At 71.9% G+C, this 42,560-nt stretch carries 40 protein-coding genes and 2 pseudogenes; 18 read left to right on the top strand and 24 right to left on the bottom strand.

Going from position 1 to position 42,560, the window contains the following annotated elements; translation table 11 throughout:
- Positions 1-94: 94 nt before the first annotated feature.
- Together FHS34_RS37670 and FHS34_RS37665 are read right to left on the bottom strand one after the other, a co-directional pair.
- Positions 95-238: pseudogene (locus FHS34_RS37670) on the bottom strand (M15 family metallopeptidase); the annotation flags it as partial.
- A gap of 54 nt (positions 239-292) precedes the next feature.
- Entirely contained in the window at positions 293-535 is a 243-nt protein-coding gene (locus tag FHS34_RS37665; protein WP_221509983.1) for a hypothetical protein, read from the bottom strand.
- 261 nt (positions 536-796) lie between these two features.
- Between FHS34_RS37665 and FHS34_RS37660 the strand changes: the two genes are divergently transcribed.
- Entirely contained in the window at positions 797-1,411 is a 615-nt protein-coding gene (locus FHS34_RS37660) for a DUF1326 domain-containing protein (protein WP_184974152.1), read from the top strand.
- Positions 1,408-2,166, top strand: a complete 759-nt coding sequence (locus FHS34_RS37655) for a DUF2182 domain-containing protein (protein WP_184974175.1) — start codon at positions 1,408-1,410, stop codon at positions 2,164-2,166. Before FHS34_RS37660 ends, FHS34_RS37655 begins: the two co-directional genes overlap by 4 nt.
- 237 nt (positions 2,167-2,403) lie before the next feature.
- Here FHS34_RS37655 and FHS34_RS37650 read toward each other — a convergent pair.
- Positions 2,404-2,654: pseudogene (locus tag FHS34_RS37650) on the bottom strand (HAD-IA family hydrolase); the annotation flags it as partial.
- Between the two features lie 139 nt (positions 2,655-2,793).
- Between FHS34_RS37650 and FHS34_RS37645 the strand changes: the two are divergent.
- The 3 genes from FHS34_RS37645 (at position 2,794) to FHS34_RS37635 (ending at position 7,165) form a co-directional block, all read left to right on the top strand.
- The gene (locus tag FHS34_RS37645) at positions 2,794-4,290 is read left to right on the top strand and encodes a hypothetical protein (protein WP_184974150.1); all 1,497 of its coding nucleotides are present in this window, start codon (positions 2,794-2,796) and stop codon (positions 4,288-4,290) included.
- 227 nt (positions 4,291-4,517) lie between these two features.
- Positions 4,518-5,822: an AAA family ATPase gene (locus tag FHS34_RS37640; protein ID WP_225817802.1), complete on the top strand. Its 1,305-nt coding sequence runs from the start codon at positions 4,518-4,520 to the stop codon at positions 5,820-5,822.
- Entirely contained in the window at positions 5,819-7,165 is a 1,347-nt protein-coding gene (locus tag FHS34_RS37635) for a vWA domain-containing protein (protein WP_184974148.1), read from the top strand. Before FHS34_RS37640 ends, FHS34_RS37635 begins: the two co-directional genes overlap by 4 nt.
- A gap of 77 nt (positions 7,166-7,242) precedes the next feature.
- Here the strand turns inward: FHS34_RS37635 and FHS34_RS37630 are convergent, their stop codons facing one another.
- Positions 7,243-8,109: a class I SAM-dependent methyltransferase gene (locus FHS34_RS37630; RefSeq protein ID WP_184974146.1), complete on the bottom strand. Its 867-nt coding sequence runs from the start codon at positions 8,107-8,109 to the stop codon at positions 7,243-7,245.
- 125 nt (positions 8,110-8,234) lie between these two features.
- Between FHS34_RS37630 and FHS34_RS37625 the strand changes: the two genes are divergently transcribed.
- Complete coding sequence (locus tag FHS34_RS37625; RefSeq protein WP_184974144.1) at positions 8,235-8,855, top strand: TetR/AcrR family transcriptional regulator; 621 nt, start codon at positions 8,235-8,237, stop codon at positions 8,853-8,855.
- Positions 8,856-8,874: 19 nt separating this feature from the next.
- Here FHS34_RS37625 and FHS34_RS37620 read toward each other — a convergent pair whose 3' ends face one another.
- The 5 genes from FHS34_RS37620 to FHS34_RS37600 form a co-directional block, all read right to left on the bottom strand.
- Positions 8,875-9,441 carry a GNAT family N-acetyltransferase gene (locus FHS34_RS37620; RefSeq protein WP_184974141.1) on the bottom strand — a complete coding sequence of 189 codons (567 nt, stop codon included), beginning with the start codon at positions 9,439-9,441 and terminating at the stop codon, positions 8,875-8,877.
- Positions 9,442-9,559: 118 nt separating this feature from the next.
- Positions 9,560-9,952 carry a VOC family protein gene (locus tag FHS34_RS37615; protein ID WP_184974139.1) on the bottom strand — a complete coding sequence of 131 codons (393 nt, stop codon included), beginning with the start codon at positions 9,950-9,952 and terminating at the stop codon, positions 9,560-9,562.
- A 153-nt stretch (positions 9,953-10,105) separates the two neighbouring features.
- Positions 10,106-11,107, bottom strand: coding sequence for an amidohydrolase family protein (locus FHS34_RS37610; RefSeq protein ID WP_184974137.1), 1,002 nt, complete (start codon positions 11,105-11,107; stop codon positions 10,106-10,108).
- A 187-nt stretch (positions 11,108-11,294) separates the two neighbouring features.
- Positions 11,295-12,248, bottom strand: a complete 954-nt coding sequence (locus tag FHS34_RS37605; RefSeq protein ID WP_184974135.1) for an immunity 49 family protein — start codon at positions 12,246-12,248, stop codon at positions 11,295-11,297.
- A 123-nt stretch (positions 12,249-12,371) separates the two neighbouring features.
- Positions 12,372-13,217, bottom strand: a complete 846-nt coding sequence (locus tag FHS34_RS37600) for an SDR family oxidoreductase (protein WP_184974132.1) — start codon at positions 13,215-13,217, stop codon at positions 12,372-12,374.
- A gap of 87 nt (positions 13,218-13,304) precedes the next feature.
- Here FHS34_RS37600 and FHS34_RS37595 point away from each other — a divergent pair, with 87 nt between their 5' ends.
- A complete protein-coding gene (locus tag FHS34_RS37595; protein WP_225817803.1) occupies positions 13,305-13,805 on the top strand; it encodes a MarR family winged helix-turn-helix transcriptional regulator in 501 nt (166 codons plus the stop codon).
- 139 nt (positions 13,806-13,944) lie between these two features.
- On the opposite strand, the gene FHS34_RS37590 is transcribed toward FHS34_RS37595, so the two are convergent.
- Positions 13,945-15,168 carry a saccharopine dehydrogenase family protein gene (locus tag FHS34_RS37590; protein WP_184974130.1) on the bottom strand — a complete coding sequence of 408 codons (1,224 nt, stop codon included), beginning with the start codon at positions 15,166-15,168 and terminating at the stop codon, positions 13,945-13,947.
- 121 nt (positions 15,169-15,289) lie between these two features.
- On the opposite strand from FHS34_RS37590, the gene FHS34_RS37585 reads away from it, so the two are divergent.
- Positions 15,290-16,054: a TetR/AcrR family transcriptional regulator gene (locus tag FHS34_RS37585; protein ID WP_184974128.1), complete on the top strand. Its 765-nt coding sequence runs from the start codon at positions 15,290-15,292 to the stop codon at positions 16,052-16,054.
- 226 nt (positions 16,055-16,280) lie between these two features.
- Entirely contained in the window at positions 16,281-17,618 is a 1,338-nt protein-coding gene (locus FHS34_RS37580; RefSeq protein ID WP_372478640.1) for a diacylglycerol/lipid kinase family protein, read from the top strand.
- 128 nt (positions 17,619-17,746) lie between these two features.
- On the opposite strand, the gene FHS34_RS37575 is transcribed toward FHS34_RS37580, so the two are convergent.
- The 3 genes from FHS34_RS37575 to FHS34_RS37565 form a co-directional block, all read right to left on the bottom strand.
- Positions 17,747-18,232: a DUF6174 domain-containing protein gene (locus FHS34_RS37575; protein ID WP_184974126.1), complete on the bottom strand. Its 486-nt coding sequence runs from the start codon at positions 18,230-18,232 to the stop codon at positions 17,747-17,749.
- 60 nt (positions 18,233-18,292) lie between these two features.
- Positions 18,293-19,258: a hypothetical protein gene (locus tag FHS34_RS37570; RefSeq protein ID WP_184974124.1), complete on the bottom strand. Its 966-nt coding sequence runs from the start codon at positions 19,256-19,258 to the stop codon at positions 18,293-18,295.
- 399 nt (positions 19,259-19,657) lie between these two features.
- Positions 19,658-20,434, bottom strand: a complete 777-nt coding sequence (locus FHS34_RS37565; protein WP_184974122.1) for a metallophosphoesterase — start codon at positions 20,432-20,434, stop codon at positions 19,658-19,660.
- Positions 20,435-20,618: 184 nt separating this feature from the next.
- Here FHS34_RS37565 and FHS34_RS37560 point away from each other — a divergent pair, with 184 nt between their 5' ends.
- Positions 20,619-21,047 (top strand): VOC family protein, encoded by a 429-nt coding sequence (locus FHS34_RS37560; protein WP_184974120.1) that lies wholly within the window; start codon positions 20,619-20,621, stop codon positions 21,045-21,047.
- Between the two features lie 42 nt (positions 21,048-21,089).
- On the opposite strand, the gene FHS34_RS37555 is transcribed toward FHS34_RS37560, so the two are convergent.
- Positions 21,090-21,797 carry a hypothetical protein gene (locus FHS34_RS37555; protein ID WP_184974118.1) on the bottom strand — a complete coding sequence of 236 codons (708 nt, stop codon included), beginning with the start codon at positions 21,795-21,797 and terminating at the stop codon, positions 21,090-21,092.
- Between the two features lie 165 nt (positions 21,798-21,962).
- The gene (locus FHS34_RS37550; protein ID WP_184974116.1) at positions 21,963-22,355 is read right to left on the bottom strand and encodes a hypothetical protein; all 393 of its coding nucleotides are present in this window, start codon (positions 22,353-22,355) and stop codon (positions 21,963-21,965) included.
- A gap of 358 nt (positions 22,356-22,713) precedes the next feature.
- Here FHS34_RS37550 and FHS34_RS37545 point away from each other — a divergent pair, with 358 nt between their 5' ends.
- A complete protein-coding gene (locus FHS34_RS37545) occupies positions 22,714-23,352 on the top strand; it encodes a hypothetical protein (protein ID WP_184974167.1) in 639 nt (212 codons plus the stop codon).
- A 343-nt stretch (positions 23,353-23,695) separates the two neighbouring features.
- Here FHS34_RS37545 and FHS34_RS37540 read toward each other — a convergent pair whose 3' ends face one another.
- The 4 genes from FHS34_RS37540 to FHS34_RS37525 form a co-directional block, all read right to left on the bottom strand.
- The gene (locus FHS34_RS37540) at positions 23,696-23,851 is read right to left on the bottom strand and encodes a hypothetical protein (RefSeq protein ID WP_184974114.1); all 156 of its coding nucleotides are present in this window, start codon (positions 23,849-23,851) and stop codon (positions 23,696-23,698) included.
- Positions 23,852-23,969: 118 nt separating this feature from the next.
- The gene (gene xdhC, locus FHS34_RS37535; RefSeq protein WP_184974112.1) at positions 23,970-24,830 is read right to left on the bottom strand and encodes a xanthine dehydrogenase accessory protein XdhC; all 861 of its coding nucleotides are present in this window, start codon (positions 24,828-24,830) and stop codon (positions 23,970-23,972) included.
- 1 nt (position 24,831) lies between these two features.
- Positions 24,832-27,222, bottom strand: a complete 2,391-nt coding sequence (xdhB, locus tag FHS34_RS37530) for a xanthine dehydrogenase molybdopterin binding subunit (protein WP_184974110.1) — start codon at positions 27,220-27,222, stop codon at positions 24,832-24,834.
- On the bottom strand, positions 27,219-28,691 hold the full coding sequence (locus FHS34_RS37525; protein ID WP_184974108.1) for a xanthine dehydrogenase small subunit: 1,473 nt from the start codon (positions 28,689-28,691) through the stop codon (positions 27,219-27,221). Before FHS34_RS37525 ends, xdhB begins: the two co-directional genes overlap by 4 nt.
- Positions 28,692-29,580: 889 nt before the next feature.
- On the opposite strand from FHS34_RS37525, the gene FHS34_RS37520 reads away from it, so the two are divergent.
- A complete protein-coding gene (locus FHS34_RS37520) occupies positions 29,581-30,024 on the top strand; it encodes a hypothetical protein (RefSeq protein ID WP_184974106.1) in 444 nt (147 codons plus the stop codon).
- A gap of 263 nt (positions 30,025-30,287) precedes the next feature.
- Positions 30,288-30,986, top strand: a complete 699-nt coding sequence (locus FHS34_RS37515; protein ID WP_184974104.1) for a peptidoglycan DD-metalloendopeptidase family protein — start codon at positions 30,288-30,290, stop codon at positions 30,984-30,986.
- Positions 30,987-31,020: 34 nt separating this feature from the next.
- Here FHS34_RS37515 and FHS34_RS37510 read toward each other — a convergent pair whose 3' ends face one another.
- Complete coding sequence (locus tag FHS34_RS37510) at positions 31,021-32,106, bottom strand: helix-turn-helix domain-containing protein (RefSeq protein WP_184974102.1); 1,086 nt, start codon at positions 32,104-32,106, stop codon at positions 31,021-31,023.
- A gap of 100 nt (positions 32,107-32,206) precedes the next feature.
- On the opposite strand from FHS34_RS37510, the gene FHS34_RS37505 reads away from it, so the two are divergent.
- Together FHS34_RS37505 and FHS34_RS37500 are read left to right on the top strand one after the other, a co-directional pair.
- Complete coding sequence (locus tag FHS34_RS37505) at positions 32,207-33,451, top strand: MFS transporter (protein ID WP_184974100.1); 1,245 nt, start codon at positions 32,207-32,209, stop codon at positions 33,449-33,451.
- Positions 33,452-33,635: 184 nt separating this feature from the next.
- On the top strand, positions 33,636-34,064 hold the full coding sequence (locus FHS34_RS37500) for a DUF3592 domain-containing protein (RefSeq protein WP_184974098.1): 429 nt from the start codon (positions 33,636-33,638) through the stop codon (positions 34,062-34,064).
- An 8-nt stretch (positions 34,065-34,072) separates the two neighbouring features.
- Here FHS34_RS37500 and FHS34_RS37495 read toward each other — a convergent pair whose 3' ends face one another.
- From FHS34_RS37495 to FHS34_RS37485, 3 genes are all read right to left on the bottom strand, one after another.
- A complete protein-coding gene (locus FHS34_RS37495; protein WP_184974096.1) occupies positions 34,073-34,225 on the bottom strand; it encodes a hypothetical protein in 153 nt (50 codons plus the stop codon).
- Between the two features lie 280 nt (positions 34,226-34,505).
- Positions 34,506-35,417 carry an NAD-dependent protein deacetylase gene (locus FHS34_RS37490; protein WP_184974094.1) on the bottom strand — a complete coding sequence of 304 codons (912 nt, stop codon included), beginning with the start codon at positions 35,415-35,417 and terminating at the stop codon, positions 34,506-34,508.
- 511 nt (positions 35,418-35,928) lie between these two features.
- Positions 35,929-36,531 carry an NIPSNAP family protein gene (locus FHS34_RS37485; protein WP_184974092.1) on the bottom strand — a complete coding sequence of 201 codons (603 nt, stop codon included), beginning with the start codon at positions 36,529-36,531 and terminating at the stop codon, positions 35,929-35,931.
- Between the two features lie 56 nt (positions 36,532-36,587).
- On the opposite strand from FHS34_RS37485, the gene FHS34_RS37480 reads away from it, so the two are divergent.
- Positions 36,588-37,517, top strand: coding sequence for a helix-turn-helix transcriptional regulator (locus FHS34_RS37480; RefSeq protein ID WP_184974090.1), 930 nt, complete (start codon positions 36,588-36,590; stop codon positions 37,515-37,517).
- A 326-nt stretch (positions 37,518-37,843) separates the two neighbouring features.
- Positions 37,844-39,319, top strand: coding sequence for a sialidase family protein (locus FHS34_RS37475; protein WP_184974089.1), 1,476 nt, complete (start codon positions 37,844-37,846; stop codon positions 39,317-39,319).
- 53 nt (positions 39,320-39,372) lie between these two features.
- Here FHS34_RS37475 and FHS34_RS37470 read toward each other — a convergent pair whose 3' ends face one another.
- Positions 39,373-40,200, bottom strand: a complete 828-nt coding sequence (locus FHS34_RS37470; RefSeq protein ID WP_184974087.1) for an alpha/beta fold hydrolase — start codon at positions 40,198-40,200, stop codon at positions 39,373-39,375.
- Between the two features lie 141 nt (positions 40,201-40,341).
- On the opposite strand from FHS34_RS37470, the gene FHS34_RS37465 reads away from it, so the two are divergent.
- Positions 40,342-42,465: a hypothetical protein gene (locus tag FHS34_RS37465; RefSeq protein WP_184974085.1), complete on the top strand. Its 2,124-nt coding sequence runs from the start codon at positions 40,342-40,344 to the stop codon at positions 42,463-42,465.
- Positions 42,466-42,560: the final 95 nt, after the last annotated feature.

Genomic DNA, 42,560 nt, shown 5'->3' with positions numbered 1-42,560 from the left:
TCTGATGATCAGGACGACACGAGCCGTGTAAATCGAGAGGTTTACGCACGGTTCTGTGAGGGCCGGGGGGTGAGATTCCCCCCGGCTACTCGGCGGCGAAAGCGCCGCCGGAATCCAGCAGTTTCCGCTCGTCGACCAGCAGGGGGCTGTCCCGGCGCACGTCCACGAGCCGTTCCCCGCACTCCTGGACCGGTACGGCCGCGACTTTCGGGTCGGACATCAGAACGATCTCAGTCATGCCGCGATCATCTCGCAGCCCCGTGCCGGGCGGAGACCCACGGAGCGGCATCCGTCAGCCGAGATAGGTGACCTGCAGAACCTTGAGCGTCTTGAGCGCGTGTCCGACGAGGAGGACGGCGAACGCACGGTCGGTGACGATCATCCGCACGACACCGTCGTCCTCGCCGTAAGGTTCCGTCGCGACGACGGGATCATGACAGGCGGCGGCCAGCGCCAGCGTGAGGGGCTCGCTCGCGATGGCCGGCATGGCCTCGTGAACGGCCTCGGCCGCGGGGTCGTACTTGAGGCGGTACATCACGCACTGCTCCTGACGGCATGACGATGTGATGGCAGCAGCAGCGATCCTCCCGATCCCCCACCGGGAGCGTAGCGGCTCTACGACCCTGAGTGGCGACCGATGCCGGAAATCGGGCCGGGAGAGACACCGCCGGGGAACGAGCGGGCAGGCCGACCGGCGGCGCCGGGAATAGCCTGGAAGAGAGCGGCGCCGGCACGGGACGGACCTCCCGGTGCACTCCCCGCCGCCCTGGGGGGACGCGAACAGGGAGACAGAGCCATGCCCTGGAATCTGAACGGCACATACCTGGAGAGCTGCAACTGCGACGTCGTGTGCCCCTGCACCACCTCCGGCCTGACCGCGCCGGCCGACCACGAGCGCTGCCAAGTGACCTTCGCCTTCCACGTGGAGAGCGGAGACGTCGACGGCGTCGATGTGTCCGACCGCAGTGTCGCCGTCTTCATCGACGCGCCCCAGGTGATGGCCGAAGGCGGCTGGCAGGTGGCGCTGTACGTCGACGCCTCGGCCGACGACCGCCAGGCGGAGGCGCTGGGCAAGGTCTTCTCCGGCCAGGCCGGAGGGCCGATGGCGGCCCTCACCCCGCTCATCGGCGAGGTCCTCGGCGTGGAGCGGACCCCGATCGACTACCGCGACGACGGCCGCCGGCACGCCGCGCGGATCGGTGACGCCATCGACATCGAGATCGAGGACCAGGTCGCCCCGCAGTACGGCGACGACGGCCCGGTGATGGGCCTGACCGGCGTGTTCCACCCGGTGAACAGCACACTGACGATCGCCCGCTCCACCCGGGCCACGGGCGACGGCGTGTACGGCCGGTCCTGGGACTTCACCGGCGGCAACGGACACTCGGCGCCCTTCGCATGGTCCGCGTGACCGGCGGGCCGGTAGCCACTCCCCGCGGGACGGCGTTCGCCGGGCTGCTGCTGGTCGCGGCGGCCGCCGCCTGGATCTGGCTGGTCACCCGCTGGGGCGGTATGCCGGCGATGCCCGGCACCATGGGCCTGGACCTGCCCGTGTTCCTGGCCGTGTGGACGCTGATGATGGCCGCGATGATGCTGCCCGCCACGGCATCCGTCGCCGCGCTGTACGCGCGCACCATCACCACGCGCCAGACGTCACGCATGGCTGTCTTCACCGTTGCCTATCTGCTCGTCTGGGCCGCGGCGGGGCTGCCGGCGTACGCGCTGGCCGCCGGCCTGGGCCGGGCGGCGAACCTCCCCGCCGAGGCGGGGACCGCGGTGGCCGCGGCCGTGTTCGCGGTCAGCGGCGTCTACCAGCTCACGCCCCTCAAGGACCGCTGCCTGGCGAGGTGCCGCTCGCCGATCGGCCTGATGCTGCGCTACGCCTCGTATCCGGGACCTTCGCGCGATCTGCGTGCCGGTGCCCACCACGGGGCCTTCTGCCTGGGCTGCTGCTGGTCGCTGATGCTGCTGCTGGCGGCGTTCGGTGTGATGAACCTGTGGGCCATGGTGGTGCTGGCCGCCGTGATCACCGCCGAGAAACTCGCTCCGGCCGGCCCGGTGGTGGCCCGCGTCGTGGGGCTCGCCTCGATCGCCCTGGCCGTCGCCGTCTTCTGGTTCCCGGCCCTGGCACCGGGCCTCACCGGTGGCGGCATGGCCGGGATGTGACGGCTTCGGCCACGCCGTGCCCGACCCGGCCCGCCTTGTTCCGTCGAGATGTCCGGCCGCCCGGACACCACGTGATGCCGCACGAGGCGACCATGTGAGGATCGGCGAATGAACGATCTACGCTTCCGCCCGGCTGCCGGCACCGACCTCTCCACCCTCGTGCGGCTGCGTGACGATGCCGCCCGTTGGACGGCGGGCGGGCCTCCTGCCCCTCGGGGCAGACGCCGAAGGCCTCCGTCACAGCTCGCGCAGCAGGGCGGGCAACTCGCGCATGTCGTGGAAGACGACGTGCCGGGACCCTCGAGGCGCTCGGCCGGGGTCAGCCCGCCGGCGTGGCCGAGGGCCCGCATGCCGGCGGCGCGGGCCGCCTGCACCCCGGGGCGGCTGTCCGCGACCACCACGCACGCGGCCGGAGCGACGCCCATCCGCTCGGCGGCGTAGAGGAACAGGTCGGGAGCGGGCTTGCCGCGCGCCACTTCGGTGACGCTTCCGGTCGGCGCCGCCGCGACGGAGTCGGGGGCGATCGTTAAGCGGGAGACAGACCGACGGCGGTGTGGTTACGATGCCCGGGATGAAGACCTTATCCTCATACGGATTGGGGGAATCGTCCGCGCAAGGTGAGTGCTGATGGCACATCACCACGCGAACGGGATTCCGCCCCGCCTGCTGATGTGGCAGCGCGTGCGCGAGTACGCCGTGCCACCGTCCATGATCGAGAAAGCGACCGCGCGTCGTGCGGCCGGTGACTGGGCCGGAGCCTGCGCCGCCGCCCGGATCGACGTCGATTTCGATCTCCGCGCCGTGCGCGGCCGCCACGGCCCCGATGTAGCCAACCACCTCCGTACGGACCTGCGTCGGCTGGCACCCGACCTGCTGCGCTGGCACATGCCCCGGATCGCCCCGGACGGGCGGCTCCGGCCCGCCCTCACCGTCTCACTGTCCCACTACCAAAGTTCGGGCGGTGTGCCGCTGCAACTGGTGGTGCGGACACCGCCGGCCCGGGCGGACGCCGGTCAACGGATGTCCCTGGCCCTCTGGGAAGGGCCCGGCGACGGGTCCGCCGGTCGTCACCATCCGCACCCGCATCCCGACCGGCGTTTCCGCCTCGACCTGCACCGGCACCTCTGGGACGGGGAACGCAGCGGTGAGCTGGCACGGCGGTGCGGGGGAGGCCCGGCACCCGCCGTGGCACCCTTCGGTAGGACCCGCGCCTCCGGCCGTGCGGCCCCTCCCGGCCTCCCGGACGCAGCCACCGCTGACGATGCCTCGTGGGCGGTGCAGAACTGGGCCGCCGAGGCCGAGTTGCTGCTGGGGAGCGAGGGACGCCCACGCGGGGCGTTCACCGTGCGGCTGGGTGCGCGCAGCCGCGCCGTGCTCGAACTGGTCGCCCCCGACGACAGCCACGCCCCGACGTTCCGGCCACTGCGCGAGGCGTTGCCGCGACAGGAGGCCGCTGCGCTGCCGGTACTGCCGGAGGCGGCGGCCCGGACCCTGCCGGACCTGGAACTGCTGCAAGCCGGGCTGGTCCCGGCCGAACGGCTGCATCCCCTGGTCGCCGCGGCACTGGCCGGGTTCGCCACGGCACCGGCGGCCGCCCTCGCCCCCGAGCCCCGAGATCCGCACCGGGTGGAATGCCGAGGCGAGGTCCACCGCATCGCGCTGCGGAACGGGGTGCTGACGGCGATCGATCACGACCCGGTCGAACTGCGCCGCGAGGACCTGCTGGTGGCGCTCGGCGGACCGGCGCTGCCCTGCCTGCGGGCGATCGACCTGGTGCACCGCAGCCCGGAGGCTCTGCCCGCGGTCCGGGAGCGGCTCTGCCACGGCGACACCGCCGGGGCGCTGGCCGTGGTCGAGGGGTTGCTCGGTCCGGCTGCGGTGCTGCGCGCCGGCCCGCTCCGGGAGGCGCTGGAGTCGGCCGCGGCCCGCCGTGTCGACCACGGACTCTTCCGCGCCGGGCTGGTCGCCGTACACCCGGCCGCCGACGCGGGAGAGGACCGGAAGGGCTCGGGCGTCGGCCATGCGGAGGTCGACCACCGCCCCCGGCTCGACCGCCGCGTGCCGGCCGCGATGCACCGCAAGAAGAGCAGCCGGGCCCGGCCCCGCACCGGCCTGCACCGCTGACCTGTCCGCCCGCCTGCCTGTCCGCCCGCCTGCCTGTCCGCCCGCCTGTCTGTCTGCCTGTCTTCCTTCCGGTGGACCTGCCCGCCGGTGGGCCTTCCGGCCGTGTGGGATGCCTGTCGGTGCGTCTGTCGGCCTGCGGCCGAGCCCGTTGTGCGCCGATGCCACACCCCACGACATCCGTTACGGGCCGACCCGTTCCCGTACCTCCTCAACCCCAGGTGATGACCATGACCTCCAGCTCTCTTCTGCCCGCCCCGGCCCCGGCCGGCGACGACCCCGCAACCGTCCGCGTCGGCGGGTCCGGACCCGGCACCCAACTCGCCCTCGCCGACGACCTGCTGACCCTCCTGCGGACGACCACCACGGAGCCACGCCCCGACGAACAGCTCGAAGCACTCACCCTGGCCGTCGCGGCCGATCTGCCCGTGCTGCTCTGGGGCGAGCCGGGCATCGGCAAGACCGCGGCCCTGACCCAGCTCGCCGCCTCCCTCGACCTGCCGCTGACGACCGTGATCGCCAGCGTCCACGAGCCCTCCGACTTCTCCGGGCTGCCCATCGTCGGCGACGACCCCGCGGTACAGGGCGTGCCGATGGCACCGCCGCAGTGGGCCGTGGAACTCGTTCGCGCCGGGCGGGGGCTGCTCTTCCTGGACGAACTCTCCACCGCCACCCCGGCCGTCCAGGCCGCACTGCTCCGGGTGGTCCTGGAACGGAAGGTCGGTGCGCTCCAACTGCCGCCGGGCGTACGGATCGTGGCCGCCGCAAACCCACGCGCCTCGGCGGCGGACGGGTGGGAGCTGAGCCCGCCCCTGGCCAACCGGTTCGTGCATCTGTACTGGGTGCACGACCGGGAGGTGGTGGTGCGCGGCCTGGGCGGCGTCTGGCCCCGGGCGGAGCTGCCCCGGCTCGTGCCGCAGCGGCTGCCGGAGGCGGTGGCCCACGCCAGGCGTGCGGTCCCCGGCTTCCTGCAGGCCCGGCCCACGCTGATCCACCGGCTGCCGACCACCGAGACGCGGCGCGGCGGCGCCTGGCCCTCGCCCCGCAGCTGGGAGGCCGCGATGACCCTGCTGGCCTTCGCCACCGCGGCCTCCGCTTCCCGGGAGGTGCTGGCGTTGCTGGTGCGGGGCGCGGTGGGGGACGGGCCGGGGCTCGAACTGCTCGCCCATCTCGACCGGATGGACCTGCCCGACCCGGAAACACTGCTGGCCGATCCGGCCTCCGCCGAGCTGCCGGAACGGGGCGACCTGCGTCAGGCCGCGCTAGAGGCGGTGGTGGCCGCCGTCGGGGCACGACCGTCGAAGCAGCGGTGGGAGGCGGGCTGGGCGGTACTGGTCCGGGCCCTGGAAACCGGCGCCCCCGACCTTCTGGTCGGCCCGGCGGCCGTGCTCGCCTCGCTGCGGCACGACGACTGGCGGGTACCGGCGGCGGTGGAGCGGCTGGCCGGGGTGATCGGCCTGGCCCGGCAAGCGGACGAGTCCGTGGAGCGGGCCGCCGCGCGCGGCGCCGGCCGGGCGACGGGTGCGCGCCGATGACGGGGACCGCGCGGCGTCCGCGTCCGCTGCCCCGCCCCATGCCCCCGCCCGCGCTCCCGCGCCCGGTGCGGGCCACCCTGCCGGGGCGCCCGGCCGCCCCCGGCGGGCCGGAAACCCCGCCGGGGCTGCCGCTGGACCGGGACAAGCTGCTGGCCGCGCGACTGCACGCGGTGAAGGTGCGCCCCTACCTGGCCGGCGCCCTCTTCGCGCTGCACGTGGTGGAGGACCGGTCGGTGCCCACGATGGCGGTCGACGCGCACTGGCGCTGCTACGTTTCCCCCGGCTTCGTGGCCCGTACCCCGATGGAGGACCTGGCCGGCGTCTGGGTGCACGAGGTCTCCCACCTGATCCGGGACCACCACGGGCGAAGCGAGCGGTATGCCCGGGAGAACGGCGAGTACGGGCCGGGCGAGCGGCTGCGGCGGAACATCGCCGCCGACTTCGAGATCAACGACGACATCTACGGACACGGTCTGCCCGTGCCCGCCGGCGCGGTGGGCCCGTCGCTGCTGCGGCTGCCCGCCGGACTGCTGATGGAGGAGTACCTGCGGACGGCCTCGATGTCCGGGGCGGCCGCGGACCTTGCCTGGCTGGACTGCGGCAGTGGTGCCGACGGGCAGGCCCGGCCGTGGGAGCTGGGGCAGGGCGGCGCGCACGGGCTGAGCAGACAGCAGCGGGACGCCGTACGCTTCCGGGTCGCCGAGGCCATCAAGGGCCGGCCGGGCGACGCGCCCGAGGGGTGGCGCCGCTGGGCGGACGAGGCGTTCCACCCGCCGCAGCCGTGGCGCCGGATCCTGGGAGCGGCGGTCCGCTCCGCGGCATCCGCGCCGGGCGTGGGCGAGGACCACAGCTATCGGCGTCCCTCCCGGCGGTCGGCCGGACTCCCCGGAGTGCTGCTGCCGAGCCTGCGCCGTACCCCACCGCGGGTCTGTGTCGTGATCGACACCTCCGGGTCGGTGAGCGACGCCGAGCTGGGCAGCGCGCTGCTGGAGGTGGCGGCGATCGCGCGGGCGGTGGGCGGGCGGCGTGACCTGGTCTCGGTGGTCTCCTGCGACGCGGCGGCCGGGATCGCCGTGCCGCTCTGCCGCGCCGAGAGCATGGAACTGATCGGCGGCGGGGGAACGGACCTGCGCTCGGGCTTCGCCCGGGCGCTGCGTTCCGTGCCCCGTCCGGACGTGATCGTCGCCCTCACGGACGGCCAGACACCGTGGCCCTCCGCGCAGCCGCCCTGCCGTACCGTCGTCGGTCTCTTCCCACGCCCCGGCGCTCCCGTCGACGAGGACGACCCCGACTACGTCCCGGACACCCCGCCGCCCTGGGCGCGCGTCGTCGTCATCGGCTGAGCGGCCGGAGCGGCCGTCGCGCCGGGCCGGGCACCGGTGCCGCGGCGGGGGAGTGGCGTCCCGGCGGCGGGCGGTGCCTACGGCCGGTCCGACGGGCCGGCCGGGCGGTCGGCTGTGACCAGCCATGACGTGCTGCGCAGCCGGACGGTGCCGTCCGCCACCACATGGTCGCGCAGATGCTCCGTCAGGGTGCGGCGGGCGCGGGCCCGTGCGGTCGCGTCGGCCTGTTCCATCAGGTGGCGCCCGGGACCGGTGCCCAGCAGGAACTCCGCGGCGTCCTCGGCTCCGTGTCCCCAAGTACCGTGGGCCTGGGCCCGGTCGACGGCTACGCCGGTGAATCCGGCGGTGGTGAGGACGTCGCGGATGCGGTCCGGCGCGGACAGGGAGAACATGCCGGGCAGTCCCGGCCTCCCGAAGTCGCCGAGGGGCAGGAGGCCGCGCAGCGACGCCATCGCCGTCACCCAGCCGTTGAGCGTGGCCTCGGCCGGACACACGAACGCCAGGCGCCCGCCGGGCCGCAGGGCCCGGCCGACGTTGCGGAACGCCGCTACGGGGTCGGCGAAGAACATCACGCCGTAGCGGCTGATCGCCGTGTCGAACGCGTCCGTCTCGAAGGGGTGCACCTGCGCGTCGCCTTGGGCGAAGGAGACGTTGGTGATGCCCTCGCGCTCCGCGCGGGACCGCGCCTCGGCCAGCATCGGGGCGGACAGGTCCAGGCCCAGCGCGCTGCCCCGGGACGCCCGGAGCGCGGCGAGGCGGGTGGTCTGCCCGGAGCCGCAGCCGAGGTCCAGGACCCGGTGATCCCCGGTGACTCCGGCCGCGTCGAGCAGCGGCTCGTCGAAGCCCTCGTTGACGGCGTTCCAGCGGTCCTGATGGCGGGCCCAGTGGGCGCCTTCGGGGCCGTTCCATGCTTGTGCCTGCTCGGTGTTGACGACCTCCGGCACGGGTGCCTCCTGTGGTGGACGACCGGGTATGGGCGTACGCCCAAACAGTATGGGCAGCTGCCCATACTGGCAATCCCCGCTATCATCGGAGGAGTTGGGCCTTGGGAGGAACAGGAGCATGACCTATGGCACCGCGCGGAGTGGCGACGCCTGACGTACGCGAGCGGCTGTTCGCGGCCGCTGAGCGCGTCGTGGAGAAGGGCGGCCCCGGCGCGCTCACCAGCCGGTCCGTCACCGCCGAGGCGGGCTGCGCCAAGGGCCTGTTGCACGCGCATTTCGCCGGGCTCGACGAGTTCGTGGCCGAGCTCTGTCTCGACCGGTTCGCGCGGACGGCGGCGAAGGCACGGGCGTTGTCGGGGCTTGCCGGGCAGGGCACGGTGGCGGGGAATCTCGACGCCGTCGCGCTCGCGCTCTTCGACTCCGGTGGCCCCGCCATATCGGGCCTCGCCATGACCCGTCCCGCGGCCGCGCTGCGCATCCGCGAGGCTCTGGAGAGCGGGGCGCCCGGCTTCGCCGCCATCCAGGAGTCCATCACCGGCTATCTGGAGGACGAGCAGAAGCTCGGCCGGCTGGCGCGGACCAGCGACCCGCACACCGTGGCCCTCGCCGTCGTCGGTACCGCCCACCACCTTCTGATGACCAGCTGGGCAGGCACACCTGACCCACGGCCCTCCATGACGCGCCTGGTGGCGGCGTTGGTGGAGGACCAGGGCCTCTCGTTCGGATCAGGCCGGGCGCAGGGCTGATGCCCAGGGGCGGTCGGCGTCAGTCCGACCACTCACGGGCGAGGATCGCGTAGACGCACTCGGTTCCCCAGCGGTCTCCGTCGAGATCGTTGTCGATCAGAAGCGCCTCGCGGCGCATGCCGAGACGCTCGCACACGCGGGCCGAGCCGGTGTTGAGGGCATCGAGGCGGGCGAAGACCCGGTGGACGCCCAACTGGCCGAAGGCGAGCGAGGCCAGGGCGCGCGCCGCTTCGGTGGCGTAGCCCTGTCCGGCGTGCCGCGGGTCGAAGACCCAGCCGATCTCGGCCTGCCGGGCGCGCGCGTTCGTGAGAGTGAGGACGACCTCGCCGATGACACCCGGTTCGTCCGCCCGGCACACGGCCAGCAGAAGCACGTCGTCGTCGGCCTGCCAGGCGGTCCCGCCGGCCCGGGCGGCGATGGACTCGGCACAGCCCTCGCGGGTGAGCGGCGGACGGTAGAGGAAGCGCGCGACCTCCGGCAGGGACTGGTACGCGTACCGGTCGTCCAGGTCACTCGGTGCGAACAGGCGCAGAACCAGCCGCTCGGTGGCGATGCTCGTCGGTATGCGCTGCGAGACAGCGGTCATCGAATCTCCCCCATGTGCTCCCACTGACCTGACGGGACACCCTAAACAATGACCGCTCCCGGCCTCGACCGGATATTCGCCGCCGCCCGGCGACCGCTCCCGGCCGTGCTGTACCCGGCTACCGGGGCTGTGTGGCGATCTGGATCAGGTTGCCGCAGGTGTCGTCGAAGACGGCGGTGGTGACGGGGCCCATCTCCTGCGGCTCCTGGGTGAAGCGGACGCCGAGGGCGCGCAGGCGCTCGTACTCGGCTTCCACGTCTTCGACCGCGAACTGGGCGACCGGGATGCCGTCCTGGGCGAGCGCGTCGCGGTAGGGCTTGACCGCGGGGTGACCCGCGGGCTCCAGGAGGAGTTCGGTGCCGCCGGGCTCGTCCGGGGAGACGACGGTCAGCCACCGGTCCTTCTCGCCCACCGGGACGTCGTACTTCTTCACGAAGCCGAGGACCTCGGTGTAGAAACGCAGGGCTTCGGCCTGGTCATCGACGAAGACGCTGGTCAGATGGATCTTCATGGGCTGTTCTCCTCCGGCGCGGATGTCTCGTGCCCAGCCGATGCCCGGCGATCCGCCGCCGCATGCTCGGTCGCCGCGAAGAGGCCGTGGACCACACCCACAGGATAGGCAAGGTCGCCTGCCCGACAAGTCGACGTGCTGTGCGGGCCCTCCTCACAGTCCGAACAGCAGCGCCGCGTTGTCGTGGCACACGGCCCGCAGCCACCCCCGGCCGAGACCCAGCCGCTCCAGGGCGTGGAGCTGGTGCACGTAGGGATAGGGGAGGTTGGGGAAGTCGGAGCCGAGCAGGACGCGGTCGCCGAGCTCGGCGAGCCGGGGCAGCGCGTGGCGGGGGAACGGCATGAATCCCTCGGTGAAATCGGTGAACGCCATGGTCGTGTCCAGCCGGACCTCGCCGTACCGTTCGGCCAGGCCGAGGAACTCCTCGTACTCGGGCATCCCCAGATGCGCGACGATCAGCCGCAGCTTCGGGTGCCGCGCCATCACCCGCGCCATCGGCCCGGGCCCGGTGTGCTTGCCGGGCGCGGGTCCCGAGCCGCAGTGGATCACCACGGGGATCCGTGCCTCGGCCAGCACTCCCCATGCCCGCTGGAGCAGCTCGTCGGCCGGATCGTACGCCCCCACCTGCACATGTGCCTTGAACACGCGCGCGCCCGCTTCGACGGCTTCGCGTACGTACGCCTCGACGCCCGGCTCGGGGAAGAGGGTGGCGGTGTGCAGACAGTCGGGTGTGCGGTGGGCGAAGTCGGCCGCCCATGCGTTCAGCCACCGCGCCATGCCGGGCTTGTGCGGGTAGAGCATCGCGGTGAAGGCACGGACGCCGAACTCCCGGAGAAGAGCGGTGCGTTCCGCCTCCTCCTTCCGGTAGGTGATCGGCCACTCGAGCCGACCGGTCAGCGGTCCCTGCGCGTCGAAGTAGTCCCAGACCTTGTGCAGGACTCGCTCGGGCATGAAATGCGTGTGGACGTCGACCAGCCCGGGAAGCCCGAGCCGGCCCCAGAAGCGGCGGACCTCACCGGCCTCGCCGACCGAAGCCCCGTCCCCGGTGGCCGCTCGCGAACCGGAGGCCGGCCCCGGCGCCCCGCAACCGTCCGAGGGATCGTGGGCGTGGTGGGACCCGGCGGGATCGACGGGTGCCGTGCGGGGATCGCTCATGTCGTTACGATCGGCCCCGGCGAGAGGGCGGGTCCAGACCTCTTCGCAAGCGGCGCGTGAGGGATCCGTCACCCCGGTGCCGGTGGTGAGGTGCCCTTCCGCTGGGGCTGTACCGCCGTGGCCGGGGCCCGGGGCCGTCGTAGGGCCTGCGGGTCACCGCCCGTCGGCCGAGGCCCTCGCCCGGCGGCTACTTGGCGGCCCAGTAGCCCAGGTCGTTGACGCCGATGGCCTCCGCCTGCTGCAGGGCCTGGGGAGAACCCAGCAGGTCGTCGGGCAGGTAGCCGGAGCGGACGCCGAGCTCCCAGCCGTGCGCCTGCACCGCGAGGGCGGCAAGGGCGAGCGTGCCGAGCGGCAGCAGGGAACCGGGGGCGGGGTCGGGTCCCACGTTCCGCCGGTGCTCGTCGAGCCGGGCCGTGAGTGCCTGCTCGAAGGCGGCCTGGTCGTCGTCCAGGAGCACGCGCAGCAGGCGCTGGTCGGGCGTCGGCGAGCCTGCCGCGTCCAGGTTCCGGGCGGCGTCGGCGCGCTCGTCGGCGTCCGGCTTGCACAGCGGCACGGTGGGCCAGTCGCGGGGCAGGTGGCCCTGCGCCTCGGTGAGGTAGCCGCACAGGGCGTCCATGGCCGCCAGATCCGCCGGGTCGGACGCCGAGGTCAGCTCCGAGTACGGCACCCCGTCGCGGATCGCGGGCGCGTAGTCACCGCGCAGAAGCAGGCCGATCACCCGCTGCCAGTCCCACACCAGCCCGCTGACCAGACACAGCTCGAAGGCGTCGAGCCAGGTCCTGGCCGTCGGAGCGTGGTCGACCACGTCACCGAAGGCGATGTCCTCGCTGCTGAGCCGCTCGCCGACGAGAGGGAGGACGACCTCCTGGTCGCCGTTGGGGAAGCACCCGATGCTCAGCGCCCCCAGAGCACAGTGCGCCGCGGTCTCCAGTGCGACCCGTGACGTCTCGTCGAGCGCGGGCGCCCGCACCGTGCGCGCGGCGACGTGGTCGACGAGTTCGTCGCCCAGCTGCTGCAGTTGCCGTGGTGACGGGTCGCCGTAGCGCATCCCGTGCCACCGTCGCCGGGCCCGTCCGGCGATGTCGTCGAGGGCCTCGGTCATGCGCTGTTCGCCGACTTCGTGGCGCGTCATTTCCGGCATGGCCGCCGTCCTTTCGTGATCTTGTTGGCAGGAGGCGGCACGCTATCAGTGGCCACGGACAACCGGTGACGCCTCCCGCCTCGACGACGGCCCGTGGTCCGGCGGAGGCGAGTGCCGGGCCGGTCAGGCGACCCAGGCGCCGGTGAGGCCCTGGACCGCGGAGCCGTCGGTGTCGGCCAGCTTGGTGCCGACGAAGGTGCGGGCCCAGTCGGTGGTCTGGATCCGGAAGGCGGGCCGGTCGGCGTGGAGGGCCTCCATGACCGACTCCGCCGCCGAGGCCGGGGTCTGGGCGCTGCCGTCCAGGAACTGCTCGACGGTACGGTCGATGTAGCGGCGCAGGGCGCCCGTGTACGGCCCGGCGTCGAGGTCGGCCTCGATGTCCACGCCGATGTTGTTCACGAACTCGGTGGCCACGGCGCCCGGTTCCACGACGGACACGCTCACGCCCAGGGTCCGGGCGACGGGGGCCAGGCTCTCCATGTAGCCCTCGACGGCGAACTTGGCCGCGCAGTACGCCTCGTTGAAGGGCTGCCCGATGACACCGCCGACGCTGGTGACGGTGATCAGGCGGCCGCCGCCGACGCGCAGGTGCGGCAGCGCGGCCTTGGAGACGTTCAGCACACCGAAGAAGTTGACCTCCATCACGTCGCGGATGTCTTCCATGGAGTCGTTCTCCAGGGTGCCCAGGTGGCCGGCGCCCGCGTTGTTGACAACGGCGTCGAGGCGGCCGTAGTCGGCGATCACGCCGTCGACCGCGGCGGTGACGGAGGCCTCGTCGGTGACGTCGAGCTGTCGGATGTCGAGTTCGACGCCCGCTTCGGCGGCTGCCTCGCGCAGGGCGCCGGCGCGGGAGGTGTCGCGGAGGGTGGCGACCGTGCGCCAGCCGGCCCGGGCGGCGGCGACGGCGGCGGCGAGGCCGATGCCGGAGGAGGTGCCGGTGATCAGGACGGTGCGGGGGGTGGCGGACATGGCGGAGCCTCTCACAGCGGTTTATGTGCGTGCACACACAACATAGCTTTATGTGTGTGCGCACGCAACACGCCTATACTCGGTCCCATGCCGAAGAAGCTGCCCCAGGCCGAGATGCCCGCCGCCGACTACGCCTTCTACGGCCTGGTCTGGGCCGGCACGGTGATGACCGAGCGCGTGGACCGGGCCCTCGTCAAGGCCCACGATCTGCCCGTCTCGTGGTTCGAGGTGATGCTCTGGCTGGCGTCCAGTCCCGATCCCGTGCCCGCCTCCGTCCTCGGCAACAGCACCATGCTCAGCCGCAGCCAGGTCTCCCGGGTCGTGGACGCCCTCCAGGGCCGGGGGCTGGTGACCCGTACTCCCTCGGAGCGCGACGCGCGGTCGATCGAGGTCTCGCTCACCGCCGAGGGCCGCCGTGCCTTCGAGGAGGCCGACGCCACCCGTCGCGAGGTCCTGGCGCCGGTCTTCACCGACCTCCTCGACGAGGACGACATAGAGGCCCTCGGCACGGTGTGGCGCAAGCTCAAGGCGGAGAAGGAGAAGCTGGCGCAGGAACCCCCGGCCGGGCCGACCCGGCCCCGCCGGTGAGCCGGGGACCCCGCCGCCGGCCGCCCGCCACCGGCGGACACCGGCGGGCGACAGCGCCGTCCCGGGGCTCCCGCGGCCGCCGGCCGCTTTGGCCCCCTCGCTCCGAGGACCCCGGCGGCGCGCCGCCGCTTTGCCGGTGTCAGCCCTGTTCGCGCAGACCCCACGGCGAGCCGTACTCGACGAGCAGGTCGAGGAAGGGGCGGGGCGGAAGGGCCTCGGGGCCGAGGACGCCCTGACCGGACCAGGCACCGGTGGCGATCAGTTCGAGGGCGACGACCGGGTTGACGGCCGTCTGCCAGACCACGGCCTGGGAGTCGTACTCACGCATCGACCACTGGTTGTCGACCACGTGGTAGAGGTACACCTCGCGCGGAGCGCCGTCCTTGGTGCCCTTCACCCAGGTGCCCGCACATGTCTTGCCGGTCATCCGCTCGCCGAGGGTGGCGGGGTCGGGCAGGCAGGCGGCGACCACGTCACGCGGCGACACCCCCACGGGACGGCCCTCACCGGGGACGGTGACCTTCGCGGTGGAGTCCAGGCCCAGCTCGTGCAGGGTCTTCAGCTTGGCGATGAAGTCGTCGCCCAGGCCGTACTTGAACGTCACCCGGCGCGCGTCCACCCAGCGCGGGATGAGCAGCACCTCCTCGTGTTCCACGTTGACGCACTCGACCGGGCCGATGCCCTCGGGGAAGTCGAAGACCTCCGGCTCGCTGAACGGCTCCGTGGTGAACCAGCCACGGTCCTTCTCGTAGACCACCGGAGGGTTCAGGCACTCCTCGATCGTGGTCCAGATACTGAAGGAGGGGGCGAAGTCATAGCCCTCCACGGTCAGGTTGGCTCCGTCGCGGACACCGATCTCCTCGATGTCGTCGAAGAGTTCGTCCGCGGCGTACCGGGCGAAGACGTCGGACAGACCGGGCTCCACCCCCATGCCCACCAGAGCCAGCCGGCCGGAGTCCGCCCATCGGTCCGCCAGCTCGAACTGACCGTCGCCGAGCTTCACGCCGCACTCCTCGTACGGGCGCTCGGCGTGCGGGGCGGACAGGGACATCGCCATGTCCAGGTAGTGCACACCCGCCGCGAGCGCCGCGCGGAACAGCGGCATCACGAACCGCGGATCGGTGGCGTTCAACAGGACGTCGCAGCCCTCCTCGGCGAGCAGCCTGCGTACGCCCTCTTCGTCGGAGGCGTCCAGGCGCCGCGCGCTGAACCGTTCCCCGGGCTCCTTGAGCGCGGCGACGGCTGCCTCGGCCCTGGTCAGGTCGTAGTCCGCCACGACCATCCGGGTCAGGAAGTCGCGGCGGGCCGCGATCCGGGTGACGGCGGTTCCGACGCCGCCCGCGCCCACGAGCAGTACTCGCATGTCACACACCTCTCTCAGACACACGTCAACGAGATGCCCTGATGCAACGGCACGGCTCCAGGTAGGGTCAACTGTGTTGGCATAAGGATCGCCGCCGTGGCGACGAGGTGGAGTGGTGGGCATGGCCAAGCAAGTGGTGCCGGAACCGGCGCGGCGCAGGCGCCGGCCGACTCAGCAGGGCACGGTGCTGTCCGAGCGGCTCATCGTGCACACCGCCCTGCGCGTGCTGCGGGAGCACGGCAGTACCGGCCTCACCGCGCGCCGGCTGGGCACCGCGCTCGGCGCCGACCCCAGCACCCTCTACCGCTACTTCGCCGGCATGGACGACCTGACCCGCGCCATCGGTGAGGAGCTGATGGGACGGGCGCTGGACAGCTGGTCCGCGGCCGGCGAGTGGCGCGCCGACCTGCGCGCCCTCGGGCTCGCCATCCACTCGTCGTACCTCGCCCATCCGCAGGCGGCCGCCCTGACCGCGAGCCGGGTCACCGGCCGGCCCCGGGAGATCGCGGTCGACGAGACGATCCTCGGCATCCTGCGCACCGCCGGCTTCCCGGACGTCGCCGCGGTCCGCCTCTACCACGCCTTCATCGACCTGAGCCTCGCCTTCGCCGCCCTCGACGCCGGAGCCCTCGCCCTGGCGGAGGAGGCCCGTACGACGGACGAGGAGATGTGGACCTCCACGTACGCCCGGCTCCCCGCGGAGTCCTACCCCCACATCGCCGCCACCGCCCGTCTGCTGGCCGCCCGCATGCCCCACAGCGCCTACCCGGTCGTCCTGGACACCCTGCTGGACAACGCCGCCGCACAACTGGTAGCCACACGGTCCGCGGCGACGACCGGCGACCGGTCCGCCCGGCCGGAAGCCCCGCCGGCGGGGGACAGCTGAAACCGGCCCCGGACGACGCGTGTCCCCGACCGGCTCCGGCACGGGGCGGCCGCGCCGAACCGTCCGAGCCGTGCGCCTCGGGCGGCCGGCAAGGACGGCTCGTACCCAAGACGAACCACGGACGCCCTGGCGGGAACGCTGTCGGCTTCGGGAGAGCACAGCTGGTACAACGGACTCGGCCGAGCGGATCACCACGACGCGGGAGGGTGACATCAAAGGGACCCGGATTGCCCGGCCCCGAGGGGACGCGACGGCGCGGCTGCTCGCACGCCTCGCCGTGCTGGCGGCGATCGGCGCCGCGGCCGTCCTGATGCGCGCGCTGGGCCAGGGCGGGCTGCTGATCGCCGGGGCCGGACTCCTCGGGCTGATGGTCTGCGCCGCCGGCCTCTGGTGGTTCCTCGCGCACCGCGGCGCGGTGCGGCTGCTCGGGGCGCTGACCGCGGTCGCCGCGCCCATCGGCGTCCTGGTGCTCTTCACCCAGGGTGGCCTGTGGCTGACGGCACTGGTCTCCAGCCTGTGCTGGGGCGGAACCCTGGTCTGCGCCCGGGCGGCGCTGCGCGTGTCGTCCCCGGAGCGGCCGATGCGGGCGACCGCCGCGCCCCGGCCGGTGCGGCCGGTGCTCATCATGAATCCGAAGTCCGGTGGCGGGAAGGTGGGCCGCTTCGGTCTCGTCGAGCGGGCCGAGGACCTGGGCGCGCGGGTGATCCTGCTCGACCCCGCCGTCCGGCCCGACGTCGCCGCGCTGGCTCGCCGCGCCGTGGCCGAGGGCGCGGACCTGCTCGGCGTGGCGGGCGGCGACGGCACCCAGGCGCTGGTCGCCGCGGTCGCCGCAGAGCACGACCTGCCGTTCCTCGTGATCTGCGCCGGCACCCGCAACCACTTCGCCATGGACCTGGGCCTCGACCGGACCGCACCCGTCCGCTGTCTCGACGCGCTGACCGACGGCGAGGAACTCAGGGTCGATCTCGGCGATGTCGCGGGCCGGGCCTTCGTCAACACCGTGTCGTTCGGGGTCTACGCGGACGTCGTACAGCGCCCCGAGTACCGCGACGACAAGGCGGGCACCGCGCTGAACCTCATGCCGGACCTGCTCGGCGAGGAGGTACGGCGACTCGACGCAACGATCGACGGCACCGCGCTCTCGTCCCAGCAGGCGCTGCTGGTCAGCAACAACCCGTACGTCTCACCCGACGAGTTCGCCGGCGGCGGCCGCCGGCCCCGGCTCGACGGAGGTGAACTGGGTGTGCTGGGGATCCGGGTGGAGAGCGCGGCGCAGGCCGCGGACCTCGCGGTGCGGGGCTCGCAGTCCACGGGACTGACCGTCACGACGGCGCAGCGGGTCGAGGTGACCTCCGCCGCCGGAGAGATCGCCGTCGCGGTGGACGGCGAGGCGCTCAGGATGCCCACGCCGGTCGTGTGCTCGCTGCGCCCGGGCGCACTGCGGGTCCTCGTGCCGCGCGACCGCCCGGGCGTCGTGGTCCCCGAGCCGGTGAACTGGCGACGGCTCCTCCGCCTCGCGGTCGGCCGCACCGAGCGAACCCCCGAAGGAGAGACTCGCGCCTGACCGCGAGACCGGAGGGCGGGAGGGCGGGGTGTGCGTGCGGAGCGGATCACCCGAGGCTGCACCGACGGGCGAACCGGCCGATACCCCACGGCCGACGGCCACTGTCGGAGTGGGGCAGCCGGCGTGGGTCAGCCGGCGGGGGCCGGTTCATAGGCGCTGATGAGGTAGAGGGCCTCGTCGTCGATCGTGTTCCTGTCCCGGTCCAGTGAGATCCGCACCGGCCGCCCGTCGGCCGCGAACCGTGCGTCCGCTTCCTCGGCGTTGTCCTCGCGGGCCTTCTCCAGCCTGTCCAACAGCTCGCCGATCGTGGGCACTTCGATGCGCTGCTCCCGTGCCTGGCGCCGGCTGTCCTCGTCGAGCCCGACGACCTTCGTCACCGCGCCGTCGCGGACCTCGATCCGGAAGGTCCCCGCCAGAACCTGTGTGGTCGACGTCAGTGTGTAGGCGTACGAGGCGGGTTCCCGCCATGCCGCCGCGCTCCGTGCACCGGCGCTCCCGGGCGTCTTGGCGGAGATCGCGGTGTGCGCGTCCCCACAGGCGGTGGAAACGCACAGCAGAGTCCCGGTCAGCGCCGCGGCGGACAGGGAACGAGAACGGAAACGTCCGGCGATCATGGTAGCCCCTTCGATTCGGTCACCCCTGTGACGCCGGAGGGCCCGGAAAGGTTCATCCCGTCAGTCCGCGGGTCCGGGCGAGGTCTGAGGAAGACCGGGTGCCGTGCCTTCGCGGGTCCGCCTCCCGATCACCGCCGGCCACATGACCGCGCCCGCCGCCGCGGCGGCGGCATGCAGAACGGCCGCGACGGCGAGGTTCTCGGGCAGCGACGTGCCCACGGGACGGGCCGTCGCCACGTACAGCGTGAGAGGCAGTTTCCAGCCGCTCCATGCGAAGAGTGAGCCCGTACCCAGCAAGCCGAGCGTCACGGGCACCCGACGTGGCAGCCGGGTGGGCCGGTTCCGCACGAGCGACCAGGTGGCAGCGGAAGCCGTCAGCGCCCACAGCCCGCACACGCCGTTCAGCAAGCGCCAGCTGATCGCCCGGCCGGCCGGGTGAGCGATACCGGCCGGGCCGCCGACCGCCCAGTAGAGCCAGACGACGCCGATCACCGTCCCGACGCCCGCCGCCGCCAGCGCGGCGCGCCGGCCGCCCGAGCCGGACCGGCCGGCGAACACGTGCGGCCAGCGCCGCCGCACGTACGCGGGCAGGGCGATCGCCAGACCCAGCCCCATCCCTACGAAGCTGATCTGGATGAGCACGTCCTCCCAGCCCGGCATCGACGGGCCGTGGCTGTCGCTCGGCCGTTCACCGTCCGACCCGCCCAGCAGGGAGTCCAGGACGGCGTACGGCAACAGGGCGACCAGGAATCCAGAACCCACCCAGGCGACGAACGCCACGAGGGGCCCGGGTATGCGCGTTCCCCAGGGCCGTACGAGGGCGAGAGCCATGGTGATCCCGAGGACCGCCATGCCGATCGTCGCCGTGTTGAGCACCACCCAGCCGGCCGGCTCGAATCCGTCGCCGATCGGCAGCAGTCCCGACAGGGCGCCGACCACCCAGGAGACCTTGATCAACAGGTAGGGCGTCATCACCAGCGCCGCCCCGTACGCGGCGAGCCGGCCGGCCCGGTCCAGCCAGTCCATCAGGGTTCCCTCCTCCGCAACAGTGAGAACCCCACCCTCGTCGACCGCCGTGTCCGGCCGCGTCATACCGGAGACGTAACGCCCTCCGCCGCACGGCCGAGGCGAACCTCCTGGCTGGTTGACGGCGATCGACCGGTCCCGCTGCCTTCCGGACATCGCCGTTCTGATGGAAGGTGTCGTCGTCGGTGACTCCCGGGCGTTCCTGGCGGAGTCGGTGAATGACCTCGTACGTGACGGGCGCGCCTCTGTGAGGCCAGGCGTCCGGACCGGTGGCGCGTGCGGCGCCTGCCGATGCGGCCACCACACACGGGGACGCAGCCCCTCCTGTGCGCTTGCCCCGCGGCACCGGCGGACCGTGCCGCGGCGGGGTGCACCGGGGCGGGCGCCGTCCGGCCCCGCTCACACGGGAATCTGACGGAAGTGCGTGGTCGGCTGCCCCGCGTCGTCGAGGATGTGGAAGGCGAGCGCAGGGGCGTGGCCCAGGTGGACATGGTCCTGCGGGTGCGCACGCTGTTCCCAGGGCAGGCGCGTGGTGGAGACGACTCCGGGGGCCACCAGCAGCGGGCGTCCGGCGAAGACGGTCGCCGCGCCCGTGTGCGCGTGGCCGCAGAGGAATGCCGAGATGTTGCGGTGCCGGTCGGCCAGGGCCGCGAGCCGCTCGGCACCGAACTGGCGGATGCCGTCGATGAACGGGATGTGCAACCGCGCCGGCGGATGATGGAACCCGATCAGCACGGGCGTCTCGTCGGAGGTCCGGTCCAGGACGTCTTCGAGCCACGCCAGGGTTTCGTCCGCGAGGAACCCCTCGTCCTTCCCCGGAACCGATGAGTCGCACATCGCGATGACCACATCGGCGCTTCGATGCACCTGGTTGACCGGCGTCTGCGCCTGGTTGACCGGCCTCGTCGCACTCGCCTCGGCCAGGAGGTGGGTGCGGAAGGCCGCACGCCTGTCGTGGTTGCCCGGGCAGAACATCACCGGGTGGCGCGAGGCGAACAGCCGACGGGCCCGCTCGTACTCGGCCGGCAGGCCGTGATCGGTGATGTCTCCCGTCACCAGGACCGCGTCCAGGTCGTACGGCAGGTCCTCCAGGTAACGCATGACGGCCTCGGCACGCTCGACGCTGCGCGGCTCACTGTCGATGTGAGTGTCGCTGAGATGGGCTATCACGATCACCGGCGTACCACCTGTCGCTTGCGGGCTTGTTGATCACTCGCTCCGACGCTAGGCGGGCACCGGCCCAGGAGTGAGGTCCAGTTCCGCGCGGAAAACCTGGTCCGGTCCGCGCGTCGCCCGTCGAGGTCAAGAAGCAGACCCCTGCCGGGAGATGGGCGTCCGAGTCTCCTGTTATGGTGCGCCGGTGTCATCGATCAAGCAGTTCCAGGTCACCTTCGACTGCGCGGAACCCGAGCGCGTCGCTCGCTTCTGGTGCGAGGTGTTGGGGTACGTCGTGGCGCCGCCGCCGGCAGGCTTCGACACGTGGGAGGAGTTCGACCGCTCCCGGCCTCCTGAGGATCAGGGTGCATGGTTCGCCTGCGTCGATCCGAGCGGTGTGGGCCCGCGACTGTTCTTCCAGCGCGTTCCCGAAGGCAAGGTCGTCAAGAACCGGGTGCATCTCTGCGTGCGGGTCGGCACCGGCCTCGTGGGCGAGGAGCGCCTGGCCACGCTCGAAGCCGAGTGTGCGCGGCTGGTCCCGCTCGGCGCGGTACGCCAGCGGCTGCTGTACGACGGCAACGACTCATGCATCGTGATGCAGGACATCGAGGGCAACGAGTTCTGTCTCGACTGAGTGTCCTCCGCGTACCTGTGGCCAGAGGGCACGGGGCTGCTCTCAGGCCAGCGGGAAGCTCCTGACGCTGGACAGCAGCGGTACGAGCACGTGGTCTCCGTCGCCGGGGCCGCAGGCAGGCCTGGTGCCGGCACTGTCGGAGACCTTCGTCCCGGTCGCGAACCTGCTGTCGGAGGTCGGCACCACCGTCGTCAGATGGCTGGTGTCCGCCTCCGAGTAGTACACGCACTGGTGCAGGTTGAGGTAGCGGCCCGCGCTCAGGTCCAGGGCCTCGACGCCCGAGAGCGGTTGGTGGGGCACGTGGTTGCCGTTGCCGAGGCCGCACGTCACGGCGGTGTCGGGGGAGTTGGAGACGTTCGTACCCGTCGCGTACCGGCCGTCGCCGCTCGGTGTGACGAAGCCGGCGAAATGGTCGGTGTTCCGGCCGTAGTAGTAGTCGCACTGGTGCAGGTTGAGGAAGCGGCCGGCCCGCAGGTCCAGCGCCTTGACGCCCGGCAGCAGGGTGATGGGCACGTGGTTGCCGTTGCCGTTGCCGGGGCCGCACGAGGGCTGGGTGTCCGGGGTGCCTGAGAGCTTGGTGCCGGTGGAGTACCGGCCGTCACCGCTCGGCGTGAGCACCGTCGTGAAGTGATCGGTGAGCGATGCCGCGTAGTACACGCACTGCTGCAGGTTCAGATAGCCGGAGGCTGCCGTCCCGGCTTCCCCGGCCCGAGCCGGCACCGGGTCGGGCGCCGCCGTGGCGGTGGTCATGAGGGCGCACATGCCGATCGCGGGCTTTTTGGCACACGGCGGTTGACGAGCCCACCGGCACCCGGCTCCGGTCCACGCGCGGGTCGCCCGGTCCGACCCTGGCCGGGCTGCCTTTCGTGGCGCCCGGCCAGGGCCGGCCGTGGGTCGGAAGGGCCGACCTATTCCCTATTCATCATCCGCGTTCGCATCGTTGTGGCGGTGGTGATTTCCGTTGTGGAATTCCATGTCGACGGTCTTCTGGCGCTTGACCGTGGTGACCTTCTTCGAGATCACCTGATCATCCTTCATCTTGATGACGGTCGTGGTCTTGGTAATGGTGATTTGAAGCCTGCCGCCGGGCAGCTGCTTGGTACTGGTACGGGTCGAGGTCTTGATGACGGTTGTGATCTTGTTCTGATCTGTGAGCTGGTGGGCGTTGGCCTCGGCCGCTGCTACGACCTGCGGGTGCGGGGCGGCTGGTGCGGCGAAGGCGCCGGACGGCAGAAGCGCTCCGCCTGCGGCCAGAGTGGCCGTGGCGGCCAGCATGGCGAAACGCTGCTTGCGAGAAATGCGGTTCATGATTTTCTCCTCTGCTGAAACGATTACTGTCAGCCCCTGAGGGTTCAGGAGCCCTGTTATCGGTCCCCGGTCCAGCCGGTCGGTCCCGCCAGGAATTCTCCGAAACGGTTCTGGCGGGCCGGCTGGTGTTTCCGGCCTGCTTCCATTACGCCGAAGCGGGCGAGACGGCACATGTTCCTGATATTCGGGACTTGACACGCGACGAGTGCACACCCGGCGAAGTCATCCGGTCACTCGCGGGCGCCGCGGATCGGCCGTCCCCGACTCGCGGGTGCCGGACCCGGTGCCGACGATGGAGACCAGGACCAACGAACCCTTGGGACGGCACCCCGTCCCCTCGCACCCCTGGGACGGCACCATGTCTGTGACCCGACACAAAGGCTCTGTAAGGGCCGGCCGCCGGATCCTCGTGGGAAGCGCTCTCGGCGGCCTTCTGCTGGCCGGTGGGCTCACGGCCTGTGGCGACGGAAACGGCGAGGGCGCAGGTGCCTCGCCCACGGCCGGCGCCACCCGCACGCCGAACGCCTCATCGTTCTCCGGCGAGCCGCCGTCGGCCCTGGCGTCCTCGGCCGCCTCGGCGATCGGCTCGGCCCGGGCTTCCGCCTCCGCCGCGGCGTCGTCCGCCTCGGCGCGCGCCTCCGAGTTCGAGGCATCGGTGGAAGCCGAGACCCAGCGTCGGAGCGCGGCAGCGGAAAAGGAACTCAAGAACGTCGAAGGCCGGGGGAATGCCCTTTCCGAGGTCGGCATGACGGGGATTCCGAGGGCACAGAGCGGGGGAGTGCTGGCCGTACTGGTCACGATCACCAACAAGACCGACAGCAAAGCCTCCTACGCCGTGCAGATCGACTTCAAGAACTCCGACGGCAAGGTGGTCGAGACGCGGTACGTCGGCGCGGAGAATCTCGCGCCCGGGAAGAAGGAGCAGCCCATCGCCTTCAGCCATGAGCCGGCAGAGCCGAAACTGACCCCGGTCCTGGCCAAGGCACAGCGCTACTGAGGCCGCGTGGGCCGGCGCAGCCGTGGACCCCCCTGCCTGGCCGCACTGCGGGTACGGTGCCGCGGCCGCCGACCACGTCGGGTGCCGAGGCCGTCTCGCCGAGCCCTGCACCGCTTGCCTGGCCCATCTCGGCGAGGCCGACCGCGCCGGCCGTCTCGCCGCCCTCCACCCTGGTGCGGACCTCGACCACCGCGGCACTCACCTCACGGAGGAATTGCTGAACGAAGTGCTCCGAGCCGTCACGGACCCGTTCGCGGCCAGGATCAGCATCGGCCATGCCCGGTTCGCCGGGGCCGAGTTCACCGAGGCGCCTGGCTGTGGCCGGCACCGGTCGCAACGGCCCTCAGACGACGTCGAATTCGTTGCCCTCGGGGTCCTGCATGGCGGCGGCGTAGCGCCGGTGGGGGGCGGCCGCCGAGGCCGAGGGCGGCACCGTCGGCGCAGGTTCAGCCCCGTCGGACTCGGGCACGACCGGCCGGCACGCGTACGCCGTCGGCATGTCGACTTCGGCGTCCCGTCGCCGAGAGGGTACGCCTCGATCGCGGACGTTCACCCGGCCGCCCGGTGCCCGGCCGCCCGGTGCCCGGCCGCCTGGTGCCCGGCGGCCGGGATGTGTTCTAACGGCCGGCGGAGCGTTCGGGTACCGCCGGAACCGAGTTCAGCATCGCCCACTGGTGGTCCTGCTCGAAGGTCCGGAGCAGGTCCGCCGCGACGCTCACCGCGATCGTGGCGGGTTCCTTGCCCGTGATCTCGGTCAGGCCGATGGGCGTCTTGATCCGGTCGATGGTGGCGGCGTCGTGGCCGCCCTCGTCGGCCAGGCGCTTGCGGAACCGCGCCCATTTGGCGGACGAGCCGATCAGCCCGATCGAGCCGAGACCGGAGGTGCGCAGGGCGGCGTCGCACAGTGCGGCGTCCTCGGCGTGATCGTGGGTCATGATCAGGACGTGGGTGCCGGGGGGCAGCTCCGCGAGCACCTCCTCCGGAAGGAGCGGTACGTGGTGCACGTGGACCTGCGCCACCGCGTCCGCGAGCACGCCCAGCCGTTCGTCGGCGAGCATGTCGGGACGGGTGTCGATCAGGTGCAGATCCAGGCTGTGGCGGGCCAGGATGCGCGCCAGCTCCATCCCGACGTGACCGACGCCGAAGACCGCCACCGCCTGCACCACCGGCAGCGGTTCGAGCAGCACGGAGACGGCTCCGCCGCAGCACTGCACGCCGTGCCGGCTGGTGACCTTGTCGTTGAGGGCGAACTCCATCAGCTCCGGCTCCGGATCGGGCGTGGCGATCAGTTCGCGGGCCCGGTCGATCGCCACGGCCTCGATGTTGCCGCCGCCGATCGAACCCCAGGTCTCGGTCAGACCCACGACGAGTTTGGCACCGGCCAGGCGGGGCGCGTGGCCGCGCACGGTCGCGACGGTCACGAGCACGCCGGGTTCCCGGCGAGCTCGCAACCGCGCGACCGCGGCCACCCACGTCATGTCAGGCATTGCTCAGAGCGGTCACGCCGGCGGGGATCTCGCTGACGTCGCGCTTCGCGTCGGCCCCACGGACTGATTCGATCGCCCAGTACACCGCCTCCGGCGTCGCGGGCGAGGCGAGGTCCACGCTGGCTCCCGCGGGCCCGAACGCGGCGGCGGCCTGCCGCAGCGCCTCGCGCACGGAGAACGCCAGCATCAGCGGAGGTTCACCCACCGCCTTGGACCCGTACACCGCCCCCTCCTCGGTGGCGTTCTCGAGCAGCGTGACGTTGAACTGCTCGGGCATCTCCGAGAAGCTCGGGAGCTTGTACGTGCTCGCCGCCTGGGTCAGCAGCCGGCCGCGGTTGGGGCCGTCACCGGTGTCCCAGCGCAGGTCCTCCAGCGTCAGCCAGCCCGCGCCCTGCACGAAACCGCCCTCGACCTGACCGATGTCGATCATCGGGGACAGGCTGTCGCCGACGTCGTGCACGATGTCCACGCGGCGGATGCGGTACGCGCCGGTGAAGCCGTCGACCTCGACCTCGGTCGCGGCGGCGCCGTGGGCGAAGTACTTGAACGGCGAGCCCCGGAACGACTTCGCGTCCCAGTGGAGCCCCTCGGTCCGGTAGAAACCGGACGCCGACAGCTGGACCCGCTGGAAGTACGCGGTGCGCACCAGGTCGTCCCAGGCCAGCTCCTTGTCGCTGCCCAGGACTCGCGCCACGCCCTCGACGATGCGCACGTCCGAGGCGTTCCCGCCCAGCTGGGAGGCGGCCACCTGCAGCAGCCGCCCGCGCAGCTGCTCACAGGCGTTCTTGATCGCGCCGCCGTTGAGGTCCGCACCGGAACTGGCGGCGGTGGCGGAGGTGTTGGGCACCTTGTCGGTGCGCGTCGGGGCCAGCCGCACCTTGTGCAGCGGGATGCCCAGCGTGGTCGCGGCCACCTGCATCATCTTGGTGTGCAGGCCCTGGCCCATCTCGGTGCCGCCGTGGTTGATCAGGACCGAGCCGTCCTTGTAGATCAGCACCAGCGCGCCGCCCTGGTTGAAGGCGGTGAGGTTGAACGAGATGCCGAACTTGATGCCGGTGATCGCGAGGGCCCGCTTGGTGTGCGGGTGAGCGGCGTTGAAGGCCGCGATCTCGCGCTTGCGATCGGCGATGCCGGCGTCGTCCTGCACCTGCTGCCAGACGGTGGAGATCCGCTCAGCCTGCGTGATCGGCTGTCCGTACGGCGTGGTCTGGCCCTGGCCAGGCTGGTAGAAGTTGCGTTCCCGCAGCTCCATCGGGTCCAGTCCGAGCAACGGCGCGCAGCGGCCCAGGATGTCCTCGATCACCAGCATGCCCTGCGGTCCGCCGAAGCCGCGGAAGGCGGTGTTGGAGACCGTGTTGGTCTTGGCGATGAGACCGGCGACGCGCGCGTTGGGGATCCAGTACGTGTTGTCGATGTGGCACAGCGCGCGGGCGAGGACCGGCTCGGACAGGTCCAGGCTCCAGCCGCCGTCCGCGACCAGGGTGGCGTCGAGGGCCTGGATGCGGCCATCGGCGTCGAAGCCGATCTTCCACTTGGCGTGGAACCCGTGCCGCTTACCGGACATGGTCAGGTCCTGCGTCCGGTTGAGCCGGAACCGGACCGGACGACCGGTCAGCTTGGCGCCGAGCGCGGCGATGGCCGCGAAGCCGTGCGGCTGCATCTCCTTGCCGCCGAAGCCTCCGCCCATCCGCAGGCACTGCACGGTGATCTCGTGGGCGGGCACACCGAGCACGTGCGAGACGATCTCCTGCGTCTCGGACGGGTGCTGGGTGCTGCTCTGGATGAACACCTGCCCGTTCTCGTCGACCAGGGCCAGCGCCGCGTGCGTCTCGAGATAGAAGTGCTCCTGGCCGGCGAACTGGAACTCGCCGGTGAGCACGTGCGCGGAGTCGGCGAAGCCGGCGTCGATGTCGCCGTGCACCATCAGGGGCCGGGCGCCGTGATAGCTCTCGGCCGCGATCGCGTCCTGCAGCGAGACCAGGGAGGGCAGTTCCTCGAGGTCCACCTCGACGGCCGCGGCACCGAGCCGGGCCGCCTCCAGGGTCTCGCCGAGCACCCAGGCGACGGCGTGGCCGTGGAACATGACCTCGTCGGGGAACAGCGGCTCGTCGTGCTTCATGCCGGCGTCGTTCTCGCCGGGCACGTCGGCGCCGGTCAGCACCCGCACCACACCGGGCACGGCGAGCGCGGGCTCGGTGCGCAGCGCGGTGATCCGGCCGCGGGCCTTCATGACCTGGACCGGGTAGGCGTGCAGCACGTCCTTGGTGCGCTGGACCAGGTCGTCGGTGTACAGCGCGGTGCCGGTGACGTGCTGGAAGGCACTCTCATGCGGCATCGAGACGCCGACTACGGGCTTCTCGGGACGCTCGGACAGATGGCTCATGACGACACCGCCTCGGTGGTCTGTGCGTACAGCTTCAGCAGGCTCTGGCCGAGCATCGCGGAACGGTAGAGGGAGCTCGCGCGATGATCGCTCATCGGCGTGCCCTCACCCCGCAGCACGCGGGCCGCGGCCTCGACCGTCTCCGCCGACCAGGGCTTGCCCTCCAGCGCCTCTTCCGTGGCGAAGGAGCGGATCGGGGTGGCGGCGACGCCGCCCAGGCCGATGCGCGCCTTGCGGACGACACCGCCCTCGATGTCGAGCGCGAAGGCGACCGCGACGCTGGAGATGTCGTCGAAGCGCCGCTTGGCGATCTTGTGGAAGGCCGTGATCGGCGACAGCGGCAGCGGGACGCGCACCGCGCGGATCAGCTCGCCGGGGCGGCGCACGCTCTGCCGGTAGCCGGTGAAGTAGTCGGCCAGCGGGACCACGCGTTCACCGTCGGCGTCGGCGAGCACCAGCGACGCCTCGAGCGCCAGCAGCACCGGCGGACTGTCGCCGATGGGCGAACCGGTGCCCAGATTTCCGCCGAGGGTTCCGCTGTTGCGGATGAGCCGGGAGGCGAACTGCGGGAACAGCTCGGCAAGGAGCGGGACATCGCCGTCGAGGCGGCGCTCGATCTCGGTGAGCGTCAGCGCCGCCCCGATCTCGATGTAGTCGGATTCGACGCGCAGCTCCCGCAGTTCGGGCAGCCGGTCGATGGCGACCACACACTCCGCCCTGCGGGAACGGATGTTGACCTCGACGCCGAAGTCGGTGGAGCCGGCGACGACCACCGCGTCGGGCCGCTCGCGCAGCACCTGCAGCGTCTCGGCCAGGGTGTCCTTGCGCAGGAACGTGCTGTCGTCCTGCGAGTACTCAGTGGCGACCGCGGCAGGCGGGGCCTGTTCGCGGCGCTGGGCCAGCGGGTCCTCGTCGGTGGGCTCGCCGACGGCGAACGCGGCATCGCGAATGGGACGGTAGCCGGTACAGCGACACAGGTTTCCGCTCAGCGAGTGCAGGTCGAAACCGTTCGGACCGTGCTCGGCGTCGCCCTCGGCGTGGTCGGCCGAACCCTCGTCGTGCGCACAACGGTCGGGCCGGTAGTACTCGGCGGCCATGCTGCAGACGAATCCCGGTGTGCAGTATCCGCACTGGGACCCGCCACGGACGGCCATCTCCTCCTGCACCGGGTGGAGCGCGGGCGGTGTGCCGGGTTCGCCGGCGGTGGCGAGACCCTCGGAGGTGATGACTTCCTGACCGTCGAGCGACGCGACGGGGACCAGGCAGGCGTTGACCGCCACCCAGTCGGTCGGCTTGTTCACCCCGGGACGGGCCACCAGGACGGAACAGGCGCCGCACTCACCCTCGGCGCATCCCTCCTTGGTGCCGGTGAGGCCACGATCGCGCAGGAAGTCCAGCACCGTGGTGTGGGGCGCAGCCGGGGAAATCTGCTTTTCTTCCCCATTCACTGTGATGCGTGCCGCTACCATGGCATATCACCACTTCGGTGTGCGATCGACCTGAATGTCCTAGTCGCCATGTGAGGAGCTTTCTCTTTCGGTGGCGCAACTCAAGAACCCGGAGCGTTGATCAGCACGCAACGACGTGCCGCAGCCGGTGACAGAAATCAGAAAAAGCCGGGGCCGCAAAAGGGCACGCCGACGAAGGGGGGCCGCTCAGCAGCCGTGTGCAACGCGACCCGGAGCCCAGGCGATCTGGTGAGCGAGGCGAGACAGTTCGGAGATGATCGACATCCGACTTCGCCTCCTTCCAGCAGCTCCACGAGTCGGTTCGTTCGAAGCTACGATGCCGCAGGTCGATCGGTCAAGCATGTGCGCGTAGACCGTTTGCGCCAGCCCCAGTGATCTTCGTCCTGGGGGGAGGCCACGCGTCTCATGGCGGCCGGATCCTCCGGCCGCGGGCGCATCACGGCCGTCACCGCGGACCAGGTGCCGAGACGGGGGGCAAAAGGGTGATGACCTGGTGTTTCTCGCTCTGCCGCCCAGGAGAGCACGTGCGCTGCCGCAAGCCGATCGACGACTGATCGGCTCGCTGCGGCCACCCGTACGTGCACGGGGGACCATGAAGATCAAACCCGGCTCGGCCGGCCGGACCGTCTCAGTCGCCGGACCTGCCCCGGAAGGCGAGCGCCGGAATCGCCCCGTCGGCATCCCGCAAGGGTGTGCACCACGCCGACCAGCGCGGCATGTCCCCCAGCCCCTCCGCAGCCGGATGCCGTGCGGCGTGGCGTCCCTGTGCCCGGTCGAGCGCAGCACACCCGATCCCTCACGGCAGGCGATGAACCTGGTCTGTCAGAGGTGCCCGCTAGCGTTTTCCCGACGTGCCACCGCGACGGCGGCCGACTCGGAGGGCAGTGGGATGGGTGCTTCGGCATGGGACTACTACGTGCCGTATCAGGAGGATCTCGGCGCCGCGCTGGAGGAGTTGCGGCAAAGCGTGTTCCTCGCCGGCGACTACTACTGGGTGCGCGGCGGCGACTGGCTTCCCGAGGAGGGACGCCGCCCCCGGCCTTCGTCCCTGGACGAATTGTGGGCCGACGAGTGGACACAGCATTCGGGAACCCACTCGATTCTCGATGTGTTCCACATTCAGCGTGAGGACGAGGAGCCCGAGATCTGCGCGGTGCAGCCGGTGACCGCCGAAGAGGCCCGCAGGAGCGCCGGCACCGAACGGCTGACCCGCGCACACGTCCCGGCGATACAAGGCCTCGCCGGCGAGCGCGGGCACGGCCGTTGCGCGGTACTGCACGACGACGGGGGGACGCCACAGGAGATCTACTTCTGGGGTTGGTCCGGAGACTGAACCGGTCACAACTCCGGTGGCACGCCTTCTTGGTCGGCACTAAAGTGGGAATCGATTCCTCAGTCACCATCCTCCCTGGTGAGGGGCGGGCTTCGAGGACCCGGCCGTGACGCGCGACTGCCGCAGGGCATCTGCGCGACGGCCCGAATCGTCATTGTCCACCGGTCGTATGCACGGTCGGCTGCCCTCGGCCCGGCCGTGGGTGAGCACGCACCGAGCCGTGGCCGTGACGCCATGGGAATGACGAGAGGAAGCGAGCAGCCATGGTCGCTCTGTCCAACGTTCGGTTCGGAAAGACCAACGCCGACATACGCATCGTGCAAAAGGCCCTGATCGCCCGGGGGCACAAGATTCCCGACGGCGCCACCGGTCACTTCGGGGAACAGACCAAAGCCGCCTACCGCGCCGAGCAACGCGCCCAGGGTTTCACGGGAGCGGCCGCCGACGGCATCCCCGGCTGTGCCTCACTGACCGCCCTCGGCCGCCATGCCGGCTTCAGCGTCGACTGCACCAGTGCCGGGCCGCCCACCCGCGGGGGCAACGGCCGCACCCCGGGCAAGCGTCGCGTGCCGTCGCCCGTGCCGGATCACCGGGTGACGTTCGGCTTCTTCGCACGCGGCCCGTACGCCTGGAAGCCGGACGGCGTCGGCCGGCACACCGGCCAGGACTTCGCCGCAGATTCCGGCACGCCGGTGGTCGCCGTGCGCGACGGCAGGATCGAGTGGTCGAACGGCGCGGGCGGCGCCTACGGCCAGTGGATCGGCCTGCACGCGGACAACGGCCACGTCTACACCTACTGCCACCTCTCGCAGCGTCAGGTGAGGGCCGGCCAGAAGGTCAGCGCGGGCCAGCAGCTCGGCGAGGTCGGAAGTACCGGCAACGTCACGGGTCCGCACCTGCATTTCGAGATGTCGAAGGGTCCCAGCTGGTCCTACGGCAACGTTGAGAGGCCCAACTGGTGAGCGTCGAGACCACAGGCGGTCACGCCGGTACCGCTCAGCGCAGTACGGCGGTCAGCAGGTCGGTGCCCAGCGCCGTCAGTTCGCTCAGATTGAGCGTGTGACGGACGTAGCGCCCGTGCCGCCGGGCCGTGAGCAGTCCCGCACGGCGCAGGACGGCCAGGTGGCGGGAGACCTCCGGCGCTGACAGTTCCCAGGAGTGGGCCAGCTCACCGGTGGTGTGCGGGCCGCGGGCCAGGGTACGCAGCAGCCGCAGCCGCACCGGATGGGCGAGGGCCTCCAGCCGCAGCGTGACCGTGTCCAGCGACACCGGCTCCGAAGGGCTCGGCCCGGCCACGGGGTACTGCACCACCGGATGCCATCCGGGCGCGTGGACCACCACCAGGTGCGGACTGCCGAACACACTGGGTATGAAGGTGACCCCGCCGCCGTGGGCGGCGGTCGCCTTGTCCTGCAGCTTGTCCACGATGATGCAGTCGCCGTCCGGTGCCAGGGAGACGGCGCCGGACACCGAGGCCAGTGCCGCGCCGACGCCCTGGCGCCTCAGCAGGTCGTTCTTCAGGCGCAGGTCGGTGGCGAGCCGCACGGTGACGTCCGCCCAGGCCGCGTCGAAGAACGCCTCGGCACACTGTTCGAGGGTGTCCCGCACTCGCGCCCGCACTGCGGCCGGGTCCGCGAGCAGCCGTTCCGTGAAGGCCTCTTGCCGTGGGCCGCGGGCCTGGGCCAGGTCCAGGGCCCGCTCGCGCGCGGCCGCGTCGGTGAGCGGCGACGGCGCCGCGAGCCGGACCCGCTTGCCGCCGCACGTGATGACGAGCGCCGCGGTCACGTACGTCTCGTCGTCGATCCGGTCCACGTCGTCCAGCTCCTCGGCGAGGGTCGACCGAGGCCGGGCGGGGAGCAGGAAGTCGGCCTGCGAGGAACGCCAGAGGCACTCCGCCTCCCTGAGCCGCTCGGCCAGTTCCGGCCGCAGCCCGGCCCAGACACCCCCGGCCCAGTCGGCGAGCTGCGGATGATGACCGGGTTCGGCCAGCACGTGCAGCATGGCGGTCAGCTCGGCCAGCGGCGAGGGAGCGAACCGCACTGGCTCGGCCGGCAGGCCGCCGATGTCGATCCTCAAGGTCATCCCTTCATCATCACCGCTCGGACGGCCCGCGACCGCGCCGGTTGACGGTGTCCGTCAACCGACGTGCCCGGCCCGGCGGCGGCACGCACGGTGTGACGCCATGGCAACCACCACCAAGATCCGGCCCAGAGCCCTCGTCCGTGCCTCCGGAGGCCCCCGCTATGCCGTCGCTCTGGCCGTGGACGCGCTCGGCACCGGCCTGTTGCGGCCGTTCCTGCTGCTCTACGGGGTGACGGTGCTGAGGCTGTCCGCGCCGGTCACCGGCACCGCCATGACGGCCGGGGTCGTCGCGGGGCTGGTGTGCATGCCCGCGGTGGGCCGATGGCTGGACCGGGGCGCACGCAGCACGGTCGTGGCGGCGTCGATGCTGGTCCGGGTGGTGGGCGTGGCGCTGCTGCTGGCCACCCCGGCAGGGCACGTCTGGCTGTTCGCGACGGCGGCGCTCTTCCTCGCCGTCGGCAACCAGGCATGGCCGGCCGCCCACGCGGCGCTCGTGGCCACGGTCGCCCACGGCCGGGACCGCGACGCGGCTCTCGCGGGAGGCCGCGCCCTGCGCAATGCCGGCCTGGGCGCGGGCGCGCTCCTCGCCACCGTGTGCCTGGCGGGCGGCACCTCCGCGTTGCGGGCACTGGCGGCCGTCACCGGGCTCGCCTATCTCGCCGCGGCGGCCCTGGCATGGTCGGTTCACCTCCACGCGCATCCGGTCGCCGCCCCGGCCGAGGGCGGGGAAGCAGCCCCCGTACCCCGGATGCGCGCGCTGCTGGCCGCGAACGTGGTCTACGTCTTCTGCCTCAACGTCCCCGAAATCGCCCTCCCCCTGGTCCTGGTGACCCAGTTGCACGCGTCCCCGGTGTGGTCGGCAGTCGTCTTCGTGGCCAACACGGTGCTGGTGGTCACCCTGCAGGTTCCGGTCACCGTGCTGATGTCCCGTTTCTCCCGGCGGACCGTGCTGGCCCTCGCCGGTGTGGTGCTCACCGCCTCCTACCTCGGCTTCCTCGCGGCCACCTCACTGGGTCCCGGCTGGGGTGCCCCGGCCGTCGCCGCGGTGTCCGTGATCTGCACCATCGGCGAGATCGGCTATGCCGGCAGTGCCACCGCGCTCGTCACCGCCCTCGCCCCCGCCCGCGTCCTGGGACGCACCCTCGCCCGCTTCGAACTCTCCACGGGCTTCGGCCTCGCCGTCTCCCCGGCGGTCATCACCGCACTCGCACCCCACGGCCCGGCCGCCCTCTGGGGCAGCCTCGCCGCTGCGACGCTGCTCTCCGCCTCCGCCGTCGGCACCGAGAAGGAGGCCGGAGGAAGGCGGCCCGGCGATCACGGCCACCGGGCGCGGGCAGACGCCTGAGCCGGCCCGGTGCACGGGACCCCGCGGGTCCACCACCGCGGCCGCGCCGCCCGGATCCCACGGACGCACGCCCGACCGACGTGCCGGGCGCACGCGCCCACCGACGCATCCGCGACCGACGTGCCGGCGCACGCGCCGAGGAAGCGTGCGCAACCAACGCGCCGGTGTACGCGTCGCATGGCATATGGAACGTGAATGGCTCGTCTCTCTCATCCCCCTGACGATCGGACTGGTCTTCCTCGGTGTCGGTGTGCACGGTCGGCGCCGCGCCAGTGCGCTGCGCCGCGGCGGTGTCGATGCCGAGGCCCGGATCGTCCGCCACGAGAGCAGGCGGGATCACGACGGGGGCGGCACGTTCCACTACCCGGTCGCGGCCTGGACGGCCCAGGACGGAACCAGGTGCGAGTACTCGTCCTGGTTCGGCCGCTCAAAGGTGGGAAGCTCCTTCGGCGTCGGGGCACGCGTCACGGTCCGATACGACCCTGAGACTCCGCAGCGGTTCACCATCGAGGGCTGGGACGTGAAGTGGCTCCACCTGCTCTTCACGGGGCTGGGGGCGATGTTCACCGCCGGCACGGTGACAGTGCTGCTGGTCCGGCTGCTCACCCTCTGACCGAGTCATCAACGTGTGCTGCAACCGGGGATCGGATTCGGGGTCTCCTCGGCGAGAATCGCCGACGCCCTGGCCTGCGCCTCAGAAGACGCCCCAGTCTCCTCGACGGTGATCGCCTGCTCCGCAGCGGCTGTCGGCACGGCATTCTGCTCGTCCGGCATCGGCGTCACCTCCCGGGTGAACGCTGTCCCGGGCCGCTGTCCGCCCTTCCACGTCAGGCCGGAGCGGACGTGCCCGCACGTGGTCCCGGCAGCTCCCAGCCCCGGTCGTGTCTCCTCGTGGGCGAGCGGTCGCCGAAGGCGGCCCGGCCACCACGGAGGTCGCCCTCACACACCGGAGCGCCCCCTGTTCCAGGCAGAACGAGGGTGCCGGCCGGCCGACTTCGTCGACGACGCTCTCAAGCGCCCGTACGGCAGCCCCGAGTTCGTGGGCGTCGACCGATCACGGCCGCGTTCCGGCCGCCGCCGGGTCGTCGGTGGGGATGCCCAGCCGGCCGGCCACGGTGGCGAGCGACGTTCCCAGCGGGAGTCCGACGCGGGTGAGGGCGTGCGGGTCGCCGCGGGTCGGGTCCCGGTTGACGATCAGCACCGGCTTCCCGGCCTGCGCTGCCTGGCGGACGAACCGCAGCCCTGACATCACCGTCAGTGAAGATCCCAGGACCAGCAGCGACGCCGCTTCACGGACGAGTTCGCGGCAGTGCTCCACCCGCTGCGGCGGAACGGTTTCGCCGAAGAACACCACGTCCGGTTTGAGGATGCCGCCGCAGATCGTGCAGGGCAGTACACGGAAGTCCGCGACCTGCTCGTCGGTGAGGTCGGCGTCACCGTCCGGGTTGATTCCGGCGGCCACCGGTGCGAAGCCCGGATTGGCCTCCTCCAGTCTCTCGGCCAGTTCGCGGCGCGGGCTGAAGGCGCGGCAGGAGAGGCAGACGACCCGGTCCAGGCTTCCGTGGAGTTCCACGACGTCCGTGCTGCCGGCGGCCTGGTGCAGTCCGTCGACGTTCTGGGTGATCACGCCCGAGAGCAGGCCGTGCCGCCCGAACGCGGCCACGGCCCGGTGCCCGGCGTTGGGGCGGGCACGGCCGAAGGTGCGCCAGCCGAGGTGGCTGCGCGCCCAGTACCGGCGCCGGGCCTGAGGGGCGGCGGTGAAGTCCTGGTAGGTCATCGGGGTGTGCCGGCTCAGGCTCCCGCCCTCGCCCCGGTAGTCGGGGATGCCCGACTCCGTGGAGATGCCCGCTCCGCTGAGCACCAGCACACCACCGGTGCTCAGCGCATCGGCGACCGGCGTGAGATCCGTGGTGCCCGGCGGCAGGTCGCTGCTCGGGGTCCAGCTCAGAGTGGGGCGCATGCGCATGCCGCCAGGGTACGGAACGGGCTGCCCTAGGTGGCCGCGCGGACCAGGCCGACGCCGCGCCGTGCCGGTGCGACGACGGGGCGTGTCGCTGCCTGCCGGCGGACGGCAGGACTTTCGCCCCCCGGTCCCGGCGTCACGCCTGCCGAAGGTCTGCGGATCCCCGACCCTCGGCTACTGCCCGCAGCCGCTCGGGCGCTCCCGGCATGCGGGACATGGCCGGCATGCGGTCGCACGAAGATCTCGGCACACACGAAGATCTCAGCGCATCCGTCCCCGACGTCTCCGCCACCACGGTGCTCGGTCACCCGCGCTCCGACCGGACAGTGCTTCTGGCGGGTATGCCGTCAGCGACCCGTACGCCCGCCTCTGCCGGAAGTGGGCGCACGGCTCGGGCGCCGTGCGCCCGGAGGCCGACGCGGGGCCGGCCGGCCTCGGGGAAGCACTGAAGCGCAAGTCCTGGTACGACATGTACCGGTTGACGCAGGCGGTCGAGGTGACCGGCGGCCCGGCGCTACGCCGTCACGGGTTCCAGCCGCAGCCGCCGGACCGGCCAGGGCGGTGGCTCGGCCGGCCCGAACCAGAGCCGGACGTCCTGCCCGGTGCGGACGGGCAACCGGGGGTAGTCGTTCTCGGCGTGCTCGGTGCGGTGCAGCGCATGGTCCGGCCTCAGGTGCCGGGCGGCGTACGCGTCGAAGGCGGCCGCGCCGGACGGCAGGCAGAGCGTCGCGACCACCTCGTGGCTCCCCGGCGGCGGGGCGAAGCCCGGACCACGCAGCAGCAGGACGTCGTCGCTGTCGACCATGGTGGCGTTGGCCGCGTCGCGGTGTTTCCGCCAGACCGGGCCGGTGTAGAAGGCCTCCAGTGCGCGGCGACGCCGTGCCATGTCGGGGAAGGCGCGCAGCCAGACGAAACGGTCGGGGTCGTCCAGGTCCCGGAACCGGCCGCCCACGGTGATGCCGACGGCCTGCTGACCGGTCACGAACTCGCGCTCGAACAGCTCGATCAGCGTCTCACGGTCTCCCGGACGCAGGGTGTACTGCCGGAGTTCGACGATCATCACGCGCCGGCCCGCCCGCGGGTGAGGTCCATGGTCCAGGAAGTCGAAGTCGTTCATGCGCCGCAGGTTAGGGACACTCCACTGACATCCAGTGTCAGTGGATACTGGGCGGCATGCGTGCGAGCCGGCTGGTCACCCTGCTTCTGCTGCTCCAGAACCGGGGCAGGATGACGGCCCGGCAGCTGGCCGAGGAACTGGAGGTCTCCGTCCGGACGGTCTACCGGGACGTGGAGGCGCTCGCCGGTGCCGGTATCCCGCTGTACGGCGATGCCGGGCACGCGGGCGGCTACCGGCTGGTCGACGGCTATCGCACCCGTCTCACCGGACTGACCGCGGACGAGGCCCAGGCCGCGTTCCTCGCCGCGCTCCCCGGCACCGCCGCCGAACTGGGTCTCGGTGAGGCGCTCGCCGCCGCCCAGCTCAAACTGCGGGCCGCCCTCCCGGCGGAACTGCGCGAGCACGCCGGCCGGATCCAGGAACGCTTCCTGCTCGACGCCCCGGGCTGGTACGGCGACGCGGACCGCACGCCCCATTTGGCCGCGGTCGCCGCCGCGGTGTGGGAGCGGCGGGCGGTGGTCCTGCGGTACCGGCGCTGGCGGGCACCGGAGGAGATCGAGCGCAGGGTGGAGCCGTACGGGCTCGTCCTCAAGGCCGGCCGCTGGTACCTGGTCGCCGGGGGACCGTCCGGCATCCGCACCTACCGGGTCGACCAGATCATCGAACTCCGCTCGCAGGACGGGGCGTTCGGCATCCCGGACGGCTTCGACCTGGCCGCGTACTGGAACGGCTATCTCGCCGACTTCCGTGCCCGGCTGCACACCGGGGAGGCCCTGGTACGGCTCACCCCGGAGGGCTGCCGCCGCCTCGGCGTGACACCCGCGGGCGACGGGTGGACGGAGATCCGGGTGCCCATCGAATCGCTCGACCACGCCCACGGGGAGTTCCTTCGGCTGGGCGGCGACATCGAGGTCATGGCACCGGCCGAACTCCGCGACCGCATCGCCGAGACGGTACGGACCCTCGCCGTCCGCTACCAGGGGTGACCGCGCGGGATCACGTCTCGCCCACCGTCGGGGCGAGGGCGCGCGAGGCGAGCGGCCGAGCCTCGCCGACCCGCTCAGGCGGGCAGAGGTGCCCCACCGGTCATCGCAACCGGTGGGGCTCCTCCGTGAGCTGTGGCCCTACCTGTGACCGATGACGGCGCCAGACCCATGACTCCGCCGTCCGGCCCATCAAGATCACCGGTCGTGACGCCGAAAGAGATCGAGCGGAGTCGTCCCTTCCGGGTGTTCGGCATGACTCTGCGCTCACGCAGCCCCGATGCCCGCGGTGCCGTCCCTCGGCGGCCGAGGCCCAGAGGAGACCTCGCATGCCCGTACGCCTGCCCATCACCGCCGCCGCTGCCGCCGGGCTCCTGCTCACCGCGGTCATCGGCGCGACCCCTGCCGCGGCCGAGCACGCTCACGTCGACGGAGCGCTGGACAGGGTCTCCTCCGGTGACCCGTACGCCAACTGCACCATCGGCGCGAGGTCCCCCGACAGCGTCGTCTACCCCGGCACCGAGGTCGAGCCGTACCTCTCCGTCGACCCGCGTGACCCGAAGCGCGTGGTCACCGCCTTCCAGCAGGACCGCTGGTCCGACGGCGCGGCGCGGGGACTGGTGGCCGGCTGGACCAGGGACGGCCGCACCTTCCACGAGAGCACGCTGCCCTTCAGCGCGTGCGCCCCGGGCGGCGCCGACTACGAGCGGGCCACCGACCCCTGGGTGAGCACGGGGCCGGACGGTACCGTCTACGCCAGTGGGGAGGGCGTCGACTTCACCAAGAGCACGCGCAGTGCCCTGCTGACCGTCACCTCGCACGACGGCGGCCGCACTTGGCAGAACCTCACCACCACGCACGTAGACGAGCAGCCGTTCTTCAACGACAAGCCCTCGATCACCGCCGACCCGATCCGCAAGGGCACGGCCTACCAGGTCTGGGACCGGCTCGACAACGACCCTCCGGGCCCCAGTTCACTCGACGGTCCGGGCTACATCTCCCTCACCCGGGACGGGGGCCGTACCTGGAGCCGGGCGCGCCTGTTCGTCGACACCAGCACCGTGCCCAACACACAGACCATCGGCCATGTGATCGTCGTCGACCCGCGCACCGGCACCCTGTACGACTTCTTCGACCACATCACCTACGCCGACGACCTGACCACCGTCGCCGAGGCCCACTACGCCGTGGTGACCTCCACCGACGCCGGCGAGACCTGGAGCGCTCCGACCACCGTGGCCCGGGACACCTCTGTGCCGGAGGTCGATCCGAACGACCCCGCCAAGACGCTGCGCGCGGCGGCCACCCTGCCCAGCCCGGCCATCGATCCGAGGACCGGCGCGCTGTACATGGCCTACGAGGGGTCGGACTTCTCCGGCGGCGCGTACGACTCCGTCCAGCTGGTGCGCTCCACCGACGGCGGACACACGTGGAGCGGGACGCCGGCGCTCATCAGCCCCAGGGGTGTGCCGGCCTTCTCACCGTCGATCGCCGTCGACAAGCGGGGCACGGTCGCACTGACCTACTACGACCTGCGCTTCCTCAAGCCCGGCGACACGACCACCCTGCCCACCGCCTACCAGCTCGCCACTCTTGCGCACGGTGACCCGCGCCTGCGCTCCGAGCGCCGTATCTCCCGGATCTTCGACTGGCTGCGAGCACCGAACTCAGGGGGGTACTTCCTCGGCGACTACCAGGGTCTGGCCGCCGCCGGGGACGGGGTACGGGCCGTCCTGACCGAGACCGACCCCGGGGCTCCGCGGAACCGCACCGACGTGTACAGCGGCGCCCTGCGCACCCGCTGACGGTGCTGGAGCGGGTGCCGTCCGGACCCCCACGCAACCACGCGACCAGGTTCTCAGGACAAGGTGCCCCCGATGAAGTCGAGCAGGTCCTGGTTGAGTTGGTCGGCGTGGGTGACGAAGATCCCGTGCCCGGCCCGGGGGTACTCCTTGTAGATGTTGTCCGGCACCAGTTTCGCCAGCCGCCGCCCGCAGAGGTCGACGGGGGCGGAGGCGTCGGCGTCGCCGTGAATGATCAGGGCCGGTACCCGGAGCGCGCCCACCTCCTCACGCAGATCGGTGCGGCAGCCGGTCCTGACCACCTCCACGGCGGCCTTGGCGGAGCAGTCCAGGCACCGCTGCACCATCCACTCCACCAGCTCGCTGGAGACGCTGTTGCCCAGGTGCGTCGCGAAGAACGCCTGCGCGTTCTGCGCCATCCACCTCGGGCGGTCCTTGGTCCGTTCCGCCTCCAGGGCGTCGAAGGCGCTCTGGGGAACACCCTCGGGGTTGTCCGGCGTCCAGATCATCAACGGCGCCGTCACCGAGATCAGCACCACCCGGCTCACCCGGTCGTATCCGTGCCGGGACAGGTAACGGATCACCTCGCCACCGCCCATGGAGTGCGCGACCAGGGTCACCTCGCTCAGGTCGAGGTGGTCGAGCAGAGCCGCGAGGTCATCGGCGAGGGTGTCGTAGTCGAAGCCGTGACCGGTCCAGTCCGAGCGGCCGTGGCCCCGCTTGTCGAACGCGACGCAGCGCAGGCCCGCTTCGGACAGCGGGAGCATCTGGAACTCCCATGAACTGCTGCTGATCCACGCCCCGGACACGAACACCACCGGCTTTCCCTGGCCCCAGTCGGTGTAGAAGAGGCTTGTTCCGTCAGAGCCTTCGAAGTACGGCATGGTGGTCGTGTCCTTCCCCGTCGGTGACGTTTCCCTGCGTCTGCGCCAACTCTCCTTCATTCGTGAGTGCTTGGTCGATTACCCGGGACGTAAGGGGTCGGCGGCGGCCGTGCCGGCAGGCGCATGTCATAGGCTGCCTCGATGAGCGGGATGATCGACTACGGAAGATTCGCGGAACGCCTCAGGAGCGTGATGCCGCGGTGGAGTGACCAGGACCGGACGACTCCGGACGAGTTCGCCGCACATCTCGCCGACACGGCACCCCGCTGGGAACTCCTGCGCCGCTTCCAGGAGGAGTGGGGCTACGAGGTTCCCGAGGACGCCGTCCCGTGGCAGCGCTGGTCCGAGAGCGAGCACCGGGAGTACCTGCGCCGGCTGAAGAGCGAGGCGCGGGGCGAGGACGGCGACGACGACCCGTTCGAGAGCGTGGACCTGAGCCTGCCGATCCCGGCCGCGCTGGACGAGTGGTGGGAGCTGCCGTTCAACTCCTTCACGCACAGCCCGCGCCTGTACTGGACCAACCCCGAGTACCCGCCGACACTGCGGCCCGACCCGGGCGGATACGGCGTCGCGGGCGGGCTGTCCGATGACTCGGCCTTGGTGCCCGCCGGTGCCGACCGGCGGGTGTGCGTGTTCAAGGCCGAGTACGAGTACTGCAACGAGTGGGGGTATCCGGCGGCCGAGGCGGCACTGCCGGACCCACGGGTGCTGGTCTCGGTGGAAGAGGGGGAGTGGGCGCTCCAGGCGGGCTCCCTCTCGGAGTTCTTCCTGCAACTCGCCGTGCAGCGACTGCCGTCGTACTACGGCTGGACGGTGTACGGCGGCGAGGACACCGAGCGGATCCTGGCGTGGGTGAAGGACGAACTGCCCACGCTGGGCTTCCGGCCATGGCGTGAACTCGGGCAGCACGTCACCGTCTACGGCGCCCTCGACGCACTCGTGTTCCACGACACCGGGTACGGCGACTTCGAGTTGATCGTGCGCGGGCGCACCGAGGAGGCGCTGCTGGCACTGGGCACCCGCATGGGACTGGACTGGACGGACCGGATCGAGACGCCCCGCTCGGTGGAGGAGGCCCCCGAACCGATCGCACTGGTCGCCGGTGACTCGGACGAGGCCGACCGCTGGAGAGTGCTCTCGACGTCCCCCGACCCCATGGAGTCCGGCACGGATCGGTCACCGGAGAGTGACGGCGACTCCTGGACCGTGTCCGGAACGCTCGCCGTCGCGAGCGACGAGGACGGCACCCTGCGGGTGCGCCGGCTCGACACCGACGCCGCTCCGCTCACCGCCGACCCGGAGGCCGGCCCCGCGACGGCCCTGGCCTGCATCCAACTCCCGGGCGAGGGACCGCTGATCGCGAGCGGGCACCGTGACGGAAGGCTGTTCGTGTGGATGCCGGACTCCGGCGACGGGCCGCTGGAAGTCGCCCGGCAGCGCCCGAAGGTCTCCGGTCTCGCGCTGGCCGCCACCGCCACCGGGACGGCTCTCGCCGCGTGCTGGCGGGACGACGTGGTGGCGCTGTGGGACATCGCCTCGGGCGAACGCGCCGATCTCGACCTCGGACCCGGCATCACCGCGGTGCGTCTGGACGAGGACCTGCGGCTGACGGTCGGCGGGCCGAGCGGCCGAGCGGTCGTCCGGCTCGACGTGGACATGCTCTGGCCGGCCCGAGAGCTCATGCTGCGGGTGGTCTCCTTCGAGGACGCGGCCTGTGTGACGGACACCGACCCGGAGGTCGTACCTCAGCGCCTCGCGAGGCTGCTGTCGTGGGACGCCGAGGTCGCGCGGCGCGCCATGGACGAACTGGACGTACTCCTCGCCCCGGACGGTGAGTTGTGTTCGGCCGCGGTCCTGGCCATCGCGTACCTGACGCAGATCGGCTCGGCCGTCGGAGTGGGGGCGTATCCGTGTCACGTCCGGCGCCGGGTGCTGGGCCTGGCCCTGCGCATCGTCGGGGCGGTGTACGCGGCCGACGGACGCTGGCACGAGGTCGGCCGCGAGTTCCTCGACGGAATCACGCACGTTGTCCCCGACATGCTGGAGGAGAAGGATCCCGTCACACGTACGGCGGGAGCCCTGCTCGTCGCGGCGCTGGAGGAGCGGGACGAGCGGGCGGACGTGCTGCTGCGGGCGCTCGCCACGGGAGATCCGGTTCCGGAGGTCGCGGCCGCGGCCGCGCTGGCGCTGGGCGATGCCACCGCCGTGGACACGCTGGTCGCGGCCGGCTGGCAGCGAGCGGACGTGGACTCGTCGCTGCCGTGACCGTAGCCGTGACGGTGACGGGGGTCGTGGGCGGGTGAAGCCCGAGGGGCGGCGATCCTTCGCCTTCCCCACGGCCGGGTGCGTCAGGGACCATG

The sequence above is a fragment of the Streptomyces echinatus genome (assembly GCF_014203595.1).
Lineage (GTDB): Bacteria > Actinomycetota > Actinomycetes > Streptomycetales > Streptomycetaceae > Streptomyces > Streptomyces echinatus.
Note: the sequence above shows the minus strand (reverse complement) of the source record. Positions and strands in the feature narration are given on the sequence as shown.

Coding starts and splice junctions, on each gene's coding strand:
- FHS34_RS37585 (WP_184974128.1), top strand. CDS start 15,290: ATGGCCAAGCAAGTGGTGCCGGAACCGGCGCGGCGCAGGCGCCGGCCG.
- FHS34_RS37490 (WP_184974094.1), bottom strand. CDS start 35,417: ATGCGCATGCGCCCCACTCTGAGCTGGACCCCGAGCAGCGACCTGCCG.
- FHS34_RS37470 (WP_184974087.1), bottom strand. CDS start 40,200: ATGCCGTACTTCGAAGGCTCTGACGGAACAAGCCTCTTCTACACCGAC.
- FHS34_RS37545 (WP_184974167.1), top strand. CDS start 22,714: ATGTCTGTGACCCGACACAAAGGCTCTGTAAGGGCCGGCCGCCGGATC.
- FHS34_RS37465 (WP_184974085.1), top strand. CDS start 40,342: ATGAGCGGGATGATCGACTACGGAAGATTCGCGGAACGCCTCAGGAGC.
- FHS34_RS37610 (WP_184974137.1), bottom strand. CDS start 11,107: ATGAGCGATCCCCGCACGGCACCCGTCGATCCCGCCGGGTCCCACCAC.
- FHS34_RS37620 (WP_184974141.1), bottom strand. CDS start 9,441: ATGACCGCTGTCTCGCAGCGCATACCGACGAGCATCGCCACCGAGCGG.
- FHS34_RS37540 (WP_184974114.1), bottom strand. CDS start 23,851: ATGCCGACGGCGTACGCGTGCCGGCCGGTCGTGCCCGAGTCCGACGGG.
- FHS34_RS37515 (WP_184974104.1), top strand. CDS start 30,288: ATGGTCGCTCTGTCCAACGTTCGGTTCGGAAAGACCAACGCCGACATA.
- FHS34_RS37605 (WP_184974135.1), bottom strand. CDS start 12,248: ATGCCGGAAATGACGCGCCACGAAGTCGGCGAACAGCGCATGACCGAG.
- FHS34_RS37645 (WP_184974150.1), top strand. CDS start 2,794: ATGGCACATCACCACGCGAACGGGATTCCGCCCCGCCTGCTGATGTGG.
- FHS34_RS37665 (WP_221509983.1), bottom strand. CDS start 535: ATGTACCGCCTCAAGTACGACCCCGCGGCCGAGGCCGTTCACGAGGCC.
- FHS34_RS37480 (WP_184974090.1), top strand. CDS start 36,588: ATGCGTGCGAGCCGGCTGGTCACCCTGCTTCTGCTGCTCCAGAACCGG.
- FHS34_RS37525 (WP_184974108.1), bottom strand. CDS start 28,691: ATGGTAGCGGCACGCATCACAGTGAATGGGGAAGAAAAGCAGATTTCC.
- FHS34_RS37600 (WP_184974132.1), bottom strand. CDS start 13,217: ATGTCCGCCACCCCCCGCACCGTCCTGATCACCGGCACCTCCTCCGGC.
- FHS34_RS37550 (WP_184974116.1), bottom strand. CDS start 22,355: ATGAACCGCATTTCTCGCAAGCAGCGTTTCGCCATGCTGGCCGCCACG.
- FHS34_RS37635 (WP_184974148.1), top strand. CDS start 5,819: ATGACGGGGACCGCGCGGCGTCCGCGTCCGCTGCCCCGCCCCATGCCC.
- FHS34_RS37575 (WP_184974126.1), bottom strand. CDS start 18,232: ATGATCGCCGGACGTTTCCGTTCTCGTTCCCTGTCCGCCGCGGCGCTG.
- FHS34_RS37500 (WP_184974098.1), top strand. CDS start 33,636: ATGGAACGTGAATGGCTCGTCTCTCTCATCCCCCTGACGATCGGACTG.
- FHS34_RS37660 (WP_184974152.1), top strand. CDS start 797: ATGCCCTGGAATCTGAACGGCACATACCTGGAGAGCTGCAACTGCGAC.
- FHS34_RS37555 (WP_184974118.1), bottom strand. CDS start 21,797: ATGACCACCGCCACGGCGGCGCCCGACCCGGTGCCGGCTCGGGCCGGG.
- xdhC (WP_184974112.1), bottom strand. CDS start 24,830: ATGACGTGGGTGGCCGCGGTCGCGCGGTTGCGAGCTCGCCGGGAACCC.
- FHS34_RS37590 (WP_184974130.1), bottom strand. CDS start 15,168: ATGCGAGTACTGCTCGTGGGCGCGGGCGGCGTCGGAACCGCCGTCACC.
- FHS34_RS37510 (WP_184974102.1), bottom strand. CDS start 32,106: ATGACCTTGAGGATCGACATCGGCGGCCTGCCGGCCGAGCCAGTGCGG.
- FHS34_RS37485 (WP_184974092.1), bottom strand. CDS start 36,531: ATGAACGACTTCGACTTCCTGGACCATGGACCTCACCCGCGGGCGGGC.
- xdhB (WP_184974110.1), bottom strand. CDS start 27,222: ATGAGCCATCTGTCCGAGCGTCCCGAGAAGCCCGTAGTCGGCGTCTCG.
- FHS34_RS37640 (WP_225817802.1), top strand. CDS start 4,518: ATGACCTCCAGCTCTCTTCTGCCCGCCCCGGCCCCGGCCGGCGACGAC.
- FHS34_RS37615 (WP_184974139.1), bottom strand. CDS start 9,952: ATGAAGATCCATCTGACCAGCGTCTTCGTCGATGACCAGGCCGAAGCC.
- FHS34_RS37595 (WP_225817803.1), top strand. CDS start 13,305: ATGCCGAAGAAGCTGCCCCAGGCCGAGATGCCCGCCGCCGACTACGCC.
- FHS34_RS37625 (WP_184974144.1), top strand. CDS start 8,235: ATGGCACCGCGCGGAGTGGCGACGCCTGACGTACGCGAGCGGCTGTTC.
- FHS34_RS37570 (WP_184974124.1), bottom strand. CDS start 19,258: ATGGACTGGCTGGACCGGGCCGGCCGGCTCGCCGCGTACGGGGCGGCG.
- FHS34_RS37475 (WP_184974089.1), top strand. CDS start 37,844: ATGCCCGTACGCCTGCCCATCACCGCCGCCGCTGCCGCCGGGCTCCTG.
- FHS34_RS37520 (WP_184974106.1), top strand. CDS start 29,581: ATGGGTGCTTCGGCATGGGACTACTACGTGCCGTATCAGGAGGATCTC.
- FHS34_RS37495 (WP_184974096.1), bottom strand. CDS start 34,225: ATGCCGGACGAGCAGAATGCCGTGCCGACAGCCGCTGCGGAGCAGGCG.
- FHS34_RS37505 (WP_184974100.1), top strand. CDS start 32,207: ATGGCAACCACCACCAAGATCCGGCCCAGAGCCCTCGTCCGTGCCTCC.